Below are 55,730 nucleotides of genomic sequence, written 5' to 3' on the forward strand. Positions count from 1 at the left end.
GTTGCGCACGCGGACCGGAACGCTTCCCGCGTTCTCGCCTCCAGGGGCCAGAACGCGTGGGATGCGGGGCGGACGTCACACGTCCCGGCCACCAGCCCACGAAGGCTGATGGCCAAGACGCGGCAGACCACCTCACCGCCAGTGAGGCCCTAGCCGCAAGCTCGGTCCCTTTGAGGACCGAGAAGCTGACCAGTGCCTTCCTCCTGCCTGGGCGCCTTTGATGGGTGGCGGCCACCTCTCCCGACCCCGTGAGGACCCCGGGGGACAAAGAGGGCCACGATCAAAGGAGCAATCTTCATGCGTGTCCACGCCTGCGCCGCACCGGCCGCCGACGAGCTGCTGGCCCCGACGATCATCGAACGGCGTGACGTCGGCCCGAACGACGTCCTCATCGAGATCAAGTACGCCGGCATCTGCCACTCCGACATCCACACCGTCAACGGCGACTGGGGGGACTCGCCGGCCGCTTCGATCTGATCGTCAATACCGTCAGTGCCCGCATCGACGTCGACGCCTACCTCGGCCTGCTCGCCGTCGACGGCACCTTGGTCAACGTCGGCGCCCCCGCCGAGCCGCTGAGCCTCAACGTGTTCTCCCTCCTCACCGGTCGACGCTCCTACGCCGGATCGATGATCGGTGGCATCGCCGAGACACAGGAGATGCTGGACTTCTGTGCCGAGCACCGCATCGGCGCCGACATCGAGCTGATCTCAGCGGACCAGATCAACGAGGCCTACGAGCGTGTCCTGGCATCCGACGTCCGCTACCGGTTCGTCATCGACACCACGACCATCGGCTGACGCGCGGCACAACCGAACAGCGCGCTGTTGACCCGACGCCGTCGCATGTCGGACGTTGAGCCGTCGGTCAGCAGTAGGGCCCGAGGGCCTTCTTGACCTTGGCCGGCGCCGACTTCATTTCCGGCCCGTCGCACAGGCCATCGGTCCCGTACGTGACCAGGTGCCACCGGCCGCCGCGCAGCCGGAGCACCGTCCAGTTCGGGTCGGTCAGCCCGCGGACGTTCTTCATGTGCGCGGCCGCCCAGCCGCCGTCGCACACGATCCGGCCGTCCACCCGGAAATCCGTCGCGCCACTGGCGGCCAGCTCCTTGACGAAGTCCGACGCCGACGCGCAGGTGTCGGACGGCGACGGCGACGGCGACGGCGACGGCGCGGCGGACGACTTGGTCGGGGCCGGCGAGGCGGCTTGATGGTGGTCGGTCTGAGAGCTGCACGCCGCGGCGCCGACCGTGCAAACGATCACCATGAGGAACAACGGCCGGAACACTGAGCCCCCTGGGCGTCGACGGTCCAGATGCCAGAGCCGACCGTACGGCATTCCTGATCAAAACGGGCCTCGTTACAGCGGGAGGCCCGTCTCCAAGAAGGCGAGCGCCTCGTCCAGGGCGGTGGCCAGATCCAGCTCCGGGTCCTCGGCCCAGCGGAGCATCAGGTCGAGCATGACGCCGAACACCGCCCCGGTGAAGACGCGTACGCGAGGGTCATCCGGGTCGCGGCCGATCCGTTTGGCCACCAAATCGGCCACGGTCATCATCGTGGCGGTGAAGTTGCCCAGGCCCGCTCCCCGCAGCGCGGGGACCGACAGCATCAGCGCCGTGCGTTCGCGGCCCTCGGCGAGCTCCTCGGGTGAGAGATCGTTGAGCGTCGAGCGGAGCGCCCCGCGCAGGGCCTGGACGACGCTCAGCTCGGGCGGTTGGGCCTCGAACGCCGCGTAGACGAGCGGGTCATAGGCGTCCGAGATGACGAGGTCCTCCTTGGTGGGGAAGTAGCGGAAGACCGTGCTGGGGGCCACCTCGGCGGCTTCGGCGACCTGCTCGACGGTGGTCGCGTCGTAGCCGTTCTCGGTGAACAGCCGCAGCGCCTCGCGCTGGATCGCGGCCCGTGTCCTGGCCTTCTTCCGCGCCCGCAGCCCGCCGGCCGTACGGGCTGGCTCGTGGGATCGCCGGCCCTCCTCGGGTGACGACGTCATCGGCCACCTCCGGCTGTCTCCCCGCATCCCCGTCCCACGACCGAGACCTCGCCAGGAGCTTACACATCGTCTAGTGAGAGTGGGCTCGTAGTTGACAGTAGCTATCTTTTCGGTGTCAACTCTCATAAAGGTTCTCAATGGGAGGTGGCGATCGCGATGAGCAGGCTCGGTGACCGGAGATGGTGGGCGATCGGAGCCCTGGCCCTCACCGGCATGGTCGTGGGGCTCGACACGACGGTGCTGAACATCGCCCTGCCCACGCTCGCCACCGAACTGCGGGCCTCCACCAGCGCGCTGCAGTGGATGGCCGACGCGTACAACCTGGTGCTGGCCGCGTTCATGCTGCCCGCCGGGCTGCTGGGCGACCGCTACGGCCGCAAGCGGATGGTGCTCGCCGCGCTGGTCGTCTTCAGCGCCGCCTCCGTGCTGTGCGCGTACGCCGGTTCGCCCGGTGTGCTGATCATCGGTCGCGGCGCGCTCGGCCTCGGCGGGGCCTTCCTGATCCCGCTGACCATCTCCGTGGTGCGGGTGCTGTTCGATGAGCACGAGCGGCCACGGGCGCTCGCCGTCGCGATGGCCGCCCAGGGCGTCAGCTTCCCGCTCGGTCCGATCGTCGGCGGCCGGCTGCTGTACGACTTCTGGTGGGGATCGGTGTTCCTGATCAACGTGCCGGTCTGCGTGGCGGCCTTCATCGGCGTCGCGCTGCTACTGCCCGAGTCACGCGAAGCCGATCCGCGACCGGCGGACCTTCCCGGGATCGTGCTGTCCGCGCTGGCGTTGAGCGGCCTGACGTACGGCTGTATCGAGGCGGGAGAGAAGGGCTGGGGCTCACCGGCGTCGTGGTCGCCGATCGTCGCCGGCGTGGTCATCGGCCTGCTCTTCGTCCGGTGGGAGGGCAGGACCGTGCATCCGCTCATCGACCTGGAGGTGTTCCGGTCCCGTGCCTTCAACTGGGGCGTACTGATGGCGACCGTGATGTCGTTCACCATGTTCGGCGCGCTGTTCGCCATGCCGCAGTACTTCCAGGCGGTGACGGGGACCGAAGCCCAGGGCAGCGGCATCCGCCTGCTGCCGATCGTCGTGGGTCTGCTGGCCGGTGCGGGTCCGGCCGACCGGCTCGTCAAACGCTTCGGATCGAACGTGACCGTCGCCTTCGGCCTCGTACTGCTGGCCGCCGGGATGGTCGCCGGGACCGCGACCGATGTCGACTCCGGCTACCTTCTGAGCGGCGCCTGGCTCACGGTCGCCGGGCTGGGAATGGGGCTGGTGTTCCCCGCCGCGATGGACTCCGCGCTGGCCGCGTTGTCGGCGGAGCGCAGCGGCATCGGCAGCTCACTGATCCAGGCGCTGCGTCAGGTCGGCGCGACCATCGGCGTGGCGGTGCTCGGCACCATCCTGAGCGCCGGTTACCGGGGCCGCGTCGACACCGCAGGCCTCCCCGCCCCGCTCGGCGCCACCGTACGGAAGAACGTGCAGGCCGGCGTCGCCGTTGCGCGCGACCTCAGGTCGGCGGCGCTTTTGCACTCGGTGCGGGACGCCTTCGTGCACGGCCTCGTCCTGATGCTCGCCGTCAGCGCGGGCATCGCCGCCGTCGGCGCGATCCTGGCGTTGATCTTCATGCCGGGCCGGCAGCGGAGACGCTCGGCCGGCCGACCGCGGGAAGTGACCGCCGCGGCACCAGGAGGCCCAGGTCCGCACGAGTGACTCCGGCCCGGTCGGCCGGCGCCGTCATCCCACCGCGGGCAGGCCGCGGCTCGGGACGAGGAGGTCGAGGTCGGCGTGGGTGACGCCCGCGCGGTCGGCCAGCAGGTCACGGCCGGTGCCGGAGTCGGCGACGAGCTCGACGGCCCGGGTGAGCATGGTGGGACGCTCCAGCGGCCTGGCGGGGCCGGGCTCCTGCCGTCGCCAGCCGCGCGCGCTCATCATGCTCATGGCGTTCCGGTAGGTGTTCTCCTTCATGATGCCGAGCGTGCGCGCGCGGTAGAGCAGCGCCGCCATGCTGACGCCCCAGGTCGACTTGAGCTCGGCGAGGTGCGCCCAGTCGGCCGTGGCGGGAAGCCGGTCCGCGATGGCCGCCTCGGGCATGAGGAACTCGGCCGCGAACCGGTGGGCCTGATCCTCAATGATCTTGCTGCCCGGTTCGGCGTCGGCGTGCATGACCAGATGGCCGAGCTCATGAGCGCCGTCGAAGCGATTGCGCCAGTAGTCGCCCTTGGCCGGGTTGAACAGCACCATGGGCCGCGGATGCGCGCCGATGCTGAACGCGTCGACGCGCTCGGTCGACGGGGGCAGGACCAGCACGATCACGCCGTGCTTCTCCAGCAGCCGTACGAGGTGCGGGATGGGGCCCGTGTCGCCGACCATCGCCTCGCGCGCCAGCCGCGCGGCCTCCACCGGGCCGGACCCGGCGATCTCTTCGGGGGACACCGGTCGCTCGGGCAGCTCGGCCCGGGGCAGCTCGACCAGCTCTTCGAGAGCGGTGACGATGTCGGCCGCGATCCGGCCGTACGCGAGTGCCTGGTCGCGTTCGATCTGGGTCGTGGACCGCAGCGACCGGAAGTGCGCGGTGTCCAGCGACGCGGCGGCGCGCCCGGCGTGGAAGAACTCCACGGGCACCCCCAGCGCGAACGCCAAACGCGACAGCGTCTTCTCCGACGGCCGGTGCACCCCGGCCTCGTACTGGCCGATCGCGGTCGGGGTGGTGCCGACGGCCTGGGCGAGCTGGTTCTTGCGCATGCCGCGCAGACGCCGCGCCAGGGTCAGCCGGTCGGCGTCGAAGAGCAGCCGTGCCTCGGCGAGCCGCCGAGCGGTGTGCTCCGAACGCTCGAAGGTGGTGTGGTCGTTCACTATGCCGTTTCAGTACTCGCGTCTCCGCCGACCGCGCGCCGCGGGTGCAGTCGCACGGGAACGTCGGCCTCGTCGTCGGTCCACAGGGGCAGCGTGGACTGGACGGGCGCATGGCGCGGGTCGGCGCCGAGGGTGTCGTCGGTCAGCTGCCGGAGCCAGTGCCACGCCGGGCCGCCGTCGGCGTTCAGCCGGGGACGGCCGACGAACAGCTCCATCTCCAGCGGCTCCTCGGTGGCGCTGTGCGCCAGGACGAGCGTCACCACGTCGTCCATCTCGCGTACGGCGCCGACGCCGAGGTCGAGCGTCAGCTGTGGGTCGTCGGGGAACTCCTGCCGCGCGACCGCCTGCTTGGTGAAGCTGTCCCGGTCCCAGCGGATCGCCCGCGCCGCCCCGAACCGGTGCCGCTTGAGCAGGATCCGATAGCGGCCGTAGCGCCAGCCCGGCGAACCGTTCAGATCGTGACGCGTCACCATCGCCGCGAGCGGATCCTCGTCGGCCTCGGCGGGGTCCGGGGCGAAGTCGCCCACGCGGAAGACGCGGTCGAGCTGGGTCTCCAACACGTCGAAGGCGCCGGTGCCGAACGATCGCTCCTTGAACCCGGCGGCCCGGCTCATCGCCCCGAAGACGGCGAGCGTCGCCTCCGTGTGCGCCTCACGCAGCGCGTGCAGGAAACCGGCCTTGAGCAGTGTGCCCCACGCTTCCCGATCCTCCGACATGCGAAGGACTATAGATGTTCCCAGCGCCCCCCGCGCGAAAATGAAGTCCCCGGCGCGTCGGCCGGCTGACCTGTGCGATCAGCCGGCGTGAGGCCATCGCCCGCGACTCGCGCTGGGTCAGCCGCGAGCGATGACCCGACGGGCGGCTGCCAACTGCCGGTCCTTATTGGCCTTCAGCGCCTGGAAGTCCTTCGCGTGGGCACGAATGGCCGCGCTCTGGATGCGCTGCTCCACGGCCGCCCAGGTGGCCACGAGACCGGTCTTCGCTTTGCACCGCACGTCGGCCTGAGCCGCGCGGATCTCCTGCGGGGAGGGCTTGTCCGTCGACCACCGGTCGTCGGTGATGGCCGCGAGCGGGTCCGCGTAGTGGAAACCCGCGCCCGCCATGCACCCACTCCAGGAACGGAAGACCTGGACCACCTGTCCGTCATGTTGAGAATCGTCGAAGGTCTTGAAGATGAGCTGATTGAACAGGGAGTCGTCGACCTTCGGGGTCCCCGCCGACAGGCGGTCCTGCGCTTTCTGCGAGCACCCCTTCTCGGCGTCCCGGGCCTTCGGCGACAGCCCTTTGTCCTGTGCGTTCGTCCGGTCCTTGTACGCGACCACGGACGGGCCGTCGGGCGGCACGTGATAGCCGAAGAGGTCGGCGATCCGCGGCTCGATGACGCCGTAGCGGCGGCGGTTCGGCGGCTCGCTGTCGGCCTCGACGGGAAGCGGCGGCACCTCCACCGTCATGCCCTGGCCGCGCATACAGTCACGTACGAGGAGGGCCTCGGCGGACTCCACGGTCATCGTATCGGCCGGGGAAAAAGCGTAGACGTCGAACGGCACCGTGAGCCGCCGCGCTTCCACGCCCGGCTCCGGGACCGCGGTGATGTTCGGCCGCTCCGGTGATGCCGCCGTCTTCGGCGTCGCGCATCCCACGGCCGTCGTAAGAAGAAGCGCCAGAGTCGCGCTCCATCGGCGGACCGACATGCTGAGCTTTCTATGACCGGGGTGGGGTGAGGCGGCCGCTGCCGCCTCACCCCACCGGTGTCACGACTTGATGGAGGACACCCTGTCGTTCATGTTCACGCCGAACTTGTTGTACTGCAGGTCCTTGTCCTTGCTGTACGGCTTCGCCTCGTAGCCGTATGCGCCGGCGCAGTTCTTCTTGTCGTAGAGCCGCACCTTCCAGCGGGAGCCGTTATCCATCGAGCTCGCCTTGTTGTCGATTTTCTTGGGGAGGCTTTTTATGCAGCCCTTCCCCAGGTGGCCGGTGGACCAGGTCGCTCCATGGAGGCTCATGGCCTTGTAATCGCCCAGGCAGAAGTACCCCTGCATGCACACCCAGTAGTCGCGACCTTTGGCCTGAGCGGCTGTGGCCGGCACGATCAGACCAGCGGTGGTGAGCGACAAGGCGCTGACGGTGAGAGCGAGCGCGCGTTTCATGCGCGTTCCTTTCGTTCGGGGCAGAATCGCGGTGAGGCTGCTCGCGATCATCTAAGTGCACCGCCCACCACCGCCAGAGCCGTCAGCCTCATTTCGATGCCCGCGGGTTAGGCCGCAGGTCCCGGCGACAAAGCAACGGCCATCATCAGTTCAAACGACTCCGTGTCCGCTATGAATCTTGCGCCGACCTCCACCAGGGCCTGCTGGAACTCGCGTCCTGCATCGTCTGTCTCCGCCGACTCCGCGCATCAGGATGAGGACTTCTTTGACGTGGTGGGCGCAGATGGCCAGTCCAGTACGGTCAGCTCCGGCCACTGCCGCCGCCAGCGGTCCGACTTGGTCTCGTAGACCGCCCGCGGGGCGAGCACCGGATTGGGGCGCACGACAAGGTTGAACACGTCGGAGAGCCCGTGCGGTGCGTAGACGCGCCACCGGCCCTCCGTTTCCAAGCGCACCCCCAGGCAGCAGGTGGTCGCCGCGAAGCAGTCGATAGCCGACTCCGTGGACCTGTGCGGAGGGCATGCGACGCCGAACTTCTGCTCGTACCAAAGATGGACGCGGGCCTCGTTGCGGATCTCAACCTCGACTGGCAGGTCGGCGAAGACCTCCTTGCCTGCTGTGATCACTGCGTCCTCTGCCTCCCATGACAGGTCGCCGTCATCGAAGTAGAAGACGTCGTAGTCCTTGATTCCGCTGGTGGGGGGCCTGTCCGTGACCACGTTCCACACGGTCTGGAACAAGCACCCCGCCGTCACGTACCAGCCGGGCAATGCCAGGGATGCCGTCCCGCGCAGCACCTCCAGCAGCATCTCGTTTCGGGAGAGGGCGGACTTCAAAGCGGCTAGCTGCTCGTCCAGCGGGAGGTGACCGATCACCATCCATGCCTACCACCCAACACACCAACCGCCTGCGGAACTCCCATCGGAAACCTCCATGCCTGCATGCCTTGTGAGGCCGCCGCCGGATGGAAAGCTCAATTGTTGCTCAACTATCAAGGTCCGCGATGGCGAGAACCTAAGATCACCATTTGACCGGGGCATATCGGGGGCACTGCAACGACTTCTGGTCGGCAGCCCGTAATGGAGGACCGATCCATGAATGCACTTCCTGAGCCCGAGAACCACCTACCGCCCGCTGCGCGAGATCATTTCGAACGTCTGGCAGCCGAACTCCGCGCCTGCGGTTTCACAGTGACCGTGACTCCGCCCGCTCTCATGGTCCGCAATCCCGGTGCCGACGCGACGCCCACCACGGTCGGCAACGGCCTGGTCCAGGAGGTCCGCCTGCGCGGGGACGCCGGACGGCTGGTCTGGTGCTGGGTCTGGCCCGGCCTGCGACCCGCCAGACGCGACGACCCGATACCCCCACCGGAGATCGAGCCGATCGGCCCGGCCGAGGACATCGCCGAGACCGCCCGCCTCATCGCCAAGGTCATCCGGATCGACGACCCGACAGTGACGCCGCGATGACCCTGCTCACGCCGTCGTGCTGACGCACTGCGGTCCGACCGTTGTGCATTGCATCGAACACTCCGATGGCGGGGGACATCAGGCGGACCTCCGAGCCGAGCCGACGGCGGCGGTGCGGAGGTGGCCGAGCCAGGCGACGAGCGAGGCGTCGAGGGCGGCCTGCATCGCGTCGACGTTCGCGCGTATCGGCTCGCCGTCCCAGGACTCCTCAGTCTGCACGAGGACACCGCCGGGTCGCTCGGTGAAGGTCCAGACGTGCACGCCCGTGATGCCGCCGGACGGGCCGCCCCACACGATGCGGTGCGGGGCGTCGACCTCCTGCACGGTCGACCGGATGTCGAGGCCGTGCGTCCGCCAGTCGAACGTCATGCCGGCCTCGAGAGGGCCGTCGGCGGTGACCGACTCGATGTCGGGGTTCCAGGCCGGCCAGTCGCCGATGCCGGTCTGCAGTTCCCAGACCGTCCGCAGCGGGGCGTCGATGAGGGTCTCGTGCCGGGAGATGACGGGCGCGGTGGTGTCGATTCCAGCCATGGGATGAACCTTTCCGAGGTGAAGGAGGCTGGCCGCCCGGCCGATATCCGGGCGGCCCGTACGGCGGGTCAGGCGAGGTCGGTGTCGGGGATCCAGGAGCCGTGGATGCCGCCGGGTACGCGGCGGGGCAGTTCGACGACCGCGATGGGGTCGCGGCTCAGGTCGGTCGCGTCGATGACGAGGAGTTCGGAGGTGTCGCGGACGATGTCGCTGGTGATGGTCAGCAGGTAGCCGTGGTCCTCGGCGGTGCCGCCCTCGGCCGGGACGAACACCGCCTCGCCGGGGAGCACGCCGGGGCCGACCGGCATCAGTTGCCGCGCACCGGTCGCGGAGTCGTACTTGGCCAGCGCGTACTCGTCCAGGCCCGCGCCGGGGAAGGCGACCGCGTAGCCGTACCGGTTGGGGCGGCCGAGCCGCTCGTCGTTGATGGTCGGGAACTCGGTGGTCAGGTCGTCGACGGTCTCCTCGGTCGCCTTTCCGGTGGCCGGGTCGAGCGTCCAGCGCGTCCCGATCGCGCCGGTGAGCGGCGTGGAGGGGTGGCCGGGCGCGCCGATCCACCACTTCCAGCTGGTCTCCCAGTCCGCGCGGTCGTAGCGGGGGCCCTCGACCGTGATGCGTCCCTGGGCGTCCTCGGAGGCGTTGGTGACGTGCAGCAGCGCGCCGGGTTCGACGTCGTACCAGGTCGTACGGGCGGGGCCGGTGCGGGGCATGACGCCGATCCGCGGGGCGTAGGCGTCGCTCCAGCGGTACGGGATGCCGGAGTGCTCGGCGGGATTGAAGACGACGGACAGGTCGAGCCAGACGACGTGGTTCTCGGTGATGGCGAAGTCGTGCATCAGGGACGGGCCGGCACCGTCGACGATCTCGGAACGGATCAGCTCGCCGTCGGCGGACGCGACGTAGTAGATCAGGTGCGGCGGGAACGGCGAGTAGGCGAAGAAGTGCAGTTCGCCCGTTACCGGGTCCTCCTTCGGGTGCGCGGTCATCGCCGTGGTGAGCTTCCCGCCGAAGTCGTACGCGCCGACGGTGTCGAGTTCGGGGGTGACCTCGAACGGCAGGTTGGCCTCCTGGAGGGCCAGGAGCCGGCCGGCGTGCTCGATGATGTGGGTGCCGGCCACGCTGGCGGTGAGGTCGATCGAGCCGTCCTCCCGCATGAGCGGCGCGTCGTGCTCGAACGCCGGGGTGCGCACCCAGCGGTTGCGGTACCACTCGGCCCGCCCGTCGCGCAGCCGCAGACCGTGGATCATCCCGCTGCCGCGGAACCAGTGCGTCGGGGTGACGCCGGGCCTGGGGTTGTGGCCGTTGCGGAAGTAGCGGCCCGAAAGCTCCGGCGGCAGGGTGCCGCGGACGCGCAGCGCGGTCGCGGTGTGCTCGTCGGCGACGGGGGCGTAGTGGCCGTTGATGTACGGCTTGGGGAGGGACATGATGGCTTCCCTTTCGTGAGGTGCGGTCAGCGCTGTGCCGACGCGTTGTGGAGGGTGGTCTGAGAGAGGAGGGCGGCCAGCGCCGCGATCAGCGCTGCTCCGAGGAAGGCCGCGCGGTGCCCGGCGGCGAGGGCGTGCGGCGTCGAGGCGTGCGCGGCGACCTGGTCCGTACGGGTGGTGGCGACGGCGGTGAGGATCGCCAGGCCGAGGGCGCCGCCGATCTGCCGGGTGGTGTTGACCAGGCCGCCGGCCAGTCCGGCGTCCCGGCCGGTGACCCCGTCGGTGGAGGCGGCGGTCAGTTCGACGAAGGCCGTGCCGAGCCCGGCGCCGATCAGCGCGGACGGGCCGAGGATGCCGGTCACGAAGCCCGCGTCGGCCCCTGCCAGGGCGAGCCAGGCCAGCCCGGCGGTCAGGAGGACGAGGCCGGTGACCAGAGTCGCCCTGCGGCCGTACCGCCGGGCCGGCCGCGGGGCCAGCGCGGAGGCGAGCGTGATGGCGGCGGCCATCGGCAGCTGGGTCAGCCCGGCCAGGAGGGGGCTGTAGCCGAGGACCTGCTGCTGGTAGAGGGGGAGGTAGTAGAACAGCCCGACCCACACGGCGCCCAGCAGGATCATCACCAGGTTCGCCCGGCCGACCGCGCGCAGGATCCGCGGCGGGATGAGCGGGTCGGGGGACCGCCGCTCGATCCACCAGAAGGCACCGAGCAGTACCACTCCGGCGGTCAGCGCGCCGACGATGGCGGGGCTGGTCCCGCCGGACCGCCCGCCCGTCGCCAGTCCGTACGTCAGGGCGACGAGGGCGGCGGTGACGGTCGCCGTCCCCGGCAGGTCGATCCGGGCTCGGGTGGAGGGCGCGGCGTCCGGCGGGACCAGCCGCGGTACGGCGGCGAGCACCGCGAGCGCCACGGGCAGGGTGGCGATGAAGACGGCCGGCCACCCGGAGACCTGGGTGAGCACGCCGCTGAGCAGGACGCCGGCGGCGCCGCCGGCCCCGGAGACCGCGCCCCAGACCCCGAGGGCGGTTCCCCGGGCCGAGCCCTGGTACATCACCAGCAGGAGGGACAGCGCGGCCGGTGCCAGGAGCGCCGCGCCGACACCCTGCGCGGCCCGGGCCGCGATCAGCGTGGCGGCTGAGGGGGCGAGCCCGGCGGCGAGGGTGGCCAGGGCGAAGACGGTGAGGCCGGTGAGCAGGACCCGCCGCCGGCCGAACAGGTCGGCCGCGCGACCGCCGGGCAGCAGCAGCGCGCCGAACGCCAGCAGGTACGCGTTGACCACCCAGGACAGGGCGGCGGGCGACATGCCGAGGCCGGAGCGGATCGCGGGCAGCGCGACGTTGACGATCGAGGTGCTCAGCACGACGAGGAACTGCGCCGTGGCCAGGACGGCGAGGGGACCGACGCCGACCCGGGAGGCGGGGGCCCGCGTCGCCGGGCTACTGGTGTCCATCGATAACTCCTTCTATGAGTGGTCAATCACTCACTCTTTAGGCCGAAAAGAAGGCCGCTCGGCGCGAGCGGCCGTGGGCCGGGCGTCATTCCGCCGGGTAGTGGCGCAGCCCCAGCGCGAGCGTGCGCGCCCAGGGCGCGTCGATGTCCTCCGCCTCCATCGCCACCACCGCGTTGCACAGGAACCCGCGCGCGAAGAACTCCTGGATCTGCTCTTCCGTCGCGCCGGAGGCGGCCCGGACGTACTCCACCTGCCGGGCGTAGAGCGACTGGACCGCGTCGCGGATGGCCGGCTCACTCGCGGCGCAGTTGGCCTGCATCACCACCATGAGCAGGCCCCTGTCGGCGATCAGCCGAGCGTACGCCTCTGCCATCGAGGCCAGCACCGCCGGCGGCTCGCCGCTCCCCGCCCGCGCCGCGCCGTCGGCGAGGCACTCGCGGATCCGCTGCGCGCAGTGGTCGACGACCGCGACGAACAACGCCTCCTTGTCCGGGAACAGGCGGTAGAGGTAGGCCTGGGAGATCCCGGCGTGCTTGGCGACCTCGGTGGTCGTCGTCCCGTAGTAGCCGCGCGCCGCGAAGGCGTCGATCGCGGTCCGCATGACCGTCGCGCGGCGCTCCTCGGCGGTCGACAGGGTCCGGCGGCTGCTCTTGGTCGTCATGTGAGTAATAAACCACTCACACATTTACCCGTCAAGTCGCCGGGAGTGCCGATGTTGACAACCGCCGCCAATCCCCTTTAATTCATTAACTATGGATGTAGATAAAGATGCCTCGCCGTCGCCGATCGAGTTCCGGCTCGATCCCGGTTCAGGCGTGCCGACCTATCTCCAGCTCGTGCAGCAGGTGGAGCAGGCGCTGCGGCTGGGGTACCTGCGGCAGGGGGACCAGCTGCCGAGGGTCAAGGACGTCGTCGCGGGGTTGGCCATCAACCCGAACACGGTGTTGAAGGCCTACCGGGAGCTGGAGCACCGTGGCCTGGTGGCCGGACGGCGGGGACTCGGCACGTTCGTCGAGGGCACTCTGGACCGGGTGGGCCTGCGCGAACAGGCGGCGCTACAGAAGAGCATGCTGGCCTGGATGCGCACGGCGAGCGAGGCCGGCCTGGACGAGGCGGGTATGAGCGCCCTGTTCACGGCCGCATTGCACGAACTGCGGCAGAGCCGTGACGGCCGACCGGACGAGGACGGCGGCAGCGGACGCGCAGGGGTGGTCGCGTGAGCGCCGCGATCGAGGCGTCCGGGCTCGGTAAGCGCTACGGACGTACGTGGGCGTTGCGGGACTGCTCGCTGACGATCCCGGCGGGGCACGTGGTCGGGCTGGTCGGCCCGAACGGCGCGGGCAAGACGACGCTGCTGAGCCTGGCCGTCGGACTGGCCACGCCGACGGCGGGGCAGGTGCGGGTGGCGGGTGGCAGGACGGCGGGATCGGCCGCCGCGCTGGATGCGGTCGCCTTCGTCGCCCAGGAGGCGGCGCTCTACCGCAACCTGTCGGTCGCGGACATGCTGCGGGTGGGGCGCAGCCTGAACCGGCGATGGGATACCGGGCGCGCCCAGAGCCGCCTGGCCGAGCTGGGCGTTCCGCTGACGAAGAAGGTCGGCGCGCTGTCGGGCGGCCAGCGGTCTCAGGTGGCGCTCACCCTCGCTCTCGCCAAATGCCCGGAGCTGCTGATCCTGGACGAGCCGTTGGCCGCCCTGGATCCGGTGGCGCGGCATGACTTCATGTCGGCGTTGCTGGCGGCCGTGTCGGAGGACGGCGTCTCGGTGGTGTTCTCCTCCCATGTCGTCGCGGAGCTGGAGCGGGTCTGCGACTACGTGGTCGTCGTGCACGGCGGGCGGATCCAGGTGTCCGGTGAGGTCGAGGAGCTGGTGGCCGGGCATCACGTCCTGACCGGCCCGACCGAGCATGCCGACGCCGTCAGCCGGCGCTTCCCGGTCGTACGGGACCGGCGCGCCTTCGCGCAGGCTCACCTGCTGGTCCGCGCCCCGGATCCGGCCGCCGCGCCGCCTGGCTGGCAGCACCACTCGATCGGCCTGGAGGAACTGTTGCTGGCCTACATGCGCGAGCCGTCGGCCTCGGTGCTCCCCGGCCCGAAACCCGCACCCGACAAACAGATCGCCTGCTGATGACGACGACATCCCCGTCCCGCGCACTGCCCCGGTTCGGCCTCGCGTGGGTGACCTGGCGCCAGCACCGGTTCGCCTGCTACATCCTGCTGGGGATGCTGGCCGGCTTCGCCGTGCTGATGGTGGCCGGCGGCCTGCAGGCCCGCTCCGCCTACGACCAACTCGGGCTGGGCCGGTGCGCCTCCTTCGCCGGCGACCGCTGCCAACACCTCCGCATGGAGCTGTTCGACTGGTACCCGCAGCAATTTCCATTCTTGTTCCTCCTGCTGCTTCCCGCGGCCTTCGGCGCGATCACCGGGGGGCCGCTGATCGCGCGGGAGCTGGAGACGGGCACCTACCGGTTCGCCTGGACCCAGGGGGCCGGGCGGACCCGCTGGCTGCTGACCAAGCTGTTCCTGATCGCCGTCATGCTGGCCGCGGTGGCGGAGGCCTACGGCGCCCTGTACACCTGGTACAACGCTCCCCTGGACCACGTCATGCACTTCGGGTTCGGCGATTACCTCCGCTTCGAGCTCGAGGGAATCGTCTTCCCGGTCCAGACGCTGCTGGCGTTCACGGCCGGGGTGTTCGCCGGCCTGCTGACCCGCCGCACCCTGGTCGCGGTCGGTGCGGTCTTCCTCGGCATGTCCGGCCTTGTCCTGGCGCTCGTTTTCAAGCTTCGCCGGTACTACATGACACCACTCGTCACGGCCGGCCGAACCGGCCCCCGTGACTGGGTGGTCGGCAGGGCGTACGTGGATCCGAACGGGCACCTGCTCGACACCGGCAACAGCCACATCCTGTTCACGAAGTATCTGGCGCAGCTTCCATCGTCGAGCGACGGAACCTCTTCGGTCTCGTACCGAGACTGGCTGCTGGCCCGGCACTACACCATCGTGACGAGCTACCACCCGGCCGGCCGGTTCTGGACGTTCCAGTTCATCGAGGCCGGCTGGATGGGCCTGCTCATCCTGCTGCTGGGCATCGCCACCGTCCGGCTGGTCCGCCGCCGGATCGGCTGACTCGACGCCCGTCCGCCGCATCCCGGATCGACGCGATGCGGCGTCCACACTCCCGCGCTCGTCCCGTGGCACCGGTGTCCTCCGGTGCCACCGGCGACGCATGCCCTCCCACGAAGAGGAACCCGATGAAACGAGAGATCACCCATGCGCCCCGGCCGCTCGGCCGGGCCCTGCGCGGCCACGCACGCGCGCCACGGCTGGTCGCCGCCCTGCTGGGTCTCACCCTGGCGACGTCGGCATGCGGCGCTTCGGCGGCCCGGCAGGTCGCGGCCGCACGCGCCGCTCGCGCGACGGCCTCACGCGCGACCGAGGCCCCCGTACTGCCCCGCCCGACCGGTCCGCACGCGGTCGGCCGCACCACGCTGCACCTCGTCGACCGGCACCGCCCGGACCCCTGGGTGCCGTCGGCGGGCCCGCGGCAGCTGATGGTGTCGGTGTACTACCCCGCCCGAATCGGCACCGGCGGCCCCGCCCCGTACATGACCACCGAGGAGGCCCGGCTGTTCCTACAGGAGAAGGCTCCGGGCGTCGGCGTCCCACCCGAGATGCTCAGTGCCACCCGCACCTACGCGCACACCGGCGCACGCCCGGCACCCGGCCGCTTCCCGCTGGTGCTGCTCTCACCCGGCCTGGGGTTCCCGCGCGCCACCCTGACCGGCCTCGCCGAGGACCTGGCCAGCCGCGGGTACGTCATCGCGCTGGTCGATCACACCTACGAGAACTCCGGCACGACCTTCCCCGACGGACGAACTCTGGCCTGTGTCATCTGCGACAGGCCCCCGGCGGGCGGGCCCGCGGCCATCGCCCAGAGCCGGGCGAAGGACGTCTCCTTCGTGATCGACCGGCTGACCGCCCACCATCCGGCGTGGCCCTACGCCCGCTTGATCGACCCCAGGCGCATCGGCATGGCCGGGCACTCCATCGGCGGCAACGCCTCCGCCACGACCATGGCCACCGACCACCGGGTCCGTGCGGGGGTGAACATGGACGGCACCTTCTACGAGCCGGTCCCCGCCACCGGACTGGGCCACCGCCCCTTCCTGATGTTCGGCGCCGAGCACGAGGCCCCGGGCATCGATCCCACCTGGCAGCAGTCCTGGAGCAGCCTGAACGGCTGGAAACGCTGGCTGACCGTCGCCGGCGCCGACCACGGCACATTCACCGACCTGCCCGTCCTGTCCGCATGGGTGGGCAGGCCCGGCACCGGGATCTCCGCACAGCGCGCGGAAGAAGTCACCCGCACCTACGTCGGCGCCTTCTTCGACCTGAACCTCAAAGGCATCCCGCAGCCCTTGCTCGACGGGCCCTCACCCGCCGATCCGGAGGTCACCTTCCAGAGCCCCTGATCCCACCGACGTGCGGAACGGCCGCCTCGGCTTACCGGGGCGGCCGTTCCGCTGGGAGAGCCGCGGCGTGCGCGACCGGGCCGTCAGCGTACGGGTGCGATCGGGCCGTTGGGGGAGTCGCGCCGGGCGGCGACGACCGACTCGGCGACCGCGCGGACCTCGTCCTCGGCCAGCTTCCGGTACCCGTCGTCGGTGACGACGGCGACGCTGGGGTAGATCCGGCGGCTCAGGTCGGGACCGCCGGTCGCCGAGTCGTCGTCCGCCGCGTCGTACAGCGCCTGGACGGCCGCGACGACGGCGTCGTCCTGCGACATCCCACGCCGGTACAGCTTCTTCAGCGCACCCCGCGCGTACGGCGAACCCGAGCCGTCGACGTGGAAGTCCGTCATCTCGTACGGCCCGCCGGTGACGTCGAACGAGTAGATCCGCCCGGCCTCCCCGTCGAGGTCGTAGCCGGCGAAGAGAGGAACGACCACCAGGCCCTGCATCGCGGCCTCGAGGTTGCTCTGGACGAGGGAGGCCAGCCGCCGCGCCTTGCCGTCGAGCGAGAGCCGGCGGCCCTCGATCTTCTCGTAGTGCTCCAGTTCGAACTGGAAGAGCCGGACCATCTCCATCGCCGTGCCGACGGTTCCGGCGAAGGCCACCGCGGAGTACTCGTCGGCGAAGTTCACCTTTTCGAGGTCGTGCTGCGCGATGACGTTGCCCATCGTGGCCCGGCGGTCGCCGGCCATGAGCACGCCGCCCTCGAAGGTCAGCGCCAGCACCGTCGTGCCGTGCGGGATGCCGAGCCCGGCGGCCGATTCCCGGAGCCGCCGCGGGGGCAGCGCGTCGGGCGCGACCGCGGCCAGCAGTTCGCTGAACGACGCGTTGGTGCTGCTCATGAACTCCGGGGGGAGACCACCCGAGAAATCGACCATGTGCGCCCGCTTCCGATCAAGAGACAAGTGCGAGGCTTATCGTACGATCTCCGGCTTCCAGCGCACCCTCCGCGGAGCCCGGTTTTCGGGCTCCAGGTTACCGGCTCCAGCAGTTGAAGTATGATCGGCGTCGAAGTATCGGACGACGCAGGGAGGCGATGGAGATGCCCGCGGTCCGTACCGAGCCGCAGGACCGTTCCCCGGAGCATCCCGCGCCGGAGGCGTTCACGCTCCAGCAGATCCTCGACGCGGTGGTGGATCCGGTCCGCCGGAGCATCGTGTGCCAGCTGTCCGCCGCGCCGAGCCCGAAGAGCTGTGGCTCGTTCGACCTGCCCGTGGGCAGGTCCACCCTGACCCATCACTTCCGGGTCCTGCGCGAGGCGGGTCTGATCCGGCAGTACTACGCCGGAACGTCCCGGATGAACGAACTGCGGCGCGAGGACATGGAGGAGGCCTTCCCCGGCCTGCTCGACGCGCTCGTGACCGCGGCCGCCCGGCGGTAGTCGGACGCGATGACGGAACGACAGGGCTGGCGGGGCCGCTACTTCGAGGATTTCAACCTCGGGGACGTCTACTACCACCCGCTGGGCCGTACGGTCACCACGACCGACAACATGTGGTTCACGCTCCTCACGCAGAACACCGCGATGGTGCACGTGGACCACCACTACGCCGCGCAGACGGAGTTCGGGCGCCCGCTGGTCGACTCGACCTTCACCCTCGCCCTCATCACCGGCCAGTCCGTCACCGACGTGTCCCAGAACGTCATGGCGAACCTCGGGTGGGACGAGGTACGCCTGCCCGCCCCCGTGTTCGAAGGCGACACGCTCTACTCCCGGTCGAAGGTCATCGCGCTGCGCGAGTCCCGGTCCCGGCCGAACGTCGGCATCGTCACCGTGGCCACCGAGGGCTTCAACCAGGACGGCGTCGTCGTGTGCTCGTTCAAGCGCACACTGCTCGTCTACAAACGCGACCACGCCCCGAGACCGCCGGTTCCGCGCCCGCCGGAGGACACCCTGCCCCCGGTGCAGGAATGAACGGCCCTGCGGACGCCCTCCCGCTGCGCGACGTCACCGTCGTCTCGCTCGAACAGGCCGTCGCCGCGCCCTTCGCCACCCGGCAACTCGCCGACCTCGGAGCGCGCGTCATCAAGGTCGAACGCCCCGGCGGCGGGGACTTCGCCCGCGGCTACGACGAGACCGTCAAGGGCATGTCCAGCCACTTCGTCTGGCTGAACCGCGGCAAGGAGTCCGTGGCGCTGGACGTGAAGGACCCGGCCGGGCGGGCGGTGCTGCACCGGATGGTCGGGCGGGTGGACGTGCTCGTGCAGAACCTCGCCCCCGGGGCGGCGGAGCGCCTCGGCCTGGTCCCCGAGGAACTGCGCCGACTCCACCCCCGGCTGATCACCTGCGGCATCTCCGGGTACGGCGACTCCGGCCCGTACCGTTCCAAGAAGGCCTACGACCTGCTCGTCCAGTGCGAGGCCGGCGTGCTGTCCGTCACGGGAACGCCCGAGGAACCGGCGAAGGTCGGCATCTCCATCGCCGACATCGCCGCCGGAATGTACGCCTACAGCGGCATCCTGACCGCCCTGTACGAGCGCGAGCGCACCGGGCGGGGCACCGACCTGTCGGTCTCGATGCTCGAGGCGCTCGCCGAGTGGATGGGCTACCCGTACTACTACGCCGCCTACGGCGGCACGCCCCCGCCCCGCACCGGCGCGCGGCACGCGACGATCGCACCGTACGGTCCCTACCGGGCGGGAGACGGTCACCAGGTCTTCTTCGGCCTGCAGAACGAGCGCGAGTGGGCCGCGCTGTGCACGCACGTCCTCCGCCGCCCGGACCTCATCGAGGACGAACGCTTCGCCCGCAACTCCCTGCGCGTCGAGCACCGAGAGGAGCTGACCGCCCTCATCGAGGAGGCCTTCGCCGACGCCACGGCCGAAGACGCGATCCGCCGTCTCGACGACGCCGGGGTCGCCAACGCCCGCCTGCGCTCGATGGAGGAGTTCGCCGCGCACCCGCAGCTGGCCGCCCGGGACCGGTGGCGTCAGGTCGGCTCACCCGCCGGCCCCCTGGGCGCCCTTCTGCCCCCGGTGACCGTGGCGGGCCGGGAGCCGCGCATGGGACCGATCCCGGCCCTCGGCGAGCACACCGCCGCCATCCTCGCCGAGTTCGGCGAACCCGACGACGCGTCCACCACCGACGCGCCCGCCACCGACGCGCCCGCCACCGACGCGTCCACCACCGACGCGCCCGCCACCGAGAGCGGCCCGTAGCCGCGGCGGATCGTGGTCTTGCACGGATCCGGGGGTTACTGGACAGTAGAGGGCCCCGCCTCCTGAAAGGCCCCGCCATGCCGAGGGTGTCCTTCGCAGCCGTCCGTACCGGAAAAGTTCTGGCCGTGGCCATCGCCGTGGCCGCCGCCGTCACCGTCACCGACATCCCGCGGGCCAGGGCCGACGCGAGCTCGGCCGTCGTGGTCTCCCCCGCAGGGCAGAACTGGGTGTTCCGCGACGGAGACGGGCGGCAGGTGACGCTGCGCGGCTTCAACGTCTCGGGCAGCGCCAAGCTGTACGAGAACGGCCTGCTGCCCTTCCGCAGCACCGCCGACGCCGCCAAGTCCGCGCAGGCGATGCGGGACCTGACCGGTGCGAACGCGATCCGGTTCCTGATCAGCTGGGAGGGCGTGCAGCCGGCCCCGGACCGGATCGACTACTCCTACCTCGACAAGGCCGTTCAGCAGATCACCGCGTTCACCGACCGGGGAATCCGCGTCCTGCTCGACTACCACCAGGATCTGTACTCCTCGCACCTGTTCAACAGCGGCAGCTGGTACACCGGCGACGGTGCTCCGGAATGGCTGATAAAGGCCGGGAACTACCCGCAGGAGTCGTGCGGAATCTGCCTGCTGTGGGGCCAGAACATGCAGAACAACGCCGCCGTACGGCAGGCCGCCCACGACTTCTGGCACAACCGGACGCTCACCACGGCGAGCGGCCAGGTCGGCGTGCAGGACGCCTTCATCGGGCAGGCGTCGGCCGCGCTGACGTACCTGAAGACCAAGCTGTCCGCGCAGGCGTTCCAGAGCATCGTCGGGTTCGACCCGTTCAACGAGCCGTTCGACGGCGGGCTGGACGGGCAGAGCGGCCTGGACTGGGAGAAGACCTACCTGCTGCCCTTCTACCAGCGGTTCCGTACGGCCATGGACAACGCCGGGTGGAGTGCCAAGCCGGCGTTCACCGAGCCGCTGGTGTTCTGGAACACCGGGTTCTTCGAGGAGGGCGGCCTGTCGTCGTCCGGGCCGCTCGGCACGCGGCTCGTCTTCAACAGCCACTACTACGACGGCGGCCGCATGGTCGTCGACCCGTCCGCCGCCTCCGACGGGACGTACGACGCGGCGATGAACCGGATCCGGCAGCGCGCCACGGAGCTGAAGACCGCCCCGATGGTCTCGGAGTTCGGCAACCGGATGTCCGGGACGGGCAGCGACCGTACGCCGTGGATGGTCCGCGGGATGTACCAGGCCATGGACTACGGCACCCCCGGCAAGAACTGGTGGGACTCTCCCGCGAGCGGCGGCCCGGTGCTGTCGGGCACCCAGTGGCACTGGGACGTCTACAGCGGGAACCACCACGAGCTGATGAACGGCAACCCGGACAAGGTGCAGACGACCGGCGATGGCTGGAACGACGAGGACTTCTCGGTGGCGACCACCGACACCGCCGGGAACGTCGCCCTCCGGCTGGACCAGCGCGTCCTGGACCGGCTCTACCCGTCCGCGGTCGCCGGTGACGCGCTCGCCTTCGCGTACGAGGACCTGGCCCGTTCCGGGTTCGGCGGGGCTGGCCAGCAGCAGGCGTGGCTCACCGTTCCGTCGTCGCTGCCGAACGTCGCTGCCCTGGTCAAGGACCGGCAGTACGGGGTGCTCGTCTGGCGTGGAACGTCCGCCACCGTGCCGACCGAACTCCATCTGCCGCAGTCGTTCGCCCCGGCGAGCACCACCGTCGTCGGCGACGTCGGCACACTCACCGGCCTCCCCTCATCCGGTGCGGTCCGGGTCGCCGACGAGGCCGGTTCGTCGGCGGCGCACCGCGTGCTGTTCACCGCTCCAGCCGGGCTGCACGTCGCCCTGGTCGTGAACACCGCGGCCGGCACGCCGGTGACGGCGGACCAGCGCACCGCCGTCGCGGCCGAGCTCGCCTCGTGGCGTAACCGCGTCTTCGGCGGCTGATTCCCCAGGCCTGGACAGGGTCTCGTAGTCGCGTACGAGGCGGTCATGTCGAGCAGGCTCAAGGACCCGTTGACCGGCTCGTTGCCACGGGCCGTTCACAACCGCGCTCTGATCGAGGGGTGCCGCTCGTCCGGTCGAGTGCAGGGCCTACACGGTGGAAGGACCCGGCGCGTCGGCGACGACGATGTGCAGCGTCGCCGTGGCGAGGAACGGGCCGGCGGCGAGACGGTCGAGCCACTCGCGTGCGGCGTCGGCGCTCAGGTAACCGGCCTCGACGGCGCGCCGCGTGTTGCGCTCGATGCCGAGGATCCTGTCGGCCGTGGCCAGGTCGCGGAAGACCGGCGTGACCGGCACGACCGTCGGCACCGCGAAGCCCGCCTCGGCGGCCAGCCGGGCGAGCTGGCGGCCGATGACGGAGTTGCGCACGACCCGCTCGGCGACGTGCCGGGTGTAGGCGCGCGCGGTCGCGACGTCGGGGTGGTCGATGGCGAGGGTGTCCCAGTCGGGCTCGCCCATGACGAGGCGCCCGCCCGGGCGCAGCACGCGCCGCAGCTCGGCCAGGGCCGCGGCCGGGTCGGCGACGTGCTGGAGCACCCGGTCCGTGCGGGCACGGTCCAGGCCGCCGTCCGGTAGCGGCAGCGCGTGGGCGTCACCCAGCACCACGCGAACCCGCGCGTTGGACGCCGTACGGCCGTGGGCGCGCGCGGTCATGCGGGGGTCGCGGTCGACGCCGATCACGCGGCCCTCGTCGCCGACGCCGCCGGCGAGGGCGCCCAGGTCGGTGCCGGGTCCGCAGCCCAGGTCCAGGACCGTCTGCCCCGGCCGCGCGTCGAGCAGCGCGAGCATCCGCCCCTTGTAGTCGCGGCCGAGGTCGGTGGTGGCGAGCCGATCCAGGTACACCACCGAGTCGGGCGTCGTCGTCTCGAACGCGGACGTCATGATCACCAGCTAACCTTCGCACCGGGCCGGACCGCAACCTCGACCCGGGGTACGGAGGGCTGTGGCGAGGTCGTCAAGGCGCCGGGAGAGGCCGGGCCGATCCGGCTGACAGGACAGGCGCTGATCAGTCGAGAAGTTTGAAGGCCAGTTCGGTCTCCCACTTGGCGGGGTTCGGCTCGACCGCCGGGTCGGTGTTGTAGATCTCCAGGCGGCAGAGCCACTGCTCGGTGCCGTCGGTCCTGACCTGGTCGAAGCGCAGGTCCTTGTCGGTGGCCCAGTCGAGGAGCGCTCTGGTGTGGGCGGCCAGGTCGCTCGGCGGGCCGACGACGGTGAGGCTCGCATAGCGACCGGGCGAAAGGACGCCGCTGACCACCTCGCCGTCGCCGTCCACAGACGTCCCGACAGGGATGCCTACCTCGATCTCCAGGCGACCCGGCATGTCGATGGAGTCGTACTTGAGGAACGGCGCACCCGCAGGTGTCAGGCCCCGGGCGGCCAGCCAGGCGAAGACTGCGGGGAACCGGGCGGCGGCCTCGCTGATGGTCTGCATGGACACGATCGCGCGGATCGCGACATAAGGCTGCTGCGGACGCTCGATGACGATGGGTTCCGGTGACATGGACATCCCCGTTCATTTCATGGTGATGGGTTCTTGTAGTTCGGTCACCCAGGCGTCAGGGCGGTCTCGCGGGCACTCGAGATTCACCTCGCGCGGATAGCCGAGGCTCTGGTAGCCGTGGGCATCGATCCAGTACGCCAGGGTCTGGACCGCGGTCACGACGTTCGCCATCGGACCCGCATGCACGATCGTGGCGGCCGTCGCGATCTCGGGCAGCTCGACGATCTCGAAGCCGGCGCTCCCGTCCGGATCCGCGGTGAGCGGAAACGCCGCGTGCACCACCAGCCGCTCCGGCGAGGCGTCTCCGTCGGCATAGCGAGTGACGCCCGGCCCGGCGGGAGCCACGCCGACCTGCGTCATCCGCGAACACAACTGGTCGAACAGCGACCCGACAACAGGCCAGATCTCGTCGGACTCAAATCCGCCGACCTCGCCGCTCAACTGGGCGACGCGCACGGCGGCGACGCGTTTGACCACGACCCCGGTCTCCAGAGTCCCCGCGTCGAGCGAGCGGAGCCGTGCCTCCACCCGGACCAACCGGGCGGCGTCGGCGGCGAGCGACCTCTCCAACTCCGCGCGGCGCAACCGCAGCATCCCGCGCAGCTCCTCAGCACTCACCTGCTCGTCCAGCATCGCGCGAACCTGTTCGAGGTTGAACCCGAGATCCTTGAGAGCGACGATCTGATTGAGCCGCCTGAGCTGGTCGGCCTCATAGCGGCGATAGCCGGTGGAGCCGTCCACATGAGCGGGGCGCAGCAGCCCGATCGCGTCATAGTGCCGCAGCATCCGTACCGACACCTGCCCGTAACGCGCGAAATCCCCAATGGCGAACATGACTCCCAAGGAATACGGCATGACACGGTGTCAGAGTCAAGGAGTGGAAGGGCGGCGGGGAGTTCGGCTGCGAGGGATCGTGTCTTCGCAGGTCGGCGACATCCGTTGGAGATTTCCCAGGACTAAAGGGGACCCGGGGTACGGAGGGCGGCGGCGAGGTCGTCGAGGTGCCAGGAGACCGGGCCGACGGTGAGCAGGCCGCTGCCCGCGGAGAGCTCCGCCGCCGCAGGGGAGAGCTCGGCCTGGGCGCGCTCCATCGTCTCCCGGTCGCCGACGGCGATGGCCGCCTGGGCGGTCAGGCACCACAGAGCCTCGAACAGCAGGTCCCGGGGCGGCTCGGGGACGTTACGCAGCGCGGCGGCGGCCGCCGCACGACGGCCCCTGGCGAGCAGCACCAAGGGGCGGGCCCAGGCCTCGTACGGTCCCCAGTCGGGGTCCTCGTCGGTTCGGGCGGGCCGCCGGTGCAGCACGCGCAGGGACAGTAGCGCGAGCGGCGGCAGGCCGTGCTCCAGCCCCGGCATGCCGCAGCCCTCGAGCCGGGCGGCGGCGTCCCGGTAGGCGGCCTCGGCAGCCTCCTCCGGGCCGGTCGTGGCGATCCGCAGCGCGGTGTACCAGTGGGTGAACACGCCCACCAGCGGCCGTTCGTGCCGCTCGGCCAGGCGGTCCGCGGCGGCCGCGTGCCGGTCGGCGCCGGGGAGGTCTCCGAGGGCGCACCGGGCCTGGAGACGGATCAGGTGACCCAGGATCTCGAAGGCGGAAAGGCCGTGCCGGGCGGACAGGCTGACGAGCTCGGCACCGATCTCGTCCCGGAGCGGCGCGCGACCGGCACGGTCGAAACTCTGCATGAACGCGGCGTTCAGGGCGAACGCCAGCAGCGCCGGATCGTCCAGCCGGCGGGCGATCTCCTCCGCCTCCCGGGCCGCCTCGGGCCCGCGCGCCGCGCGGGTGCCGCGCGACTCCAGGGCGATCGTGGCCAGCAGCCGGGCCCGGGCCGCCTCCTGCCCGGCCGGGAGGACGGCCAGCGTACGCTCGGCCGCCGCGACCACCTGGGCGGCCTGCTCCGGGTCGTCGACCCGGGTCCAGATCGCCGGGACGTCGTAGGCACCGATCACGCGGGCGGTCAGCTCCGCGTCGCCCAGTTCCTGGGCCGCCGCGATCGCCGCGACGCGATGCCGGCGGGCCTCCTGAAGGCCGCTGCCGCCGGTCACGGCGAGGTTGCGCAGCAGCCCCACCGTCGACTCCAGCCGGGCCCGGGCCCCGGACGGCACGGCGCGGTCGTACGCCGCCGCCGTCTGCGCCCACACGCGCCCCGCCGCCCCGCCCGGCTCGGGGTCGAGGCGGGCGGCGTGCCCGAGGATGTCGGCCTCCAGTTCGCGCAGTGCCGGGCCGGGGTCCGCCCCGAGCTGCTCGACCAAGAGCGTACGGGCCCGGCGCAGGACCGCCAGCGCGTCGCCCTGCCGGCCCGTGCGGTACAGCGCCAGGGCGAGCAGCCGCCAGCCGTGCTCCCGCCACGGGTGCTCGGCCACGTGCGCGTCCAGGTCCGGCACCGTCTCCGCGGCCAGGCCCAGCGCCAGACGCATCTCGGCCCGGCGCTCGACGGCGTGCAGCCGCAGCTCCGCCAGCCGCGAACGCTCCGCCCGCGCCCAGTGCTCATCGGTGAACTCGGCGTACGCGGGCCCGCGCCACCACCCCAGCGCCTCGTCCAGCCCCGCGAGCGCCTCCGCCGCCGGCAGCACCGTGGCGGTGGTCACGGCCCGTTCGAAGCGCCAGGCGTCGACCGCGTCGGGCTCGGCGCGCAGCACGTACCCGGGACCCTCGGTGATCAGCAGCCGGGCCGGAGCGCGGGGCGGACGCTGCGGCTCCAGGGCGCGACGCAGGGCGGCCACGAAGGTACGGATCGCGCCGACGGCGTCCTCGGGAGGGTCCTCCCACAGGTCGTCGGCCAGCCGGGTGACGGGGACGACGCGGCCCCGGGCGACGATCAGCCGCGCCAGCACGGCGCGGTGCCTCGGCCCCTTCAGGGCGATCGGCTCCCCGGCGTCGTCCCAGGCTGTTACCGGCCCCAGCACGCCGAAGACGACCCCCACGCCCGGCCCTCCTTCCAGGACATTCCGCTGGTCACGCTAGCGCGCTCATCGGATGCTCATTCGCGCACGGCAGCCTTAACGGCATCCCGACCACGAGAAAGGGCGAGAAGCATGGCGCCTGTCATTCCCGGCTTCGAGTACCGGCGCGTCCCCGTCGCCGAGGGCGTGTCGCTGAGCACGGCCGTCGCGGGGGCGGGCCCCGCGATCGTGCTGCTGCACGGCTTTCCCCAGACCCACCTGATGTGGCGGCACGTCGCCGCCGACCTTGCTGCCGACCACACCGTCATCTGCCCGGACCTGCGCGGCTACGGGGCCAGCGACAAACCCGCCGAGGCCGACCGTGACGTCTATTCCAAGCGCACCATGGCCGCCGACGTCGTCGCCCTGGCCCGCGCGCTGGGACACGACCGCTTCGCGCTGGCCGGGCACGACCGCGGCGCGCTCGTCGCCTTCCGCGCCGGCCTCGACCACCCCGAAGCGGTCACGCATCTGGCCTGCCTCGACGTGCTGCCGACCGCCGACATGTGGGAGGTGATGCACGGTGTCACCGCCGCCGTCGGCTTCCACCTGTACCTGATGGCCCAGCCTCCCGGCCTGCCCGAGCAGCTGATCGCCGCGAGCCCGGACGCCTTCTTCGGCCACTTCCTCGACATCTGGACGAGCGACCCGGACGCCATCCCCGCCGACGTCCGTGCCGCCTACCTGGACGCCTGCCGCCGAGCGGTGCCGTCCATCGTGGCCGACTACCGTGCCTCGGCCGGCATCGACCTCGAACACGACCAGGCCGACCGCGCGGACGGCAACCGGCTGCGGATGCCGGTCACCGTCCTGCAGCAGGACTGGGGTGCCGCGCTCGGCTTCGACGCCGCCGCGCTGTGGAGCGCCTGGACGCCGGATCTGCGGCACCGCACCGTCGGCTTCGGCCATTTCATGGCCGAGGAGGCGCCCGCCGACATCACCAAGGCCCTACGAGATCTCCTCGCCCGCTGAGTACCCCGCCGTAAGGGACGGCTGTACGACGGGGCGGCGTGCGGAGTCGGCCGTATGAATCCCTGAGCGGCCGGCGGCGGGGGGACCGCCGTACGGGTCGGCTGCGCCGGGGCGTCAGACGCGGTCGGCGGCGATGAGGAGGTACTGGAAGCTGCCGCCGGTGTAGGCGTCGAGGAACGCGCTCTCGATGCCGGTGGCCAGGCTGGACTGGGCGCGTAGCCGCCAGTACGGGATGGTCGCCGGGGTCAGGTCGACGACACTGACCGGGACCAGGCGGTTCGCGGCCATCTCCCTGAAGTACGTGCTGCGCGGGTGGATGTCGCAGATGTAGTGCGCGTTGATCTGGCTGACGGCCCGTGACGGCAGCCCGTACGCGTCGTTGTAGCAGCCGGTGATGCAGACGTACCGGCCGCCGCGGCGCAGCTGCCGCGAATGCTCGGCGAACAACAGTCCGAGTTCGACGTACATGGTGGACTCGTTGTTCCAGATCGCCTGGAACGCGCCGGTCGGGAAGCCGGTGTCGAGCATGTTGCGCAGCTGGAAGCGCACCTGGTCGCCGGTGCCGCGCAGCCGCGCCTGTTCGCCCGCGAAGTCCACCTGGGTCTGCGAGATTGAGACGCCGTCGACCTCGCATCCGAACCGTGCCGCGGCGACGAGGCTGGACCCGCCGCGTCCGCAGCCCGCGTCCAGGACGCGGTCCGCGGGTCCCAGGGGGCCGAGGTGGTCGAGGAGGAAGTCGGCCTGCGCGCTCTCGAGGCGGTGCAGCTCGTTGATGATCTGGGTCTCGCGGATCTCCGGTGGGCTCTGCAGGACGGACCAGTCCACCTCGCCGATCCCGTAGTGGTGGTGGTAGATGCCGTCCACCTCGCCCAGGCGCAGGTTGACCGGGTTCCGCTCGGCGTTCCAGTAGTCGGCGACCGAGCGCTGGTACGGGCTGACGGGGAGTGCGGAGTCGTGGAGGGAGTCTTGGACGGACGTCATGCCGGCTCCTCGTGTGGGGGGATGTGATGGAGCTGCGGGTCATCGGCGGCCGGGACGCGGGGGCGTCCCGGCCGCCCGCGGTTCAGCGGTATCGACTACTCGTGCTGTGCCATTCGAAGCCCCCTCCCATCCATGACTGGGCTCCGCGCAGGAACCGTTGCAGCTCCACGGAGGGGACGGCGGCGAGCTTTTCCTGGCTCGTCTGGAAGTCCCGGACGAACCGGTTGTGCAGGCGCACGCACGTCTCGATCGCCTCGCGGAGCGTGCACTTCTCCTCCGCGACGACCCTTAGGACCAGGTTGTCCGCCTGCTCGTCGGCCGCCTCTCTGGCCACCGAGTGGAGGTCGTTGACGATGACGGCGGCCGTGCCCGCCTGCATCAGCGCGCGGTGAAAGTGCGGCTCGTAGAAGAGGTCGGCCGGGAGCGCGTAGCCGCCGACGACGTCGATCAGTGTCATGGACGTGTAGAAGCTGTCGTGCTGCCGGGCCGCGAGGTAGCGCCAGGCCGGCGGGAGCCCGCCGCTGTGGCGCCACGCGGCGTACGCCGTCCAGCTCACGTACATCTGGAATGTCGTGTTGCACACCCGCATGACCTGGGAAGGCGTGGCGTGGCGTCGCAGGTGTGCGGTCGCCGAATCGAACGCGACCAGGACGGGGTCGGCGCGCAGTGCCTCCTCGAGCGGGCCGGTGAACTCCCCGGCGGGCGGTGGGCGGTCCATCGCCGACATGACCAGCGCCAGCCGCGGTGGAAGGTCAATGGGCGTGGCCCCCAGCTCGCTCTCGTCGGCGTAGTAGTCGTCGCTCGCCCACCAGGCGGCGTTCACCTGGGCGGCGAGGAGCAACCGGTCAGGGTCGTCGGTGTCGGGGTGGGCGAGCATGGCGAGCCGGCCGAATCCGGTGCGGCGGAACGCGTCGAGCCGGTCGGCGTAGATGCCGGTCTCCTCCGCCCAGGCGACGAGGGCGTCGTTCACCTGGTCGCCGAGGTCGTCGTCGACGCGGACCGTCTCCGGGCAGTACAGCGGCGGGTACGAGCCGTCGCCCCACGGGCGTTCGGCGTATCCGGGGGTGGCGTAGGAGCCTGCCGCGGCCTCCTCGGGACAGGAGAGCGCGGGCCGCTCGACGCGCTCAGCCTCCGCTTCGGACTCCGGCGACGGGTCGGAGGCGGGTGGCCGGCCCGGCCGTTCCGGAGCGCCCGGTACGACGGAGCGGGTCTCCCGGACCGCCGTCCGCAGCGTGTCCGCCAGGCGGGCCGCCGACGTGCCGAGCCCCGTCGGGCCGGACGGCAGACCCAGCGGGGTCTCCGGCTCCACCGGAACGTGCTCCGCCATCACGAGCCGGGGGTCGCGATCTCGACGTTCTCCAGCACACCGAGCGCGTCGGGGACCAGCACCGCAGCCGAGAAGTAGGTGCTGACCAGGTACGACGTGATCGCCTTCTCGTCGATGCCCATGAACCGGACGTTCAGCCCCGGCTCGTACTCGTCTGGGATGCCCGTCTGGTGCAGGCCGACCACGCCCTGGTCGTCCTCTCCGATGCGCATCGCCAGGATCGACGACGTGTGGCCCGCGGCGATGGGGATCTTGTTGCAGGGGAAGATCGGTATGCCGCGCCACCCGGGGATCCGGCTGCCCTCCAGCTCGACGGGGTCGGGGTAGAGACCGCGCCGGTTGCACTCGCGCAGGAACGCCGCGATCGCCTTCGGGTGAGCCAGGAAGAACCGGGTGCTGCGGCGGCGCGACAGCAGCTCGTCCATGTCGTCGGGGGTCGGCGGACCCGACCGGGTCTGGAGCCGCTGGGAGTAGTCGGCGTTGTTCAGCAGCCCGAAGTCCGGGTTGTTGACCATCTCGTCTTCCTGCTTCTCGCGCAGCGCCTCGATGGTCAGCCGCAGCTGCTGCTCCAGCTGGTTCATCGGCTCGTTGTACAGATCGGTGACCCGGGTGTGCACCCGCAGCACGGTCTGCGCGATGCCCAGCTCGTACTCCCGTGGCGAGAGCTCGTAGTCGGCGTACGAGGCGGGCAGCGCATGCTCCCCGGCGTGGCCGGCGGCCAGCGCGATCTCGGCCTCACCGTGTTTGTTCTGCGGGACCTGTCGCACGGCGTGGAACCGCTCGACGTGAGCGGCGAGAGCGTCCGACCGGTCGAGCGTGGCGAGGAAGTCCTGCCGTGACAGAACCAGCAGCGAGCAGGCGGTCGCGGCGACGGCGCTGTGGTCCCAGGTGAAGTCCGGGTCCGTCAGCGCCTCGTACGAGAGGTAGCCGCCGTCGCCGACGGGAGGCAGATGGGTCGACTCGTCGAAGGCTCCCTCGCCTTCGCGGCGGAGCTTTCCGTGGGCGACCACGAAGAAGTCGTCGCCGCGCTGCCCGTGCTCGACGAGCGTCTCCCCGGTCGGCAGCTCCCGCTGCGTGAACCGGGAGGCCAGCTCGCCGAGCACCTCTTCGTCGTAGAACCCGGCGAAGGGCGGAACCTCCCGCAGTGTGGGCGGGATGACCTCCGCCCGGCGGGCTGTGCCGGCGATGCCGACGCGGCCTCCGCCCACCTTGTAGGTCATGCGCCGGTTGACCCGGTAGGCGCCGCCGGACACCTCCACCCAGGGCAGGACGCGCAGCAGCCAGCGCGAGCTGATCGCCTGCATCTGCGGTGGGGTCTTGGTGGTCGTCGCCAGGTTTCGTGCCGCTGCGGTGCCGAGAGTCTGTGGATACTGATCTTCTGTCGTGTAGATCGGCTCCCGCGATGACGATGGGCTCAAACCGAGACCTCCCTCTCGAGCGCGGACAGTGCGCTGACGGACCCTTGACCGTACCGAGGTGATCACGTGAAGTGATCGACCCGTGACCGAGCGTATGGCTGGGGTGTCGTAACGGGACACTCCCGGAAAGGGCACCCTTGCCTTACTGATCGCCTACGTCGCCGACGTCCCGGGCCGGCCGGTCGAATCGCGTGGAAGCGAGGACGGGACGCGGCTCAGCAGGGCTGGAGGTCGGGGAGTCTGCCCGCGAAGAAGGCGCCGGGAGGCACGCCCATCATGCTGCGGAAGTCGGCGGTCATGTGGGACTGGTCGTAGTAGCCGGCGGTCGCGGCGAGCTCTGCCAACCGGGAGATGCGGCCACACGTGAGTGCGTTGCGCAGGCGGGCGACGCGAGCGAAGGACTTGGGCGGCAGACCGGCGTCCTCGGTGAGCAGGCCACGGAGGTGGCGTTCGCTGACGGCCAGATGGCGCGCGAGATCGGGCAGGTGCGTCGGCCGCCGGGCCGACAACGCCGTGGCGGCGGCACGGACCAGGCGAGCACGGGCCGGGTCGACCGGCGACCGGGAGCCGATGTGGGCCCGCAGGGCCGCGTCGAGGTGGTCGCGGATGAGGCCGCGGTCACCGCCAAGGCGCGCCAGCCGTCGCTCGAGGCGGACCCCGGGGTCACCCCACAGATCGGCGAGCGGCATCACCCGATCCACCAGTTCGCTGATCGGCAGACCCAGCAGCGGCCGGGCCGCGCCGGGCGGTAGCCGGACCTTGAGGCAGATCGGCAGATCCTTGCCGACGTGATAGGCGGCCCGGGTGCGGGGGCCGACCACGACGAGATCGCTGCGCCCGGCCGCCGTCGTCCGGAACACCAGGGCGGTGGCGATATCGGGCGTATGGACGATCCCGTCGCCGGTGCCGCCACTCAGGTCATCGATCTTCTCGATCAACACGACAGGCCCCCAGCGGTCATGACCACACGCTACTGCGGGGGCGTGCCGATTCTTCCTATAGACGGCGGTCGCCCGCTGGCAGCGTGGTGTTCATGATCTTCATTACGGGTGCCACCGGCACCATCGGTCGAGAACTGATCCGGATACTGGCGGCCGGCGGAGAGAAGGTTCGCGCGATGACGCGGAACCCTGCGAACGCCACGTCGCTCCCGGCCGGAGTCGAGGTCGTACGGGCGGACTTCACCGACCCCGCGTCGCTGGCGAAGGCGGTGGAGGGCGCCACGGCGATGTTCATGCTCACCGCGCCGGGGCCATGGGTGGTTCAGCACGACGAGGCGATGCTCGCGGCGGCGCGTTCGGCGGGCGTGCGCACGGTGGTCAAGCTGTCGGCGATCGGCACCGGCGAGAAGACCGACGTCGAGGTCGGGGACTGGCATCTTCCCGGGGAGGAGGCGGTTCGGTCCAGCGGCCTGGCCTGGACGGTGCTCCGGCCGTCCAGTTTCGCCTCGAACGCGCTCCGCTGGGCCGACGCGATCCGAGCCGGCACGCCGATTCCGAACCCGATGGGGACCGGTGTCCAGGGCGTCGTCGATCCCGGAGACGTCGCCGAAGTGGCTGCGCGGGCACTGACCTCGCCGGACCACGACGGGCAGGTCTACACCGTGACCGGTCCGGAACTGCTCAGCGTTCCCGATATGGCCGAGCAGCTGGGCCACGTCCTCGGTCGCACCGTCGAGACGGTCCACCTGCCGCTGGATGACTATCGCGACCGGTTGAGCGCCGCCGGACTGGACCCCGCCTTCGTCGCGACCGCGGTGAACGGGGCGCGCCTCGTCGCGGAGGGCGGCAACGCCACCCTGACCGGTGACGTCGAACGTGTGCTGGGCCGACCGGCCCGTACCTTCTCCGCCTGGGCTCAGGGCCATCGCACCGCTTTCACCGGCTGAGCGGTGCGGCGATCCGCCGGGGATTGACGGCTAACACCGTTAGCCTTAGGCTAACGGTGTTAGCTTCACTTCTCTGGAGGGCCTGATGGACCAGCCCATCGCACCGACGCGCACCCCACACCCCGTCGTCCGGATCGGATGGCTCGCTCTCGCGCTCTTCTTCACGGCGTTCGCCGTGCTCGAAGCGGTCAACCACGGCGCTCTCGCGCTCGTCGCGGCCCTGCTGCTCGCGATCGCCCCCGACCTCACGATGCTCATCGGGGCATCCGAGGCCGGCCGCGGCCGTCTCTCCCCGCGCGCCGTGCCGTACTACAACGCCGCGCACCGCTTCTGGGTCCCGTTCGCCCTGCTCGTCGCCTGGATCTTCGCGCCGGTGGGCGGGCCTCCTGTCTTCGCCGCCGGTCTCGGCTGGCTCGCCCACATCGCCTACGACCGCGCCTTCGGGTACGGGCTGCGCGACCGGGACGGACGCCGGCGTGGCTGACCGGCTCTCGCCGCGGGCCCGGCAGATCGTCGCCGCGGCCCGCGAGCTGCTGGAGAAGGACGGCGCCGACGCGCTCACCATGCGGCGCCTCGCCGACCGCCTCGGCATCCGCGCGCCGTCCCTGTACAAGCACTTCCCGGACAAGGCCGCGGTGGAGGTCGAGCTCATCGCGGAGGGCATGGAGGAGCTGGCCCGCGCCCTCGAAGCGGCCGAGGCGACCGGTCCGGCCAAGGCGACCGGTCCAGCCGAGGCCGCCGGCCGAGTCGAGGCCGCCGACCCGGCCGACGTCATGGCGGGGCTCGGCGCCGCCTACCGCGCCTACGCGTTCGCCCACCCCCACCTGTACCGGTTGATGAGCGCGGGCCCGTTTCCCCGCGACCTGCTGCCGCCCGGCCTCGAGGACCGGACGGCGATGCCTCTGGTGCGGGTGGTCGGCGACCCGGACCGCGCCCGGGCGGCATGGGCGTTCGCGCACGGAATGGTGATGCTCGAACTCGACGGCCGCTTCCCACCCGGCGCGGACCTGGGCCCGGCCTGGCGCGTAGGGCTCACGGCGCTCGTCCGGCCCGTCTGAGGGCTACCCCGCGTGGCGTTCGGCGACGCGTTGCTTGAGGAGGCCGACGAGTATGTGGTTGACCGCGAGCATGAGGTCCTCGAAGTGGAAGTTGTTGTCGTTCTTGCCGACCTGACCGGGGAACCTCGAGGTGCCGGGGACCACCAGGCACACCTCGGCCAGTTCCCGGCACCTGCCGCCGTCGCCCTTGGTCATGGCGAACGTCTTGGCGCCCGCGTCGACGGCGACCTGCAGCGCCTTCGTCACGTTCACCGAGTTGCCGCTCCCGGAGTAGGCCATGACCAGGTCCTTGGCGGTGACGACGGGCGCGAGGGACGCCGCGAACATGTCCTCGACGCCGAGGTCGTTGACGAGCCCGGTCAGCTCGGCGGCCGACGAGCACAGGTTGACGAACGACAGCCGCTCGACGTCCGCCGGGAGGGGCCGCGTCTTGTCCTCCGTCACGAACGGATGGTGCTTGAAATCGCAGTAGGCGTGGTCGACGGTGCCGGCGTTCCCGCCGTTGGCCATGGCGTAGACGGTGCCGCCGTCGTCGTACGTCTCGAACAGCATCGCGGCGGCCCGCTCGATGACGGCGACGGGGAGCAGCTCCAGGATGCGGCGCTTCTCGGTGAGGTACAGCTCGATGGTCTCGGCGAGGTTCATGACCGGCCGCCCGCGTGCTCGGAGTCGATGCGGCCGTGCCCACGCCCCGCGTCGTCCTGCCAGCGGATGACGTCGTCGAGCTCGGGGGTGGAGACCTCGATGGACGTGTAGTCCGTTCGTGCGATCACCCGGTGCAGCTCTCCCGGCGGATTGGTCCAGCCCGTACGAGGACGGTGGACGGTGGTGGTCAGCCTCCCCAGGTCGATCACCGCGCTCAGGTCGTCGGGCGCGGTGGCACCGGTCAGCACCGTGGCCTCTCCCTCGATGACGTAGTTGGTCTCCAGCTTCTGCCGGTGGGACTGCAGGGACGACTGGTGGCCCTCGGTCATCCGGATGCGTTTCAGCGCGTACGGGACGCCGGGGAGATTGTGGGTGTACCAGACCTCACCGCCCCAGGGCTTGTCCACCGTGTAGTCCGAGACGTCCGGACAGCGGCAGCCCCTCGCGCCCTCCGGCTCGGTCATTTCTCTGGTCTCTCCAAGGACGGAGCCGGCCTCGACGAGGACCGCCGGTTCGGGGCCGACGCCCACGATCCGGTGGACGCAGCCCGGAAGGGCGTGCCAGCCGTCCAGGTGGCCGTACGTCCTCGACCCGATCGCGTCCTCCAGACGCACCCGGCCGGCGATGACCACGAAGCTCCGGTGGTCGCGCGGATGGGACCGGAACGGGGTGGCGCGTCCGGCCGCCACGGTGTGCTCGGCGAACAGGTACGCCCCTTCGGCGGCCTGGTCGGCGAGCCGGCTGATGTGTCCGTAATCGGTGTCGATCACGGTCGTCTTCATCGTCGTGCTCCCATCATGCGGTCGAGCCAGCTGTTCGCGTCCTGCTCGCGCAGCGACCGTCGTGCCGCCGCCCGGCCTGCGGGAACGTCGCCGGCGGCCATCGCGTCGAGCATCGCCGAGGCGGTCGCCTCGACATCGAACGGGTGTACGGGCGTCACGTGGTCGGCCAGCTGCTCGTAGGCGCCCGCGTTGACCGAGAGCAGCAGCCGGGCGCGCTCGCCGAGGAAGAGGGCCTCCTTGGCGACGAGGTTCATGCCGTCGAACGTCGGATTCACCACCATGACATCGGCCCCCGACAGGGCGGCGACGACGCAGTTGCGCGTCGTGGCGGGATCGGGATAGATCAGCGAGACGGCGGGCCGGCCGGGCGCGCCGAACCGCTCGTTCAGGTCGGCCACCATGCCCTCGCACTCGCGCTGGAGCGCCAGGGTGCGCTCGGTCGGGCGGCCCGGCGGGGTGGCCACCGCGCAGAACCACCACTCTCCGGCGAGCCCGGGCTCGCGCTCCAGCAGGTTCCGGTACGCGGTGAACCCGCGTGGCAGGTTCTTCCACAGGTCGATGCGGTCGGCCCGGACGATCATCCGCCGCCCACGGCCCTCGCGGTCCAGCCGGCCGCGCCACTCGGCGGTGGCCGGCTCGTCGAGCAGCCGTTCCACCGCCGCGACGTCCAGTGGGAACGGGGCGACGACGACCCGGGTCCGGTACCCGTCGTACGTCACGCCGTCATCGTCGACGGCGCAGCCGGGCAGGTAACGGGCACAGCAGCCCAGGAAGGCCCGCGCCCACCGGGTGCAGTGGAAGCCGATCACGTCGGCGCACAACAGGCTCGCGAGGATCCGGTCCCGGATGTACGCGGGGAGGACGCCGAAGTAGTCGGGCTCGCACCAGGGCAGCCCCTGGAAGAACGCGACCCGGCCGCGCCGCCCTCCACGCCGTCCGAGCATCTCCGGGACCAGGAACAGGTGGTGGTCGTTGACCAGGACGAACTCGTCCGGTGACCCCGTCATGAGCGTGGCCACCCTGTCGGCGTACGCGCGATTGACCGCCTCGTAGCCGGACCAGGCCTCCGCGAGCCGCCCGTCCGGCTGCCGCGAAGTGTCCAGCAGATAGTGGAACAGCCACAGCAGCAGGCGTACGCCGATGGTCTCGTAGTGCCGGTCGACCATGTCGCGCGGCAGGCGCAGCCGGTGCAGCGTCACCTCGCCGGGCAGCCGGGTCACCTCAACGGATCCGTCGCCGGGCACGCCCGACGGCGTTCCGCCACCGTGCGGCCAGGTCGCCTGGACGCGGCCGTCGGCGAGGGCGGCCGACGGCGTTCCGTCACCGGGCGGCCAGGTCGCCTGAACGGAGCCGCCGGGCACGGCCGACGGTCCGTCGCCGGGCGCGCCCACGGGTGTTCCGTCGCCGGGCGGCCAGGTCGCCTGGGTGGGTCCGTCGGCGAGGGCGGCCGACGGCGGGGCGCCACCGGGTGGCCGCGTCACTTCGACGGAGCCGTCGCGGGATACGGCCGACGGTGTCCCTCCGCAGGGCCGCCGGGTCACCTCGACGGAGACGTCCCCGCGAGAGGGTCCGGAGGGGCCGTCGACGGGCATCGTGCATACCCAGTCGCCCCCGTGCTCGCCGAGCAGGGTCGCTAGCAGCGGCACCAGGCCGCCGGGCGAGCGGGGCAGCAGGCCCGCGCCGTCCTGCCACCGTGGCGCGCTGTTGCTGCAAACGATCAGTCTCACTCGGGACCCTCTGCTCGGCATCGGCGGGCTCATCGCGCGGTCTCCTGAAGGAAGGCCGCGATCCCCGCGGCGTCCAGCCGGTATCGGCGGTAGAGGTCCTCTGGCGGTCCGGCCTGGCCGTAGTCGGGGACGGCGAGCACGTCAAAGCGGGGCCGGTCGGGCAGGCCGAGCACGATGCGGCCCAGTTCGTCGGCGAGGCCGCCGACGACGTGGTGGTCCTCGACCACGACCGCCCGCCGGTGCGCGCCGACCAGACGTGCGACGGTCGCCCGGTCCACCGGCAGCGACGACACATTGACCACCGTCGGCCTGACGCCCTCCGCGGCGAGCCGGTCGGCCGCCTCCACGGCGACCGGCACCGTACCGCCCATCGCGAAGACGACCACGTCGGTGCCCTCGCGCACCACGTGCGGGACACCGAACCGGAACCGGTATCCGTCCCCGTGCACCTCCGGCTGCGGCTGACGGCACAGCCGCAGGTAACTCGGGCCCCGCCCAGTGGCGAGGTGGGCCATCATCTGCCAGGTCTCGGCGCCGTCGGCCGGGTGGAACACCTGGACGTTCGGCAGCGTGCGCATCAGCGCCAGGTCCCGGAGCCCCATCTGGGTCGGCCCGTCCCGTCCGATCGCCAGCCCGGCGTGGGTGCCGACCAGGACCACGCCCGCGTCGTTGAGCCCCACCGTCTGGAAGATCTCCAGGAACTTGCCGGTCAGGAAGTGGCCGAAGCTCGCGACGAACGGCCGGAACCCCTCCTGCGCCAGCCCGGCGGCCAGCCCGATGGCGTTGGCCTCCGCGATACCGCACTCGAAGAACCGGTCCGGGAACTCCTCCTTGAAAGGCAGCGTCCGGGTCGCCTTGGCGAGGTCGCAGTTGACGACGACGACGTGGTCGTACTCACGGGCGATCTCGACCAGCGCGGTGCCGAACCAGTCCCGCGTCGACGTCATGCCACCCCCTGACGGAGGGAACGCCCCCCGGCAAAGACCAGGCCCAGGCCCTCGCTTCGCTCGGGTCATATGCCGACCTCCAGGAGGGTCTCCAGGAAGTCGACCGCCGCCGCGTACTCCGCCGCCGACGGGAGATCGCCGTGGCTGCCGTTCATGAGGACGCGTCCGGGGCCGAGCCGCCCCTTGCGGGTGTGGGCGATGATCGCCGACGGCCCGCCCGTGGCGCGTCGCCGGAACGCGTCGCGCAGCGCGCCGTGGTCGTGGCCGTCCACCTCGTCGACCTGCCAGCCGAACGCGCGCAGCTTGTCGGGCAGCGGGTGCAGCGGCAGGATGTCGTCGACGGCGCCGTCGCTCTGGCTCCCGTTGTGGTCGATGATCGCCACCAGACCGGGCACCCGGTGCGCTCCGGCGTACATGAACGCCTCCCAGACCTGACCCTCCTGGCACTCTCCGTCGCCCAGCAGGCAGTACACGGTGGAGTCCCGGCCGTGGAGCCGCTTGCCGAGGGCACGGCCGACGGCCACCGACAGGCCCTGGCCGAGTGCCCCGGTGCTGACGTCCACCAGGTCGAGCCGTGTACGGTCCGGGTGACCCTGCAACCGGCTGTCCAGGGCGCGCAGCGTGCCGATGTCCTCGGCGGGCAGGTCGCCGTCGACGATCAGGGCGGCGTACCAGGCCGGGGCCGCGTGTCCCTTGGACAGGACGAAGACGTCGCCTGCGGACGGGTCCGGCGTCCAGTCCATCTGGTCGAACTTGAGCACGCTGATGATGTCCGCGCAGGACAGGGACGAGCCGGCGTGCCCGGATCCGGCCCGGTGGATCATCTCCAGCAGGACGAGTCGGCACCGGGTCGCGAGGAGGGCGATCCGGGCGGCGTCGGCACGTTCGGCCGGCCCGGCGACCACTCCCTTACCGCGCATCGGCGCTCCCATTGGCGTCCGCCGTGGTCGCGGGCCCGGTGCTCCCGTTGGCGTCTGTGGCGGTCGTGGGTCCGGTGCTTCCGTTGGCGTCCGCCGCGGTCACCGGCCCAGCGCCTCCGCTGGCGTCCGCCGCGGTCACGCGTCTGGTGCTCCCGTTGGCGTCCGCGGCGCCGGCGCTCTCGTTCGCGTCCACGGCGATCAGTAGTCCGGCGATGTAGTCGGAGACCGCAGTGATGGTCGGCTGCCGCCACAGCAGAGTGGTCGGCAGCGAGCAGCGGAACCGTTTCTCCAGCCGACGCCGGACGACGACCGTGAGCACGGAGTCCAGCCCCTGCTCGACCAGCGGACGGTTGGGCGAGAGGTCGGTGGGGTCCAGCCGCATCTCCTTGGCGATCTGCGCACCGACCTCCTCGATCAGCACGGCGCGCAGCTCTTCCGGGCTCAGATGGGCGTACGAATCGGCGGGCCGAGAGCCGTTCGCCGTCGTGTCCCCGGTGGACGGGGCGTCGATCACCGGGTACCGAAGGCCCGACAGCCAGGCGACGACGGCGCGGCCCTCATCGGTCGCGTCCGTCACGCGTACCTGGACGGTGTCGGTCCGCTCCGGGTCGAGCCACACGTCGATGTGCACCGCGTCCGGTGGCTCCCCGACAGTGACCAGCCGGTCCACGTGGGTCACCATGCGCAGCAGCGGATCGCCGGGGAACGCGCTCGGCGCGACCGACATGGCGGCGTCCAGCACGGGGGCCCAGGTGGCGGCGGGCCCGCACCGTACGCGGGCGCGCAGCGCGCCATGGCCGCGCAGGAGTTCCTCGACGGTCCACGCGAACCCGGTGCCGGGCACGCCGACGGCGGCCAGCCGCTCCGTGACCGAGCCGGGGTCCGCCGAGGTGAGCGGCAGGACCGGCGGCGCCGGCGGTTCGCCGAGGTCGGCGGGCACGACACCGGTGGCGATCATCTGCCAGGCCGCGTCCGGATCACCCGCGGTACGGGAGGCCAGCCGCAGCCCGGCCTCCTGCCGTACGACCTGGACCTCGCGGCGGTCGGCGGTCAGCAGCGGCGCCGACATCGTCACCTCGCCGAGCGCCTGACCGCCGGACGCGGCGAAGAACGTGGTCGCCAGCACGGCGGCGGGCACGATCTCGACACCCTCGATGGCGTGGCTGCCGGGATAGGGCCGGGTCTGGTCGTCCAGGGCGGTCCGCCAGAGCCGGATGCCGGTGCCGGCGAGGTCGATCGCGTCGCCGATCAGGGTGTGCGCGTCCGGGTCGTGGCCGCGGCCACCGGCGTCGGGGGCGGACGGCGGGCGCCAGTGCCGGCGGCGCTGCCACGGATAGGTGGGGAGTGCGGCCGGCCCGCCGGCCGGCTGGAGACGGCGCCAGTCCGGCGCGACGCCGGCGCAGTGCGCGGCGGCCACACTGGCGAGGAGGGTGGCGCGCGCGGGCCGGTTCCGGCGCAGCGACGAACCGACGAACACGTCCTCGTGCCCGACGGTGGACAGCGTCTCCAGCAGCGAGTGGGTCACCACCGGATGCGGGGAGACCTCCACGAAGGCCCGGTACCCGTCGGCCGCCGCCGCCGTGACGGCGTCGGCCAGGCGTACCGGCCGGCGCAGGTTGGTCGCCCAGTACGCGCCGCCGAAGCCGGGCGTCGCCCGCGGATCGTCCAGCGCCGTCGAGTAGACCCGGAGCCGCGGGGCGGCGGGAGTCAGGTCGGCCGCGGCGCCGATCAGGTCGGCCAGCAGCGGATCCATCTGCGGCCCGTGAAACGCCACGTCCGAGGCGACCCGGCGGGCGGGGACGCCCCCCTCGAGCCAGCCGGCCAGTACCTCCGCGACGGCGTCAGGGTCACCGGAGACGACCGTCGATCCGGGCGACGAGGCGATCGCGGCGACCACATCGGTACGGCCCGCGAGCCGCTCCGCCGCGTCGGCGAACGGCAGCTGCACCATGGCCATCGACCCGCGGCCCGCGACCCGCCGCAGCAGCTTGGACCGCCGGCAGATCAACCGGGCACCGTCCAGGCGGCTCAGCGCGCCGGCCGTCACGGCTGCGGCGATCTCGCCGACCGAATGACCGATCACCGCGTGCGGGCGCACACCGTACTCGCGCCACAGCTCGACCAGGCCGAGCTGCATCGCGAAGATCATGGTCTGGATCCGGTCGACCTCCGTCAGGTCCCCGCCGGTGAGCGCCTCGCGCGGGGAGAAACCGATCTCCGCGGCGAACACCGGCTCCAGTTCGTCGACCACGGCTGCGAACGCGGGCTCGGTCGCCAGCAGTTCCCGGCCCATGCCGGCCCACTGCGAGCCGTGCCCGGAGAACACGAACACCGGTCCGGGGCCGGGATCGGTGAGCACCCGGCCGGTGGTCACCGCGTCGTGCGGGGCGCCGGACGCCAGGGCGCGCAGGCCGTCGGCGAGCGCCGCGGAGTCCTCGGCGGCAACCACCGCCCGCTCCGCCAGGTGGGCCCGGCGCAGCGCGAGCGTGTGCCCGACCTCGGCGACCGGAAGGTCACCGGCCACGTCGGCGAGGGCGCCGGCGGCCTGCCGCAGCGCGGCCCGCGACGCGGCGGAGACGGGGAACAGTGGGCCCGCGGTCTCCTTGGCGACGGGTGAGGACAGGCCTGCGGTCCCCTCGGCCGCAGGCGACGCCGGCGGTGCCTGTTCGAGGACGACGTGGGCGACGGTGCCGCCGTAGCCGAAGGCGGAGACGGCGGCGCGGCGCGGGTGCGCGGAGCCGGGCCACGGCGTCGGCGCGTCGACCACGCGCAGCCCGGCGCCCGCCCAGTCCACGGCCGGGGTGGGGGTGTCGAGCCGACTCGGCGGCAACTCGCCGCGGTCGAGCGCGAGGACCGCCTTGACCAGGCCGGCGATGCCGGCGGCGCCCTCCAGGTGGCCGATGTTGGACTTCGCCGAGCCGATCAGGCAGGGCCGGTCCGCCGGCCTGCCCACGCCGTACACGCTGCCCAGCGCGGCCGCCTCGAGCGGGTCGCCGACCGCCGTGCCGGTGCCGTGCGCCTCGACATAGCCGACGGTGCCGGGCTCGACGCCGGCCTGCCGCAGGGCGCGGCGCATCACGTGCTCCTGCGCCTGGCCGCACGGCGCCATGATGCCCACGGTGCGGCCGTCCTGGTTGACCGCGCTGCCGCGGATGGTCGCGAGGACCCGGTCCCCGTCCCGCAGGGCGTCGGCGAGTCGCTTGAGCACCACGACCGCCGCGCCCTCGCCCCGCCCGTACCCGTCGGCCGCGGCGTCGAATGACTTGCTCCGCCCGTCGGGCGCCAGGGTGCCGGCGGCGTCCAGGGTGAGCGTCTCGCCAGGGGAGAGGATGAGGTTCACCCCACCGGCCAGCGCGACGTCGCTCTCCCCGGCCCGCAGCGCCTGAACGGCCAGATGCACGGCGACCAGCGACGCCGAGCAGGCGGTGTCCACCGCGAGGCTCGGGCCGCGCAGGTCCAGCGCGTACGAGACGCGGTTGGCCACCGCGCAGGTCGCCGCGCCGATCCCGGTCCACGCCTCGATGTCGGGCAGGTCCTCCAGCAGCCGGTGCCCGTAGTCGCCGGTGCAGACCCCGACGTACACGCCGGCGTCGGTGCCGGCGATCGCGTCCGGCGATACTCCGGCGTGTTCCAGCGCCTCCCACGCGGTCTCCATCACGAGGCGCTGCTGCGGATCCATCAACTCGGCCTCGCGCGGCGACAGCCCGAAGAACTCCGCGTCGAAGCCGGCCACGTCCTCCAGGAAGCTCCCGCGCGGGACGGTGCGGCGGACCGCCGCGGCGTACGCCGGGCCACGGTCGGCGTAGTCCCGCCAGCGGTCGGCCGGCGCCGGCCCGCTCGCGTCCCGCCCCTCGCGCAGCAGGTCCCAGTAGGCGCCCGGGGAATCGGCGCCGCCAGGCAGGCGGCAGCCGATCCCGATCACCGCGATCGCCTCGGCCGGTCGGTCCATCACGCATCGCCTCCTCGTGTTCGCGCCCACACGGGCGTCTCGATCACCTCCACGACGGCGGCGGAGATGGTCACTCCCGGTCCGTAGGCGAACATCAGCAGATGGTCACCGGGACCCAGCTCGCCGGTGCGGACCAGTCGCTCCAGCGCGAGCACCTGGTCGCTCGCCCCGCAGTGCCCGATGGTCCGGCCGAACTCCCACGTCGAACGGGACGCCGGGATCTCCAGCCGGATCTCGCAGACCTGCTCGGCGATGTCCCGGGAGGTGTTCATGCACGCCACCCGCGTCACGTCGGCCGCCTTGATCCCGGCCTCCGACAGCGCCTGGTCGATCACCCCGGCCATCCGCTCGTCCAGCGTCACCAGCACTCCCGTGCCGTCGCCCTCGACGACGGCGCGCCGCCGGAACTCGTCGTTGTGGGCCGCGAAGTCCACCCGGCGGCCCTCGGTGATGCCGGGCGGGAACAGGGGCTCGGCGCAGCGGTGCATCTCCTCGGCCTGCGACACCGACACCGTGCACACCGACGCCAGCCGGGCGAACCCCGGCTCGGTGTCGAGCACGAGCGCGCTGCCCGCGTCACCGGCGACCGCCCCGGGCAGCATCCGCCAGCGGTCGACCAGCGGAGTGCCGTAGTTGTCGGCGGCGACCAGCAGCGCGGCCCTGCGGCCCGGCACGGCCCGCAGATGGCTCGCTGCCAGCTCCAGCGCCGCGAACATGCCGTTGCAGCCCTGCCTCAGCTGCGTGGACAGCACCCCGTCGCCGACCAGGTGGCGTTGCACGTACGCCTGCGGGGGCCAGCCCTCCGGCCCCTGATGCCAGGTCGAGACGTACAGCAGGAGGCCGAGGTCGGTGGGGGATCGGCCACTGCGGGCGAGCGCGCTCCGTGCCGCGCGCAGCGCCATCTCCGGCGCCGGGACGTCACCGGCCACCGCGACGGAGGCCAGACCGTACAACTCGACCTCGTCCGAGGTGTACCGGCCGGCCGCCACGGCGTCCTCCACCGTGACCGTGCCGGGAACGCACGACCCGACCCCGCTGATGAACATGTCCGCCGTCTCCACGCCCGCCTCCTCGAACTCGACCGTCGACGTTTCGCCCGCTCAGCGGCGGGTCACGCGTACTCCTCCGGAATGCCGAGGATCCGCAGTACGGCGCAGGCCATGGTGGTGCCGGCTCCGAGCCCGACGAGCAGCACGTGGTCACCGGCGGCCAGCGCCCCGGTGGCCAGCAGGTGGTCGAGGGCGACGAACTGGTCGCCGACCCCGAGGTGCCCGATGCCCGCGCCGTACTCCCAGGTGCTGTCGGCGAGGGTCAGCCCGAGCCAGTTGAGTCCCCGGTGTTCCAGGTCGTCCCAGCGCCCGTGCGGGAACGCCACGCGCGCCACGTCGTCGAGCGTGATGTCCGCCTCCTTGAGGGTGCGGTCGACCAGCTCGATCAGCGTCTTCTGGATGGCCAGCATGACGCTCGCGCCGTCCCCTTCGATCAGCCGCTTGCGGAACTCCACGTTGCGCGCGGCGAAGTCCAGCGGCCGGCCGACGGTCGCGTCCGGCGGGAACATCGGCACGCCGCCGTCGTTGACCGCCTCCGCCTCCGGCAGCACGGTCACGTTGACCGACCGCACCTCGGCGAACCCGGTGTCCGTCGTGACCAGCAGCGCGCATCCGGCGTCACCCAGCACGCAACCCTCGATCGCCCGCCACCGGTCGACCAGCGGAGTGCCGTGGTTGTCCGCGCCGACCAGCAGCGCGGTGCCGCCGTCCGGCCGCAGGTATCCGGCGGCCAGTTGCAGCCCGCTGAACAGCCCGCAGCATCCGTTCCGGAGTTCGACGCCCAGGACGTCGCCGCCCACCAGGTGCTGCTGGAGGTAGTACTGCGGCTCCCAGCCCTCCGGACCCTGGTGCCAGACGTCGCTGTAAAGCATGAGGTCGAGGTCGCGCGGTGACATCCCGCCGGACCGCTCGAACGCGTGCCGGGCGGCGCGGAGCGCCAGCTCCGGGGCCGGCAGGTCGCCGGCCACCGCCGCGCCGCCGAGACGGAAGTACTCGATCTCGTCCGCCGGGTAGCGGCCCTCGGCGGCGGCCGTCTCGATGGTGACCACCGGTGGCAGATGGACGCCGATACTGCGCAGGTACATGTCGGGTGTGCGCATCTGTCTGTCCCTCCTTCGGCGCGGACGCGGCGGCGCGGTGACCTCGCGCTACCGGGCGTCGGACATCGAGACGGGGCCCGCCGCTCCGTCGCGGAGCAGCAGCATCGGATCGCTCAACTCGTACAGGCCGCACATCGGCGGGCAGGGCTCGTAGCCGAGGAGCCGCTGGACGTCCTCGGGGTACGTGCGGACCACCTCCAGCGGCACGGACAGGTACTGGTTCTCCTCCTGCCGGAGGTTGCCGAGGTCCAGGGCGTACGACAGGCCGGTGCGGGGCGTGTCGGAGGCGTTGACGCCGGCACCGTGGTACGTACTGCCGAGCCACAACATCGCGGAGCCGGCCCGCATCGCGGCGGGGACCGCCTCGTGGTCGCGGGGTGCCCGCTCGTCGTCCCACAGGTGGCTGCCCGGGATCACGCGGGTGGCGCCGTTGACCGCGGTGAACTCGCTCGCGGCCACCATGACCTGGACCCGGCTCTCCGGGCCCGGGTGGGTCCGCAGGTGAGCGGTGTCGTCCCGGTGCAGCCCCTGGAGCGGCACCCCCGGCGAGATCTGGATCGCCCGGGAGATGCCGAGCTGGATGGTCGGGACGAACTCCACGCGCTGCTCGCCGAGCCAGGCCCGCACCGGGCGCTGCAGGAAGTGCCGTGCCACGCCGAGGAAGTGCGGCTGCCGCAGGATCGGGACCGAGTGCGCCGTCCGGCGGACCAGTCCCGGCAGGATCCGGGTCTTCTCGCCGACCAGCCTCCCGTCGCCGTCCGCCTGGTGTTCCAGGGCCGGTCCGAGGTCGTTCCAGAGCCCTCGGAGCGTGGCGGCGTCGACGAAGTCCTCGACGATCACCGCGCCGTCGCGGTCGACCACCTTGATGGCCTCGTCGACCGGCGCCGCCGCCGGGAGTGTGGTCAGCTTGGTATCACTCATTCCGCCTCCGGGAGCGTGTTCGTTATGGACCTGCGCGGTCATGCCGCGGGCGGGCCGAACCAGCGGGCGAGGGCGTCCGGCAGCGACGCCGGGTCGGCGGGAGTGCTCCAGGCGACGAAGCCGTCCGGCCGGATCAGCAGGGCGTCCGCCGGTGGTTCGTCGCACTCGGCGGTGACGATGTCGACCCGATCGGACCAGGGCTCGGCGAGGGCGCGGACCCCGGGGCCGGCGCCGAGGTCGAGCAGCAGCGCCCGCCCGGTGCGCTGCAGTTCCGCGACCCGTACGGTGCCGTCGGCGAGCCGCAGCCGCAGGTCCGGGCTGTAGCGCCCGACCAGGGGACCGGTGAGCGCGGGATCGCCCATGTCATAGCCGATGTGCAGGTCGTCGATCAGGGAGGTGAGCTGATGATTCGCCTCGTCCCGGAGCAGCAGCTCCCGGAGCAGCCGGCGCAGCGCGTCGACGTGGGGGCCGGGCCGCATCAACGCGATCGAGGCGCGCTGGATCTCCAGGGTCTGCGCGCCGATCGGATGCCGCTCGGAGGTGTAGGTGTCGAGCAGGTCGTCGGTGCACCAGCCCCGCGCGACGGCGGCGAGCTTCCAGCCGACGTTCAGCGCGTCGCCCAACCCGAGGCGCAGCCCTGGACCGCTCCAATGCGAGTGGACGTGCGCGGCGTCGCCGACCAGCAGGATCCGCCCGCTGCGGTACGTCTCGGCCTGCCGCGCGTTGTCGGTGAACCTGGTGATCTTCTTGACCTCGGTTACCGTCACCTTGGTACCGCTGAGCCGGCGTAGCGAGCCCTGGAACTCCTCCAGCGTGATGGGGGCGTCCCGGTTCACCGGCGGGCCGTCGAACTCCAGCGTGATGAACCGGGGCGGACCCTCCTCGTACACCAGGAGCCCGCAGTCCTTGCGGAACCAGCCCGGCAGGTGGAAGTCGAGGTCGTCGATCTCGGCGAAGGCGCGGTAGCCGGTGGTGATCCCGTCCGTCCCCGGGAAGGCGACGCCGGACAGCTTGCGGACCATGCTCCGGCCGCCGTCGCAGCCGGCGAGCCACTCCGCCTCCATCACGTACGGCCCGTCCGGACCGTCGACGTCGAGGCGCACCCGGTCGTCGTCCGGCGTGAACCCGGTGACGGTGTGGCCGCGCCGGACCTCGACGCCGAGCTCGGCCGCGCGCCGTGCCAGGTCCATCTCCAGCAGCTGCTGGGGCACCAGCAGGTCGGGCGACTCCGGCCGCAGGAGGAACATGCTGGCGAAATGCCGGGCGCCGGGGAACTCCTTGGGCAGCAGGCTGTCCGGCCGCCGCTCGCCCGCGTCGATCCGGGTCTGTTGCTCGGCGGTGGGCGGCGTGATGGGGGTCTCGGCCACCCCGAGCATCAGGCCGCGGCGGTCCATGATGTCGACGGCTCGCCCGGTGATGCCCTCGGCCTTGGGACGCCACTCGACCTCGGGGAGCCGTTCGAACACCACCACCGGCACGTCGTGAAGCGCCACCTCGCAGGCGAGCATGAGCCCCACCGGCCCACCGCCGACAACCGCTACCTGGGCATCCCGAACCGCCATTAAGCACCCCTGTTCAGAGATGACAGTGAGCTTGCTGGGAGAGTCGTCAGGTCCTCCATCACGGGCCGGTTGAAATTAGGGCGGCCGGTGGGACCTGAGAGTTGACAGATGTGCCTGTTCGGTCAGCGCCGATGCTAATCGGACGGTACGGAACTGACTAGTGGTGTCATTTTTTCGATTCGTCATGCATAATCAGCGGCTGATGATCATCGGGGCGCCGGAGACGTCTGCTCGGCGCCGAGGCGGGAGGTGGCCGGATGAGCGATGGCCCGAGTGCCCGACCATTGGAGACCGATGCCCGACCGTTGGAGACCGATCGGCCGACCCCCTTCGACCCGCCCGTCGAGCTGCGAAAACGGCCACCGCTGAGTCGGCTGGCCTACCCGAACGGGCACCTCGGCTGGGTCGCAACCGGATACTCCGTCACCCGGGCGATCCTGTCAGATCCGCGCTTCAGCACCCGTCGGGAACTGCTCCACCAGCCGGTCGGCGAACGCGCGGAGGAACGTCCCACGCCCGCGGAGCCGGGCATCTTCCCGCACATGGACCCTCCCGAGCACACGCGGTATCGCCGCCTGCTGAGCCGCCACTTCAGCCCCCGGCGCGTCGCGGAGCTGACGCCGACGATCCGCCGGTACACCGAGCGGGCACTCGCCGACATGGCGGACGGCGGGTCGCCCGCCGATCTCGTCGCGGCGTTCGCCGTGCCGATCCCGGCCCTGGTCATCTGCGAACTGCTGGGCGTGCCGGTGGAGGACCGGCAGGCGATCCAGGCGGCCACCGCAGTGATGAACGACCTGGATTCCACGCCTGAGCGGGCGGTCGAGGCGGTGATGTCGATCACAGGGACGGTACGCCGCCTGGTCGCGCGTCTCCGCGTCGGGCCGGCGCCATCGGGCGACGGGTTGCTGGCGCACGCGGTGGCGACCGGGGACCTGACCGACGACGAACTCACCAACCTCGGCATGGTGCTACTGGCCACCGGACACCTACCGACGTCGAGCATGCTGTCGCTCGGGTCGTTCGTGCTGCTGACCGAACCGGCCCAGCGGGCCCGTCTGACCGGGGACCCGGCCCTCGCCGACCGAGCGGTCGAGGAACTGCTGCGCTACCTGTCGATCCTGCAGTTCGACGTACGCCGCACCGCGCTGGTCGACGTCGAGATCGACGGCCACGTCATCGCGGCCGGCGAGACGGTCGTGCTCGCCCTGCCGGTGGCCAACCGCGACCCCGAGCGCTTCACCGACCCGGACACTCTGGACCTGGCCCGTTCCGGGACCGGGCACCTCGCCTTCGGCCACGGCGTCCACCAGTGTCTCGGGCAGCAACTCGCGCGTGCTGAGCTGCGCATCGCGCTGACCGCCCTCTTCGACCGTTTCCCCGACCTGCGCCTCGCCGTGCCACCGGCCGAGGTGCCGACCCGTGACCGGATGGCGGTGTACGGGGTGGACCGGCTGCCGGTCGCCTGGGGTCCCGCCGTCGACATTCACGCCTGAGCGTACGCATGTCCGACGCCGCGTCTCCGAAAGAAGGGACGAGAGATCTGACATTAGGTATTACGAGGTGAACGATATGTGCATTCATCGGACCACTCACTATGCGTGCCGATGAAAATACTCCCCGGGCGGTTCCGAGGGCGGAAAAGCGCGAATAATGAACGTTATTCGCATTACAAGGGGAACTGTGATGAGCGCACCCGAGGATGACATGTTCGCGCCACCGGCCTTTCCGATGGAGCGGACCTGCCCGTTCGCTCCGCCGGCCGAGTATCGGCGGATGCGCGCCCGTGCGCCGCTCGTCCGCGCCGACCTGCCCAACGGAGCGCCGGTCTGGGCGGTCACCCGTTACGCCGAGGCGCGGCAGATCCTCAGCGACCCCCGGATCAGCTCGAACACCGGACGACCCGAACGGCCGCGCGGGCCCGACGACGATCGCCCCGACGACGGCTTCTTCATCGACCTGGACCCGCCCGAGCACGGTAAGTACCGGCGGATGCTGATCTCGGAGCTGGGCACCCGTCAGGTGACCGCCATGCGACCGCGCATCCAGCGGATCGTCGACACGGCGATCGACGAGATGCTGGAGAACGGGCCGCCCGCCGACCTCGTCGAGTCGTTCGCGCGCCCGGTCTCGGCACGCGTCATCTGCGAGTTGCTCGGCGTTCCGGCCGGAGACCACGGGTTCTTCGAGTCCCGGCTCCGGATGCTGGCCGTGATGAGAATCGACCCGCGGTCCCCCCATGCCTCCCGGGACGTTCGCGGCTACCTGCGCGACCTCATCCACCGCGCCGAGCGTGAACCACAGGACGGCCTCATCGGACGGCTGGCCGCCAGGTATCTGCCCACCGGGGAGCTGACCACCGACGCTCTGATCAACGTCGGTTTCCTGCTGCTGCTCGCGGGCTATGAGTCACCCGCGAACATGATCTCACTGGGCGTGGTGACGCTGCTGGAGCACCCGGAGCAGCTCGCCGCGTTGCGCGCCGATCCGAGCCTGCTGCCGAGCGCGGCCGAGGAACTGGTGCGGTTCCACTCGGTGCAGGACTGGGTCAGCTTCGACCGGATGGCGGAAGCCGACCTCGACATCGGCGGTGTGCGGATCCGCGCCGGGGATCGCCTGACGATACTGGCCGCGTCCGCCAACCGCGATGAGCGCGCGTTCGAGAATCCGGACGAGCTCGACATCCGCCGCTCCGCGCACCACCTCGCCTTCGGCCACGGGGTACACCAGTGCGTCGGCCGCAACCTCGCGCGCGCCGAGCTGGAGATCGCCTTCGGCACCCTGCTGACCCGGATCCCGACGCTGCGCCTGGCGGCCGGGCTCGACGAGTTGCCCTTCGCCTACGACGCCGGGCTCTTCGGGCTGCACGCGCTGCCCGTCACCTGGTGATCCAGCCGACGTCCAGGCGGCCGGTCGGAGCTCGACGCTCATGGGCGAGCCGGGCATCGGGAACGCGGCGAGGTCGTGGACCTCGTACCCGGTCAGGGCGAGCGCCGACGCCCCCGCGACGATGACCGGCATCCCCAGCCGGGGTCGGAAGGCGCGTCGTCTCTTCCGCCGGCGTGCCGGTCGGGGTGCTGCGGGCCGGGGTTCGGCGTGTCAGCCGGCGCGGTCGAGGCGGGCGTCGTCGTCGTATGCCTCGCGGGCGTCGAGGAGCTCGTCCCAGTGCTCCGACGTCCAGGCGCAGGCGGCGGCGAGGGGTTCGAGCATGCTGCGGCCCAGGGGAGTCAGCTCGTACTCCACGTGCGGGGTGGCCTCGGCGTAGACGGTGCGTTTGACCAGACCGTCCCGTTCGAGGGATCGCAGCGACTGGGTGAGGACCTTGGGAGTAACACGGCTCAGCGGCACGCGCAGCTCGGAGAACCGGCGCGGCCCGCCCTCGAGGCAGCGGATGACGAGCGCCGCCCACTTGTCGCCGAAGCGGATCGGGTTGAGCGCGGACGGGCACAGCTCGTCGAACATGTCGGCGGGCAAGGGTTCCCTCATGGCTGCACGATAACCGGTATCCCGGCGGTAACCGCGCCCCTCGATAGCGTCCGCGACACCGGCCGGCGCACAGGATCCGGCCCTGGTGAGAGGCGGGTACCCATGAACATCGTGATCTTCGGCGCGGGCGGCCGGGCCGGGCGGCAGGCCGTCGCCGAGGCGCACCGGCGCGGCCACCAGGTCACCGCCGTGGTCCGCGACCCCGCGCGCCACGGCGACCTGACCGGCGCCCGGGTCGTGGCGGGCGACGTCCTGGACGCGGCGGGCGTCGAGCAGGTGGCCGTCGGGCACGACGCCGCCATCAGCGCCGCCGCGGACCTGGCCATGCCACCCCACGACTTCTTCACCGCGTCGGCCCGTGCCCTGACCGCCGGTCTGGCGAAGGCGGGCGTGCGCCGGCTGGTGGTGGTCGGCCTGGCGTCGGTCCTGCCCGGGGCGTCCGGTGCTCCGATGATGGACGAGCCCGGCTATCCGAACGAGTACCGCTCCTTCTACCTCGGCCACGCGGCGGGCCTGGAGGAGCTCCGGGCGGGCGACCTGGACTGGGCGTACGTGGCCCCTGCGGGCGACTTCGACCACGACGGCGGGCGCACCGGCGGCTACCGGGTCGCCGAGCACGGCGACATGGCGAGCCGGATCTCGTACGCGGACTTCGCGATCGCCCTGCTCGACGAGGTCGAGGCCCCCCGTCACCGCCGCGCCGCCGTCAGTATCCGGGAGGTGTGACGCCCGACGTCCAGGTCCACCAACTGGAGGGCCGCGACGTCGAGCATCATCAGTTCCCAGAGCGTCAAAGGCCGGGCTTCACCGCACCGTGCGGAAGAAGGCCCGGATGTCCTCGACGAGCAGCTCGGGCGCCTCCATGGCGGCGAAGTGGCCGCCCCGGTCGAATTCCGACCAGTGCACGACCTTGTGGTCACGTTCGGCGATCCGGCGGACGCCCGGGTCGCCGGGGAAGACGGCGACGCCGTGCGGCAGCGGAGAGTACTCGGTGGCGGCGCCCCATGACTTCTGTGTCTCCTTGTAGAGACGGGCCGACGATGCGGCGGTCCCGGTGAACCAGTAGATGCTGATGTCGGTGAGCAACTGGTCGACGTCGACCGCGTCTTCGGGTAGTCCTCGCGCCGGGTCGGTCCACTCTTTGAACTTCTCGACGATCCACGCCAGCTGCGCGGCGGGCGAGTCGTGCAGGCCGAACGCCAGGGTCTGCGGCCGGGTCGCCTGTATCACCGCGTAGCCGGCGCGGTCCTGGTCCTGGTACTGGCCGAGTCGGGCGAGTTCGGCCTCGGTGAGTCCCTCGAACTCGGCCGGGTCGCCCGTCGGGAAGCCGAGGCCGCCGTTGACGTGGCCGGGATCGACGAGACCTCGGTCCGCGCGCTTGTCAAACTCGAGCAGGTCCTCCCGCCCCGGCTCCGGCATCGCGTCGGCGCCCTGCGCTCGGCCACGGTCCCGCTGGCATCCTCGGCGGACACGGTGGACCCGGCCGTGCTCACCGCGATCGCCACGGCCGTTCGCGACCGCGAGAGCCTGCGGTTCGACTATCGCGCCCGCGATGGTGCCGAGGGCCGCCGCACCGCCGAGCCGCACCGGCTGGTGAGCTCGGGACGCCGCTGGTACCTGGTGGCATGGGACACCGGTCGGCGTGACTGGCGCACGTTCCGCGTCGATCGGATGCGGCTGCGCACGCCGAACGGGCCGCGCTTCACCCCCCGCGAGCCGCCCGGCGGCGATCTCACCCGCTACGTGTCGGAGCAGATCTCGATCCATCCGTACCGCTACCACGGCCGGTTCACGGTGCACGCACCCGCCGACGTCGTCGCCACCCGGATGCCGCCCACCGTCGCGGCGGTCGAACCGGCCACAGACGACACGTGCGTGCTCAGAGCCGGCTCCAACTCCCTCGACGAGCTTGCGGCGTGGGTCGCGCAACTCGGCGCCGCGTTCGAGGTGCACGAGCCGCCCGAACTCATCGAACACGTCCGCGCGCTCGGCACCCGCCTCCTCGACGCGGCGCGTTGGACACCGCGGCCCGGACCCAAGGTGCCCGACCGGTACACCGCCGATCCGCCCCGCGACTCGGGGCGGTCAGCGGGCGGGAAGCCGTCCGACGCCGCCGAACAGTGAGGTCGTCCGCGGTGAGCCGTCGTCGTCCGGGGGTGCCAGTCGTACGGGCGTACGAGGCCGGGTTCGACCATCTCGTAGCCGTCGAACAGCGACTGGATCTCCTTCTCGGTGTGCTCGCCCGATGGCCGGGATGCGGGGGGATGATCCGTTCTGGCCGATGCGTTCCCGGATGCCGACCCGAATGGTTTACTGACGCGATCATCCCGGTTCCGGCGTGTGGAGGGTCGATGGTCCGCTTCGCGCCGCTGGCCCGGCTACCGCGGACGGCCCGCTGGGCCGTCCGCGTCCTGATCACCCTCTTGGCGCTCGCGCTCGTGCTCACGCTGTACGGGTGGTGGACGGTCCGGCGGTCGTACCCGCAGGTCGGCGGGCGCGTGTCGGTGCCCGGGCTGGGCGCGGACGTCACCGTCCTGCGGGACCGGTGGGGCGTCCCGCAGATCTACGCCGACAGCGGCGAGGACCTGATGCGGGCAGAGGGCTACGTGCACGCGCAGGACCGGTTCTGGGAGATGGACTTCCGGCGGCACGTCACGGCAGGGCGGCTGTCCGAGCTGTTCGGCCGGACCACCCTCGACACCGACAAGGTCGTCCGTACGCTCGGCTGGCGGCGGGTCGCCGAGCAGGAGCTGCCGCTGCTGCGCCCCGACACCCGCCGCTACCTGGACGCGTACGCGCAGGGCGTGAACGCCTGGCTGGGCGGGCACCGCGACACCGCGACGCAGAGCCTGGAGTACTCCGTGCTCGGCCTGCAGCGGACCGGCTACCACCCCGAGCCCTGGACCGCCGTCGACTCACTGTCCTGGCTCAAGGCGATGGCGTGGGACCTGCGCAGCAACATGGACGAGGAGCTGGGCCGCGCGATCGCCGCCACGAAGGTCTCCCCGGCCCGCGCCGACCAGCTCTACCCCGGCTACCCGTACGACCGGAACCCCGTCATCGTCCCGAACGGCTCCGGCGGGCGTACGGGCCCGGCGCCGCGCGCCCGCGCGCTGTCCCCGGCGCTGACCCGCGTCGCCGCCGCCATCCACGCCATGCCGACGATGCTCGGCAACGGCGCCCCCGGGCTGGGCTCGAACTCCTGGGTCGTCTCCGGCGCCCGCACGAACACCGGGAAGCCGCTCCTGGCCAACGACCCGCATCTCGCGCCGCAGATGCCGTCGATCTGGTACCAGGCCGGGCTGCACTGCCGCCGTCCGTCGGCCACCTGCCCGTTCGACGTCACCGGGTTCACGTTCTCCGGCGTCCCCGGCGTCATCATCGGGCACAACACCCGGATCGCCTGGGGCTTCACGAACCTCGGCCCCGACGTCACCGATCTGTACCTCGAGCGGGTCACCGGCACGACGTACGAGTACCGGGGCCGCCAGGAGCCCCTCGCGCTCCGGCCCGAACAGATCAAGGTGGCCGGGGCGAAGCCGGTGACCATCACCGTACGGTCGACGCGGCACGGGCCGCTGCTGTCCGACGTCATGACCTCGGCCCGTACGGCGGGGAACGGCGCGGCGGTCGCGCTGCGGTGGACCGCGCTCGACCCGGGCCGGACCGCCGACGCGATCGTGTCGCTGGACACCGCCGGGAACTGGGAGCAGTTCCGCGCCGCCGCCCGCTCCTTCGAGGTCCCCGCGCAGAACCTCGTGTACGCCGACGTCGACGGGCACATCGGCTACCAGGCGCCCGGCCGCATCCCGATCCGTACGAGCGGCGACGGGCGCTGGCCGGCGCAGGGCTGGACCGGCGCGCAGGAGTGGAAGGGGTACATCCCGTTCGACGAACTGCCCAGCGCGTACGACCCGCCGCAGGGCTACATCGTCACCGCGAACAACGCCGCCACCGGGCCCGGCTACCCGCGGATGCTGACCCGCGACTGGGCGTACGGCTACCGCGCCGCGCGCATCACCGAGCTGGTCCAGCGGACGCCGGTCATGGACGCGGCGACGATGGGGCGGACCCAGCTGGACGACCGCAACGGCTTCGCGCCGACCCTGGTGCCGCACCTGCTGCGCGTCGGCTCCGGCCCCGCCGTGGCGCTGCTGCGCGGCTGGGACTTCACCCAGCCCGCCCGCTCCGCCCCGGCCGCCTTCTACAACGCGGTGTACCGGCACCTGCTGCTGCGGACGTTCGACGACGAGCTGCCCGAGGACGCCCGGCCCGACGGCGGCGACCGCTGGTTCGAGGTGCTCCGGAATCTCCTGAACCGGCCGGACGACCCGTGGTGGGACGACGTGCGCACGCCCGCGAAGGAGACCCGTGACGACATGCTCCGGCTCGCGCTCAAGGACGCCGAGGGGGAACTGCGCGAACGGCTCGGCGGCGACCCGGCGAAGTGGCGCTGGGGCGACCTGCACACGCTGACGTTGACCAACCAGACCTTCGGCACCTCCGGGATCGGGCCGATCGAGTGGCTGTTCAACCGGGGGCGGCTGAAGCTCGCGGGCGGCGACTCGCTCGTCGACGCGACCGGCTGGAACCCCCAGGAGGGCTACCAGGTCGACTGGGTGCCGTCCATGCGCATGGTCGTGGACCTCGCCGACCCGAACCGCTCCCGCTGGATCAACCTCACCGGCGCGTCCGGCCATGCGTTCGCGGACCACTACTGGGACCAGGCGCCGCTATGGGCGCGCGGTGACACGATCCCGATGCGGTCCGACCCCGCGACGATCCGCCGCGAGGCCGCCCACACCCTGACGCTCGTGCCCTCCCGGTCGCGCGGGTAGCGGTCGTCAGTCGGCGCTGCGCAGGAGGGCGTTGAGCTCCCCGTAGTCGAGCGACTCGGAGAGCGACCCATAGGTGCCGGTGGTGAGCAGCTCCCGTGTGCTCCGCCGCACGAGGGCGTACGCGGCTTGGGCGATGGACGAGCCGACACTGATCCGCGCCACGCCCAGTCCGGCGAGCGTGGCGAC

Annotated in this window: 54 protein-coding genes and 1 pseudogene (1 of these 55 running past the window's edge); 22 read left to right on the forward strand and 33 right to left on the reverse strand. The window is 71.7% G+C overall.

Going from position 1 to position 55,730, the window contains the following annotated elements; all coding sequences use genetic code 11:
* Positions 1-297 precede the first annotated feature (297 nt).
* Positions 298-477, forward strand: a complete 180-nt coding sequence (locus AB0I04_RS47460; RefSeq protein ID WP_360900762.1) for an alcohol dehydrogenase catalytic domain-containing protein — start codon at positions 298-300, stop codon at positions 475-477.
* 23 nt (positions 478-500) lie between these two features.
* The gene (locus AB0I04_RS47465; RefSeq protein ID WP_360900917.1) at positions 501-800 is read left to right on the forward strand and encodes a zinc-binding dehydrogenase; all 300 of its coding nucleotides are present in this window, start codon (positions 501-503) and stop codon (positions 798-800) included.
* 67 nt (positions 801-867) lie between these two features.
* On the opposite strand, the gene AB0I04_RS47470 is transcribed toward AB0I04_RS47465, so the two are convergent.
* Positions 868-1,287, reverse strand: coding sequence for a hypothetical protein (locus AB0I04_RS47470; protein WP_360900765.1), 420 nt, complete (start codon positions 1,285-1,287; stop codon positions 868-870).
* A gap of 72 nt (positions 1,288-1,359) precedes the next feature.
* The gene (locus tag AB0I04_RS47475; RefSeq protein ID WP_360900768.1) at positions 1,360-1,989 is read right to left on the reverse strand and encodes a TetR family transcriptional regulator; all 630 of its coding nucleotides are present in this window, start codon (positions 1,987-1,989) and stop codon (positions 1,360-1,362) included.
* Between the two features lie 156 nt (positions 1,990-2,145).
* Between AB0I04_RS47475 and AB0I04_RS47480 the strand changes: the two genes are divergently transcribed.
* Entirely contained in the window at positions 2,146-3,693 is a 1,548-nt protein-coding gene (locus AB0I04_RS47480) for an MFS transporter (protein WP_360900771.1), read from the forward strand.
* Between the two features lie 24 nt (positions 3,694-3,717).
* On the opposite strand, the gene AB0I04_RS47485 is transcribed toward AB0I04_RS47480, so the two are convergent.
* The 4 genes from AB0I04_RS47485 to AB0I04_RS47500 all read right to left on the reverse strand — a co-directional run bounded on the left by AB0I04_RS47485 (position 3,718) and on the right by AB0I04_RS47500 (position 6,983).
* Entirely contained in the window at positions 3,718-4,836 is a 1,119-nt protein-coding gene (locus tag AB0I04_RS47485) for an ImmA/IrrE family metallo-endopeptidase (protein WP_360900774.1), read from the reverse strand.
* A complete protein-coding gene (locus AB0I04_RS47490) occupies positions 4,836-5,552 on the reverse strand; it encodes a hypothetical protein (RefSeq protein ID WP_360900777.1) in 717 nt (238 codons plus the stop codon). Before AB0I04_RS47490 ends, AB0I04_RS47485 begins: the two co-directional genes overlap by 1 nt.
* Before the next feature lie 117 nt (positions 5,553-5,669).
* The gene (locus AB0I04_RS47495; RefSeq protein ID WP_360900780.1) at positions 5,670-6,527 is read right to left on the reverse strand and encodes a hypothetical protein; all 858 of its coding nucleotides are present in this window, start codon (positions 6,525-6,527) and stop codon (positions 5,670-5,672) included.
* A 60-nt stretch (positions 6,528-6,587) separates the two neighbouring features.
* The gene (locus AB0I04_RS47500) at positions 6,588-6,983 is read right to left on the reverse strand and encodes a peptidase inhibitor family I36 protein (protein ID WP_360900783.1); all 396 of its coding nucleotides are present in this window, start codon (positions 6,981-6,983) and stop codon (positions 6,588-6,590) included.
* Positions 6,984-7,126: 143 nt separating this feature from the next.
* Here AB0I04_RS47500 and AB0I04_RS47505 point away from each other — a divergent pair.
* Positions 7,127-7,240 (forward strand): annotated as a pseudogene (locus tag AB0I04_RS47505) (IS5/IS1182 family transposase); the annotation flags it as partial.
* Here the strand turns inward: AB0I04_RS47505 and AB0I04_RS47510 are convergent.
* The gene (locus AB0I04_RS47510; RefSeq protein ID WP_360900786.1) at positions 7,232-7,861 is read right to left on the reverse strand and encodes a nucleotidyltransferase family protein; all 630 of its coding nucleotides are present in this window, start codon (positions 7,859-7,861) and stop codon (positions 7,232-7,234) included. The pseudogene AB0I04_RS47505 and the gene AB0I04_RS47510 sit on opposite strands and share 9 nt — an antisense overlap.
* Before the next feature lie 312 nt (positions 7,862-8,173).
* On the opposite strand from AB0I04_RS47510, the gene AB0I04_RS47515 reads away from it, so the two are divergent.
* Complete coding sequence (locus AB0I04_RS47515) at positions 8,174-8,452, forward strand: hypothetical protein (RefSeq protein ID WP_360900789.1); 279 nt, start codon at positions 8,174-8,176, stop codon at positions 8,450-8,452.
* A 78-nt stretch (positions 8,453-8,530) separates the two neighbouring features.
* Here AB0I04_RS47515 and AB0I04_RS47520 read toward each other — a convergent pair whose 3' ends face one another.
* From AB0I04_RS47520 to AB0I04_RS47535, 4 genes are all read right to left on the reverse strand, one after another.
* Entirely contained in the window at positions 8,531-8,983 is a 453-nt protein-coding gene (locus tag AB0I04_RS47520) for an SRPBCC family protein (protein WP_360900792.1), read from the reverse strand.
* A gap of 68 nt (positions 8,984-9,051) precedes the next feature.
* On the reverse strand, positions 9,052-10,407 hold the full coding sequence (locus AB0I04_RS47525; RefSeq protein ID WP_360900795.1) for a carotenoid oxygenase family protein: 1,356 nt from the start codon (positions 10,405-10,407) through the stop codon (positions 9,052-9,054).
* Positions 10,408-10,433: 26 nt separating this feature from the next.
* On the reverse strand, positions 10,434-11,852 hold the full coding sequence (locus tag AB0I04_RS47530) for an MFS transporter (RefSeq protein ID WP_360900799.1): 1,419 nt from the start codon (positions 11,850-11,852) through the stop codon (positions 10,434-10,436).
* Between the two features lie 85 nt (positions 11,853-11,937).
* Positions 11,938-12,513, reverse strand: a complete 576-nt coding sequence (locus AB0I04_RS47535) for a TetR/AcrR family transcriptional regulator (protein ID WP_360900802.1) — start codon at positions 12,511-12,513, stop codon at positions 11,938-11,940.
* 154 nt (positions 12,514-12,667) lie between these two features.
* Between AB0I04_RS47535 and AB0I04_RS47540 the strand changes: the two genes are divergently transcribed.
* The 4 genes from AB0I04_RS47540 to AB0I04_RS47555 all read left to right on the forward strand — a co-directional run bounded on the left by AB0I04_RS47540 (position 12,668) and on the right by AB0I04_RS47555 (position 16,324).
* Positions 12,668-13,072 (forward strand): GntR family transcriptional regulator, encoded by a 405-nt coding sequence (locus AB0I04_RS47540; protein WP_360900806.1) that lies wholly within the window; start codon positions 12,668-12,670, stop codon positions 13,070-13,072.
* Positions 13,069-13,977 carry an ABC transporter ATP-binding protein gene (locus tag AB0I04_RS47545; RefSeq protein ID WP_360900809.1) on the forward strand — a complete coding sequence of 303 codons (909 nt, stop codon included), beginning with the start codon at positions 13,069-13,071 and terminating at the stop codon, positions 13,975-13,977. The genes AB0I04_RS47540 and AB0I04_RS47545 overlap by 4 nt, the downstream gene beginning before the upstream one ends.
* Positions 13,977-14,978: a hypothetical protein gene (locus AB0I04_RS47550; RefSeq protein ID WP_360900812.1), complete on the forward strand. Its 1,002-nt coding sequence runs from the start codon at positions 13,977-13,979 to the stop codon at positions 14,976-14,978. The genes AB0I04_RS47545 and AB0I04_RS47550 overlap by 1 nt, the downstream gene beginning before the upstream one ends.
* Positions 14,979-15,103: 125 nt before the next feature.
* Positions 15,104-16,324: an alpha/beta hydrolase gene (locus AB0I04_RS47555; RefSeq protein WP_360900815.1), complete on the forward strand. Its 1,221-nt coding sequence runs from the start codon at positions 15,104-15,106 to the stop codon at positions 16,322-16,324.
* Positions 16,325-16,407: 83 nt separating this feature from the next.
* Here the strand turns inward: AB0I04_RS47555 and prcB are convergent, their stop codons facing one another.
* Positions 16,408-17,241, reverse strand: coding sequence for a proteasome subunit beta (gene prcB, locus AB0I04_RS47560; protein ID WP_360900818.1), 834 nt, complete (start codon positions 17,239-17,241; stop codon positions 16,408-16,410).
* 158 nt (positions 17,242-17,399) lie between these two features.
* On the opposite strand from prcB, the gene AB0I04_RS47565 reads away from it, so the two are divergent.
* From AB0I04_RS47565 to AB0I04_RS47580, 4 genes are all read left to right on the forward strand, one after another.
* Positions 17,400-17,744: a helix-turn-helix domain-containing protein gene (locus AB0I04_RS47565; protein WP_360900821.1), complete on the forward strand. Its 345-nt coding sequence runs from the start codon at positions 17,400-17,402 to the stop codon at positions 17,742-17,744.
* A gap of 9 nt (positions 17,745-17,753) precedes the next feature.
* Complete coding sequence (locus tag AB0I04_RS47570) at positions 17,754-18,278, forward strand: MaoC family dehydratase (protein WP_360900824.1); 525 nt, start codon at positions 17,754-17,756, stop codon at positions 18,276-18,278.
* On the forward strand, positions 18,275-19,522 hold the full coding sequence (locus AB0I04_RS47575) for a CaiB/BaiF CoA-transferase family protein (RefSeq protein WP_360900827.1): 1,248 nt from the start codon (positions 18,275-18,277) through the stop codon (positions 19,520-19,522). Before AB0I04_RS47570 ends, AB0I04_RS47575 begins: the two co-directional genes overlap by 4 nt.
* Positions 19,523-19,599: 77 nt before the next feature.
* Positions 19,600-21,477, forward strand: coding sequence for a cellulase family glycosylhydrolase (locus AB0I04_RS47580; RefSeq protein ID WP_360900830.1), 1,878 nt, complete (start codon positions 19,600-19,602; stop codon positions 21,475-21,477).
* 147 nt (positions 21,478-21,624) lie between these two features.
* On the opposite strand, the gene AB0I04_RS47585 is transcribed toward AB0I04_RS47580, so the two are convergent.
* From AB0I04_RS47585 to AB0I04_RS47600, 4 genes are all read right to left on the reverse strand, one after another.
* A complete protein-coding gene (locus AB0I04_RS47585; protein WP_360900920.1) occupies positions 21,625-22,416 on the reverse strand; it encodes a methyltransferase domain-containing protein in 792 nt (263 codons plus the stop codon).
* A gap of 124 nt (positions 22,417-22,540) precedes the next feature.
* Positions 22,541-23,035: a GyrI-like domain-containing protein gene (locus tag AB0I04_RS47590; protein ID WP_360900833.1), complete on the reverse strand. Its 495-nt coding sequence runs from the start codon at positions 23,033-23,035 to the stop codon at positions 22,541-22,543.
* A 12-nt stretch (positions 23,036-23,047) separates the two neighbouring features.
* Positions 23,048-23,869: a MerR family transcriptional regulator gene (locus AB0I04_RS47595; protein WP_360900836.1), complete on the reverse strand. Its 822-nt coding sequence runs from the start codon at positions 23,867-23,869 to the stop codon at positions 23,048-23,050.
* 122 nt (positions 23,870-23,991) lie between these two features.
* Complete coding sequence (locus tag AB0I04_RS47600) at positions 23,992-25,956, reverse strand: BTAD domain-containing putative transcriptional regulator (protein ID WP_360900839.1); 1,965 nt, start codon at positions 25,954-25,956, stop codon at positions 23,992-23,994.
* 111 nt (positions 25,957-26,067) lie between these two features.
* Here AB0I04_RS47600 and AB0I04_RS47605 point away from each other — a divergent pair, with 111 nt between their 5' ends.
* Entirely contained in the window at positions 26,068-26,946 is an 879-nt protein-coding gene (locus AB0I04_RS47605) for an alpha/beta hydrolase (RefSeq protein WP_360900842.1), read from the forward strand.
* Positions 26,947-27,060: 114 nt separating this feature from the next.
* Here the strand turns inward: AB0I04_RS47605 and AB0I04_RS47610 are convergent, their stop codons facing one another.
* From AB0I04_RS47610 to AB0I04_RS47625, 4 genes are all read right to left on the reverse strand, one after another.
* A complete protein-coding gene (locus tag AB0I04_RS47610; RefSeq protein WP_360900845.1) occupies positions 27,061-27,927 on the reverse strand; it encodes a geranyl diphosphate 2-C-methyltransferase in 867 nt (288 codons plus the stop codon).
* An 82-nt stretch (positions 27,928-28,009) separates the two neighbouring features.
* Positions 28,010-29,236, reverse strand: coding sequence for a family 2 encapsulin nanocompartment cargo protein terpene cyclase (locus AB0I04_RS47615; RefSeq protein WP_360900848.1), 1,227 nt, complete (start codon positions 29,234-29,236; stop codon positions 28,010-28,012).
* A gap of 17 nt (positions 29,237-29,253) precedes the next feature.
* Positions 29,254-30,672: a family 2B encapsulin nanocompartment shell protein gene (locus AB0I04_RS47620; protein ID WP_360900851.1), complete on the reverse strand. Its 1,419-nt coding sequence runs from the start codon at positions 30,670-30,672 to the stop codon at positions 29,254-29,256.
* 215 nt (positions 30,673-30,887) lie between these two features.
* A complete protein-coding gene (locus tag AB0I04_RS47625) occupies positions 30,888-31,613 on the reverse strand; it encodes a helix-turn-helix transcriptional regulator (RefSeq protein WP_360900854.1) in 726 nt (241 codons plus the stop codon).
* 92 nt (positions 31,614-31,705) lie between these two features.
* Here AB0I04_RS47625 and AB0I04_RS47630 point away from each other — a divergent pair, with 92 nt between their 5' ends.
* The 3 genes from AB0I04_RS47630 to AB0I04_RS47640 all read left to right on the forward strand — a co-directional run bounded on the left by AB0I04_RS47630 (position 31,706) and on the right by AB0I04_RS47640 (position 33,618).
* Positions 31,706-32,560 (forward strand): SDR family oxidoreductase, encoded by an 855-nt coding sequence (locus tag AB0I04_RS47630; RefSeq protein WP_360900857.1) that lies wholly within the window; start codon positions 31,706-31,708, stop codon positions 32,558-32,560.
* Between the two features lie 85 nt (positions 32,561-32,645).
* Positions 32,646-33,044, forward strand: a complete 399-nt coding sequence (locus AB0I04_RS47635) for a DUF4260 family protein (protein WP_360900860.1) — start codon at positions 32,646-32,648, stop codon at positions 33,042-33,044.
* Positions 33,037-33,618: a TetR/AcrR family transcriptional regulator gene (locus tag AB0I04_RS47640; RefSeq protein ID WP_360900863.1), complete on the forward strand. Its 582-nt coding sequence runs from the start codon at positions 33,037-33,039 to the stop codon at positions 33,616-33,618. The genes AB0I04_RS47635 and AB0I04_RS47640 overlap by 8 nt, the downstream gene beginning before the upstream one ends.
* A gap of 3 nt (positions 33,619-33,621) precedes the next feature.
* On the opposite strand, the gene AB0I04_RS47645 is transcribed toward AB0I04_RS47640, so the two are convergent.
* The 10 genes from AB0I04_RS47645 to AB0I04_RS47690 form a co-directional block, all read right to left on the reverse strand.
* On the reverse strand, positions 33,622-34,263 hold the full coding sequence (locus tag AB0I04_RS47645) for an SIS domain-containing protein (RefSeq protein ID WP_360900866.1): 642 nt from the start codon (positions 34,261-34,263) through the stop codon (positions 33,622-33,624).
* On the reverse strand, positions 34,260-35,045 hold the full coding sequence (locus tag AB0I04_RS47650; protein WP_360900869.1) for a hypothetical protein: 786 nt from the start codon (positions 35,043-35,045) through the stop codon (positions 34,260-34,262). The genes AB0I04_RS47645 and AB0I04_RS47650 overlap by 4 nt, the downstream gene beginning before the upstream one ends.
* Positions 35,042-36,772 carry a trehalose-6-phosphate synthase gene (locus AB0I04_RS47655; protein ID WP_360900872.1) on the reverse strand — a complete coding sequence of 577 codons (1,731 nt, stop codon included), beginning with the start codon at positions 36,770-36,772 and terminating at the stop codon, positions 35,042-35,044. The genes AB0I04_RS47650 and AB0I04_RS47655 overlap by 4 nt, the downstream gene beginning before the upstream one ends.
* Positions 36,773-36,801: 29 nt before the next feature.
* Positions 36,802-37,719, reverse strand: coding sequence for a transketolase C-terminal domain-containing protein (locus AB0I04_RS47660; protein ID WP_360900875.1), 918 nt, complete (start codon positions 37,717-37,719; stop codon positions 36,802-36,804).
* 65 nt (positions 37,720-37,784) lie between these two features.
* A complete protein-coding gene (locus tag AB0I04_RS47665; protein ID WP_360900878.1) occupies positions 37,785-38,639 on the reverse strand; it encodes a transketolase in 855 nt (284 codons plus the stop codon).
* A complete protein-coding gene (locus tag AB0I04_RS47670) occupies positions 38,629-42,588 on the reverse strand; it encodes a beta-ketoacyl synthase N-terminal-like domain-containing protein (RefSeq protein WP_360900923.1) in 3,960 nt (1,319 codons plus the stop codon). The genes AB0I04_RS47665 and AB0I04_RS47670 overlap by 11 nt, the downstream gene beginning before the upstream one ends.
* Positions 42,588-43,649 (reverse strand): ketoacyl-ACP synthase III family protein, encoded by a 1,062-nt coding sequence (locus AB0I04_RS47675; protein ID WP_360900881.1) that lies wholly within the window; start codon positions 43,647-43,649, stop codon positions 42,588-42,590. The genes AB0I04_RS47670 and AB0I04_RS47675 overlap by 1 nt, the downstream gene beginning before the upstream one ends.
* 50 nt (positions 43,650-43,699) lie before the next feature.
* A complete protein-coding gene (locus AB0I04_RS47680) occupies positions 43,700-44,737 on the reverse strand; it encodes a ketoacyl-ACP synthase III family protein (protein ID WP_360900884.1) in 1,038 nt (345 codons plus the stop codon).
* A gap of 48 nt (positions 44,738-44,785) precedes the next feature.
* Positions 44,786-45,658: a phytanoyl-CoA dioxygenase family protein gene (locus AB0I04_RS47685; protein WP_360900887.1), complete on the reverse strand. Its 873-nt coding sequence runs from the start codon at positions 45,656-45,658 to the stop codon at positions 44,786-44,788.
* 38 nt (positions 45,659-45,696) lie between these two features.
* On the reverse strand, positions 45,697-47,220 hold the full coding sequence (locus AB0I04_RS47690) for an FAD-dependent monooxygenase (protein WP_360900890.1): 1,524 nt from the start codon (positions 47,218-47,220) through the stop codon (positions 45,697-45,699).
* A gap of 257 nt (positions 47,221-47,477) precedes the next feature.
* Between AB0I04_RS47690 and AB0I04_RS47695 the strand changes: the two genes are divergently transcribed.
* On the forward strand, positions 47,478-48,716 hold the full coding sequence (locus AB0I04_RS47695; protein ID WP_360900893.1) for a cytochrome P450: 1,239 nt from the start codon (positions 47,478-47,480) through the stop codon (positions 48,714-48,716).
* A 190-nt stretch (positions 48,717-48,906) separates the two neighbouring features.
* On the forward strand, positions 48,907-50,109 hold the full coding sequence (locus AB0I04_RS47700; protein WP_360900896.1) for a cytochrome P450: 1,203 nt from the start codon (positions 48,907-48,909) through the stop codon (positions 50,107-50,109).
* Positions 50,110-50,319: 210 nt separating this feature from the next.
* Here the strand turns inward: AB0I04_RS47700 and AB0I04_RS47705 are convergent, their stop codons facing one another.
* Positions 50,320-50,706 (reverse strand): helix-turn-helix domain-containing protein, encoded by a 387-nt coding sequence (locus tag AB0I04_RS47705; RefSeq protein ID WP_360900899.1) that lies wholly within the window; start codon positions 50,704-50,706, stop codon positions 50,320-50,322.
* Between the two features lie 102 nt (positions 50,707-50,808).
* On the opposite strand from AB0I04_RS47705, the gene AB0I04_RS47710 reads away from it, so the two are divergent.
* On the forward strand, positions 50,809-51,432 hold the full coding sequence (locus AB0I04_RS47710) for an NAD(P)H-binding protein (RefSeq protein WP_360900902.1): 624 nt from the start codon (positions 50,809-50,811) through the stop codon (positions 51,430-51,432).
* A gap of 78 nt (positions 51,433-51,510) precedes the next feature.
* Here AB0I04_RS47710 and AB0I04_RS47715 read toward each other — a convergent pair whose 3' ends face one another.
* Positions 51,511-52,125 (reverse strand): hypothetical protein, encoded by a 615-nt coding sequence (locus AB0I04_RS47715; RefSeq protein ID WP_360900905.1) that lies wholly within the window; start codon positions 52,123-52,125, stop codon positions 51,511-51,513.
* 66 nt (positions 52,126-52,191) lie between these two features.
* Here AB0I04_RS47715 and AB0I04_RS47720 point away from each other — a divergent pair, with 66 nt between their 5' ends.
* Positions 52,192-52,830, forward strand: a complete 639-nt coding sequence (locus AB0I04_RS47720) for a WYL domain-containing protein (RefSeq protein ID WP_360900908.1) — start codon at positions 52,192-52,194, stop codon at positions 52,828-52,830.
* A 227-nt stretch (positions 52,831-53,057) separates the two neighbouring features.
* On the forward strand, positions 53,058-55,544 hold the full coding sequence (locus AB0I04_RS47725; protein WP_360900911.1) for a penicillin acylase family protein: 2,487 nt from the start codon (positions 53,058-53,060) through the stop codon (positions 55,542-55,544).
* Positions 55,545-55,550: 6 nt separating this feature from the next.
* Here AB0I04_RS47725 and AB0I04_RS47730 read toward each other — a convergent pair whose 3' ends face one another.
* A protein-coding gene (locus AB0I04_RS47730; protein ID WP_360900914.1) for an isocitrate lyase/phosphoenolpyruvate mutase family protein crosses the window boundary here: on the reverse strand, positions 55,551-55,730 show its 3' end. Its footprint extends 645 nt past the window's final position; 180 of the gene's 825 nt are visible here — the last part of the coding sequence; its start codon lies off the right edge, out of view; its stop codon occupies positions 55,551-55,553.

Source organism: Actinoallomurus sp. NPDC050550 (genome assembly GCF_040655075.1).
Classification (GTDB): domain Bacteria; phylum Actinomycetota; class Actinomycetes; order Streptosporangiales; family Streptosporangiaceae; genus Actinoallomurus.

Bases quoted from the DNA above. Each gene is read 5' to 3' on its own strand.
- AB0I04_RS47460 (WP_360900762.1), top strand. From the start codon at position 298: ATGCGTGTCCACGCCTGCGCCGCACCGGCCGCCGACGAGCTGCTGGCC.
- AB0I04_RS47475 (WP_360900768.1), bottom strand. From the start codon at position 1,989: ATGACGTCGTCACCCGAGGAGGGCCGGCGATCCCACGAGCCAGCCCGT.
- AB0I04_RS47480 (WP_360900771.1), top strand. From the start codon at position 2,146: ATGAGCAGGCTCGGTGACCGGAGATGGTGGGCGATCGGAGCCCTGGCC.
- AB0I04_RS47490 (WP_360900777.1), bottom strand. From the start codon at position 5,552: ATGTCGGAGGATCGGGAAGCGTGGGGCACACTGCTCAAGGCCGGTTTC.
- AB0I04_RS47495 (WP_360900780.1), bottom strand. From the start codon at position 6,527: ATGTCGGTCCGCCGATGGAGCGCGACTCTGGCGCTTCTTCTTACGACG.
- AB0I04_RS47500 (WP_360900783.1), bottom strand. From the start codon at position 6,983: ATGAAACGCGCGCTCGCTCTCACCGTCAGCGCCTTGTCGCTCACCACC.
- AB0I04_RS47510 (WP_360900786.1), bottom strand. From the start codon at position 7,861: ATGGTGATCGGTCACCTCCCGCTGGACGAGCAGCTAGCCGCTTTGAAG.
- AB0I04_RS47520 (WP_360900792.1), bottom strand. From the start codon at position 8,983: ATGGCTGGAATCGACACCACCGCGCCCGTCATCTCCCGGCACGAGACC.
- AB0I04_RS47525 (WP_360900795.1), bottom strand. From the start codon at position 10,407: ATGTCCCTCCCCAAGCCGTACATCAACGGCCACTACGCCCCCGTCGCC.
- AB0I04_RS47530 (WP_360900799.1), bottom strand. From the start codon at position 11,852: ATGGACACCAGTAGCCCGGCGACGCGGGCCCCCGCCTCCCGGGTCGGC.
- AB0I04_RS47535 (WP_360900802.1), bottom strand. From the start codon at position 12,513: ATGACGACCAAGAGCAGCCGCCGGACCCTGTCGACCGCCGAGGAGCGC.
- AB0I04_RS47550 (WP_360900812.1), top strand. From the start codon at position 13,977: ATGACGACGACATCCCCGTCCCGCGCACTGCCCCGGTTCGGCCTCGCG.
- AB0I04_RS47555 (WP_360900815.1), top strand. From the start codon at position 15,104: ATGAAACGAGAGATCACCCATGCGCCCCGGCCGCTCGGCCGGGCCCTG.
- prcB (WP_360900818.1), bottom strand. From the start codon at position 17,241: ATGGTCGATTTCTCGGGTGGTCTCCCCCCGGAGTTCATGAGCAGCACC.
- AB0I04_RS47565 (WP_360900821.1), top strand. From the start codon at position 17,400: ATGGAGATGCCCGCGGTCCGTACCGAGCCGCAGGACCGTTCCCCGGAG.
- AB0I04_RS47570 (WP_360900824.1), top strand. From the start codon at position 17,754: ATGACGGAACGACAGGGCTGGCGGGGCCGCTACTTCGAGGATTTCAAC.
- AB0I04_RS47575 (WP_360900827.1), top strand. From the start codon at position 18,275: ATGAACGGCCCTGCGGACGCCCTCCCGCTGCGCGACGTCACCGTCGTC.
- AB0I04_RS47580 (WP_360900830.1), top strand. From the start codon at position 19,600: ATGCCGAGGGTGTCCTTCGCAGCCGTCCGTACCGGAAAAGTTCTGGCC.
- AB0I04_RS47585 (WP_360900920.1), bottom strand. From the start codon at position 22,416: ATGACGTCCGCGTTCGAGACGACGACGCCCGACTCGGTGGTGTACCTG.
- AB0I04_RS47590 (WP_360900833.1), bottom strand. From the start codon at position 23,035: ATGTCACCGGAACCCATCGTCATCGAGCGTCCGCAGCAGCCTTATGTC.
- AB0I04_RS47595 (WP_360900836.1), bottom strand. From the start codon at position 23,869: ATGTTCGCCATTGGGGATTTCGCGCGTTACGGGCAGGTGTCGGTACGG.
- AB0I04_RS47605 (WP_360900842.1), top strand. From the start codon at position 26,068: ATGGCGCCTGTCATTCCCGGCTTCGAGTACCGGCGCGTCCCCGTCGCC.
- AB0I04_RS47610 (WP_360900845.1), bottom strand. From the start codon at position 27,927: ATGACGTCCGTCCAAGACTCCCTCCACGACTCCGCACTCCCCGTCAGC.
- AB0I04_RS47630 (WP_360900857.1), top strand. From the start codon at position 31,706: ATGATCTTCATTACGGGTGCCACCGGCACCATCGGTCGAGAACTGATC.
- AB0I04_RS47635 (WP_360900860.1), top strand. From the start codon at position 32,646: ATGGACCAGCCCATCGCACCGACGCGCACCCCACACCCCGTCGTCCGG.
- AB0I04_RS47645 (WP_360900866.1), bottom strand. From the start codon at position 34,263: ATGAACCTCGCCGAGACCATCGAGCTGTACCTCACCGAGAAGCGCCGC.
- AB0I04_RS47650 (WP_360900869.1), bottom strand. From the start codon at position 35,045: ATGAAGACGACCGTGATCGACACCGATTACGGACACATCAGCCGGCTC.
- AB0I04_RS47660 (WP_360900875.1), bottom strand. From the start codon at position 37,719: ATGACGTCGACGCGGGACTGGTTCGGCACCGCGCTGGTCGAGATCGCC.
- AB0I04_RS47665 (WP_360900878.1), bottom strand. From the start codon at position 38,639: ATGCGCGGTAAGGGAGTGGTCGCCGGGCCGGCCGAACGTGCCGACGCC.
- AB0I04_RS47670 (WP_360900923.1), bottom strand. From the start codon at position 42,588: ATGGACCGACCGGCCGAGGCGATCGCGGTGATCGGGATCGGCTGCCGC.
- AB0I04_RS47680 (WP_360900884.1), bottom strand. From the start codon at position 44,737: ATGCGCACACCCGACATGTACCTGCGCAGTATCGGCGTCCATCTGCCA.
- AB0I04_RS47685 (WP_360900887.1), bottom strand. From the start codon at position 45,658: ATGAGTGATACCAAGCTGACCACACTCCCGGCGGCGGCGCCGGTCGAC.
- AB0I04_RS47690 (WP_360900890.1), bottom strand. From the start codon at position 47,220: ATGGCGGTTCGGGATGCCCAGGTAGCGGTTGTCGGCGGTGGGCCGGTG.
- AB0I04_RS47695 (WP_360900893.1), top strand. From the start codon at position 47,478: ATGAGCGATGGCCCGAGTGCCCGACCATTGGAGACCGATGCCCGACCG.
- AB0I04_RS47700 (WP_360900896.1), top strand. From the start codon at position 48,907: ATGAGCGCACCCGAGGATGACATGTTCGCGCCACCGGCCTTTCCGATG.
- AB0I04_RS47705 (WP_360900899.1), bottom strand. From the start codon at position 50,706: ATGAGGGAACCCTTGCCCGCCGACATGTTCGACGAGCTGTGCCCGTCC.
- AB0I04_RS47710 (WP_360900902.1), top strand. From the start codon at position 50,809: ATGAACATCGTGATCTTCGGCGCGGGCGGCCGGGCCGGGCGGCAGGCC.
- AB0I04_RS47715 (WP_360900905.1), bottom strand. From the start codon at position 52,125: ATGCCGGAGCCGGGGCGGGAGGACCTGCTCGAGTTTGACAAGCGCGCG.
- AB0I04_RS47725 (WP_360900911.1), top strand. From the start codon at position 53,058: ATGGTCCGCTTCGCGCCGCTGGCCCGGCTACCGCGGACGGCCCGCTGG.